Genomic DNA, 44,140 nt, shown 5'->3' on the forward strand with positions numbered 1-44,140 from the left:
GTGCTCACCTGGTACCTCACGACCTGGTTCTTCACCCTGTCCTGGCTGGCGCTGCCGCTGGTGGGCGCCGTCGGCCGGCGGCCCCTGCCGCTGGCACTCGGCGGGTTGCTGCTTCTCGGAGGCGCCCTGAGCTGCGTGCAGGCGAACCGGCTCACCCGGCCGGCGCTCGACCACTACCTGGGCCGAACCGAACTCCCGTCCCGCGCGCTGCGCCCCTCCGCCGTCCTGCTGGCCCTGGAACTGGCGCTGATCCTCGCTCTCGCCGCGCGGGGCGGCACCGACCCGGTGGCGATCAGGCTGTTCATCGGCGCCGTGCTGCTGCCCTTCGGGCTGCTGTACGGGCTCGTCGTCCCCGTCCCGGTGTTCCTGCGGCGGTCCCTCGTGCTCTCCGCCGTGCTCATGGCCGTGTTCGCCTGGACCGCACCGGACCTCGCCGGGATCCTGACGGTCGGGATGCTCACCGCGTTCGGGACGCTCTTCTCGCTGCTGGCCGGTCGCTGCGGCGCCTGGACCCTGTCCGTGCTCTGGGAGGCGGAGCGGGCCCGCGAGGTCGAGGCCCGGCTCGCCGTCGCCGAGGAGCGGCTGCGGTTCGGGCGGGATCTGCACGACGTCATGGGACGGAACCTGGCGGTGATCGCCCTGAAGAGCGAGCTGGCCGTGCAGCTGGCCCGGCGCGGGCGGGCGGACGCCGTGGAGCAGATGATCGAGGTGCAGCGCATCGCGCAGGAGTCGCAGCGCGAGGTGCGTGACGTCGTCCGGGGCTATCGGGAGGCCGACCTCGGGGCCGAACTCGCGGGAGCCCAGGGGGTGTTGCGGGCGGCCGGGATCGCGTGCGAGGTGCACGGGGACGCCGGGGCGCTGCCCGCCGAGGTGCAGTCGGCGCTCGGCTGGGTGGTGCGGGAGAGCACCACGAACGTGTTGCGGCACGGGGCCGCCGAGCGGTGTTCGGTGGCTCTGCGGAGGACGGAGGGGTCCGTGGTGCTGACGGTGGAGAACGACGGCGCGCGGCCGGACGCCCCACCGGACCCACAGCGGGACGACACCGACAGGGGCCGGGAGGACAGGGGCAGGAGCGACGCCTCCCAGGGCGAAGCCGGACGCGACGACGCCGGACGGGACGACGCCGGGTCCGGCAGCGGCGGCAGCGGGGTACCGGGCAGCCGCCCGGGCGCCGGGACTGCCGCGAACTCCGGCGGCGGCACGGGATCCGACGGCGCGGGTCGTGGCGGGTCGGGGCTCGTCGGGCTGCGGGAACGGCTGCTCAGGGTCGACGGGACGTTGCAGGCGGGGTTCGTCGGGACGGGCGGGTACCGGGTGGTCGCGCAGGTGCCGTTGAGCGGGAAGAGCGCTGTGAAGGAGGTCACTTCGTGACGGTGCGGGTGCTGCTCGCCGACGACGAGCACCTCATCCGGGGAGCCCTGGCCGCGCTGCTCTCTCTGGAGGACGACCTGATGGTCGTCGCCGAGGCGGCCACCGGGCCGGAGGCGCTGGCGATGGCCCTGGCCCACCGCCCGGACGTCGCCGTGCTGGATCTGCAGATGCCGGGCGCGGACGGTGTGAAGGTCGCCACATCCCTGCGGACCGAACTGCCCGGCTGCCGGACGCTGATCGTCACGAGTCACGGCCGGCCGGGGCATCTCAAGCGGGCGCTTGCGGCAGGTGTGCGCGGGTTCGTCCCCAAGACGCTGAGCGCCCAGCGGCTCGCGGAGATCATCCGCACGGTGCACGCCGGGAACCGTTACGTCGACCCGGAGTTGGCCGCCGACGCGATCTCCGCCGGCGACTCACCGCTGACCTCGCGCGAGGCGGAGGTGCTCGAACTCGCCGCCGACGGGGCGCCCGTCGCGGAGATCGCCGAGCGGGCCGCGCTCTCGCAGGGCACGGTACGGAACTACCTGTCGTCGGCCGTCTCCAAGCTCGGGGCGGAGAACCGGCATGCCGCGGTGCGGCTCGCGCGAGAGCGGGGTTGGGTATAGTTGGCCTCGCGCCACGGCACCTTCGCACCGGCGCATTGCGGACGTAGCTCAGTTGGTAGAGCGCAACCTTGCCAAGGTTGAGGTCGCGAGTTCGAGCCTCGTCGTCCGCTCCATCGAAAGGCCCCGGTCATCGACCGGGGCCTTTTCCGTCACTCCCAGCCGAGGCCCGTGAGGCGCTCGTAGGCCTCGACGTACTTCGCGCGGGTCGCGTCCACGATGTGCTGGGGCAGCGGCGGCGGGGGCTGCTCGCCGTGCCGGTCCCAGCCGGACTCGCCGGAGGTCAGCCAGTCGCGCACGAACTGCTTGTCGTACGAGGGCTGCGCGCGGCCGGGCTGCCACTGGTCGGCCGGCCAGAAGCGGGACGAGTCCGGGGTCAGGACCTCGTCGGCGATGACCAGGTTCTCGTCCTCGAAGCCGAACTCGAACTTGGTGTCGGCGAGGATGACGCCCCGGTCCCGGGCGATGTCGCGGGCGCGGCCGTAGACGGCGAGGGTCGCCTGGCGGAGCTGGGCGGCGGTGTCGGCGCCGACCTGACGGGCCACCTCCTCGTAGGAGACGTTCTCGTCGTGCTCGCCGACGGCCGCCTTGGTGGCCGGGGTGAAGATCGGGGCGGGCAGTTCGCTGCCGTCGACCAGGCCCTCGGGGAGGGCGAGCCCGCAGACCGTGCGGGACTCCTTGTACTCGACGAGGCCCGAGCCGGTGAGGTAGCCGCGGGCCACGCACTCCACGGGGACCATCCGCAGCGACTTGCAGACCAGGGTGCGGCCGGCCCAGTCGGCGGGGGCGCCGACGGGCAGTTCCGTGCTGAGGACATGGTTCGGGACCAGGTCGGCGAGCTGGTCGAACCACCACAGGGAGAGCTGGGTCAGGATGCGGCCCTTGTCGGGGATCTCGGTCGGCAGCACCCAGTCGAAGGCGGACGTGCGGTCACTGGCGACCATCACGAGGTCGCCCGCCTCGTTCTGGTACAGCTCGCGCACCTTGCCGGTGTGCAGATGCACCAGGCCCGGCACCTGAAGGGGCTCGGGCTTTTCTACGAATCCGGACACGGTTCCTCCCCGTGGTTCTGTCTCAGTGGGCTGATTGTCCCGTACATCGGGATCGGCCGAGGACAGCGGGGTGGGGCGAGCCCCGACAGCGGGGCGGGTGGGCGCGGACAGGGGCGGGTGAGCGAGACCGGCAGGGCGGGCGAGCGGGGCGGGCGAGCGGGCGTACGGATGTCAGTCGCGCTTGCAGATGCGGTCCAGGAGGTTGGCGGTGGCCCGCTGGATGCGGGGATCGGCATGGCCGGGACGGTCCAGGGCCGGGGACCAGGCGAAGGTTCCGGAGGCGAAGACCAGGGCGCCTGAGGAGGCACGGTAGAGGGAGGTCTCCTGGTGACGCAGGGCGCCCTGACTGTCGCGGTACGGGGAGTGGGCGAGGAGGATGCGGTCCTCGTGGGGCGGCAGCGCGGTCCGCGGGAAGTAGCGGTCGGCCTCGCCCGCGACCAGGTGCTCGATGCCGTCGCCCTCGCCTGCTCCGGTCGCCTCCCACAGCCAGTGTCCGGCGTTGCGGACGATCAGCGGGTGCGGCTCGGGCACCCGCCCCGCGTACTGGATGCCGATCAGCTGCTGCTCGGCCCGGTCGATCTCACGCCACAGCGCGGGCCGCCCGGGCCCCCTGCGTTTGCGGCAGGTGAGCAGCCGGCCCGGGACGCCGGACGGCGACGGGCCCAACTCGACCTGCCAGTAGAGGGAGTTGGCGGAGAGGAAGACCAGCGAGGTGCCGCTGTCACGGGCGAGCTCCACGGTGCGGCGCATACGCGTCGACCAGTACTCGTCGTGTCCGGGGAAGACCAGGCCGCGGTAACGGGTGGGGTCGACGGCGCCCACGTGCAGGTCGCGGGCGTCGGCATAGGCGACGTCGTAGCCGTAGCGCTCCGCCCAGCGGATGAAGTCGTAGGCGTGGCCGACGTGCAGCGGAAGGCCCGCGCCGGCGTACGGACGGTCGAAGGAGACCGTGGTCGCCGCGTCGGCCTCGCCGAGGAGCCGACCGTCGTCGTCCCACGCGTGGTAGAGGCTGGCGCCGGTGCGGCCGTCCTCGGGATACAGGTTGTAGGCCTGCCACGTGACGTCGGGAAGCACGAGAAGCAGGTCGGCCGGACGATGGTCGCGGACCGTGAAGGGCACGTGCGACCGGTAGCCGTCGACGGTGGTGAGGACGGCGACGTACGCCCCGACGTTCCAGTACGACGGGACCTGAAGCCGCCAGGAGAGCCACCAGTGATGGCAGGAGACCGTGCGGTCGGCGGTGAGCGGCGGGGGCTGGACGATCCCGGAGAGACGCGGACTGGTGGTGATCTTGGCCGCGCCCTCGCCGTCGTAGTGGCCGATGCGGTAGACGTCGACGCTGAACTCCTGGGGCGGGTCGACCGTGATGTGGAAGTCGACGGCCTCGCCCGGGGCGACCGCGCCCGTGGAGACGAACCCCTTGATCTGCCGGCGGACGTCGTCGGCGGACCGGGGAGCGCCTGAGCCCGGCGCGGTGCGCGGTGCGGGGACGCGGGAACCGCCGACGCTCTGTGCGGCGCCCGGGACCGGGTTCTGGTCCACGTACCAGGGGACGACCTGACCCGTGTCGTCGAAGTACGTCTCGCTGCCGCGCAGCCAGGGGACGGGGCCCTGGCCGAAGGGGTCCGTGACGGCGTGGGCCAGCGCCCCCGACTCCCATCGGCGGGTGTGCTTCGGTCCTGGTCCGGGTCCCATGGTGCTCCCCTCCCCTGTGCCCCGTGATGGCTCGTGGTGACTCGTGACGCTCTTGACGGCTCGTGCCGGGCTCATGCGCACGTGAGCGCTGTGCGCGCCGCCGGGTGCTCGGCGGCGGTCGGCAGCCCGCCGCTCGTCAGCCCACCGCCGCTCGTGGTCCGCCGCCCGCCCCCGCGGCTTGTCCTATGTCCCGCGCCCTTGCCATGGGCTCGTTCGATCCCAGCACATCACATAACGCGCGCAGACAGTCACGATTCGTTGCGGATTGGCCGAAAGTGGAAGACGGTGCTCCGGTGTGGTCCCGGCGGTCGGTGCGCTGCGCGCCTCGCCGCGCTCAGTCCAGCCGCACCGGCTTCTCGGGGCGTATTCCCAGCTCCACCAGCCAGGTCCGCAACGGGACCGCGTCGCCGTCCTCGACGAGGCTGAGGACCCGGGGGGCGAGGTCCGCCACGCGCTCGCCGTCGACCAGGAGGGTCGGGCCGTCCAGCCAGTCGAGGCCGGGGGTCGCGCCGACGGTGTCCATGGCGGCGCAGCACACCATCGCCGTGACGTGGTCGGCGAGGAGCTCCCGGTCGGTGCGCGGCGGCTGGAGGGGGAACAGGGGAAGCGCGTCGTCGTCCCAGAGGGCCGCGTCGGGCCCCTGCCCGGACGCCGGAGGGCCGACGGGAGCCGCGTCCGCGGTCGCCGCCTCCTCCTTGCCGACCTCGACGCCGATGCGTGCGGCGAGGGCGGCGCTGCGCGGGTTGGAGGCCGACGGCTCGTCGCCGTCGGGACCGGCCTCGGGACGCAGGGCCGCGTCCGCCTGCGGGACGGGCCCGGGAGCGGAGCCGGCAGCGAAACGGGCGGCGGCGTCACCGGGGTCTGCACCGGAGTCCTCACCGGCGGATTCGGTGCCGGAGGGCACGCCGGGGGCTCCCGTCAGCGGCAGCGGCGGCGCGGGGGGCCCGTCCGCCGACGCGGGCGCGGGCGTCGGGCGCAGGGCGTCCGCAGCGAAACGACCGTCGGCCGGGACCGCCGTGTCGGTCAGGTGGTCCAGGACGCGGGCCAGGGTGGGCCCGCCTGCGTGGGCGGCCGCCGTGGGGTCGGGCGCCCGGCGGACTCCGAGGGCGTCCAGCACCCGGTGGAGGCGGGCCGCGTCGGTGCGCCACTTACGGTCCACGACCTCGTCCGGGTAGTCGTCCCAGGCCACCGGCGACCAGTGCGGGCCGGGCTCCGCGGGACCGCCATGGAAGAGGCGGGCGGCGAGCAGCGACGCGGCCTCGTCGACCACGCCGGGCTCTTCCAGCAGATCGCAGGCGGGGCGCTCGCCGAGGCGGGAGGCGAAGCCTTCGGCCAGCCGGTCGCGGCGGGACAGCTCGGTGAGGGCGGCGACGACTCCCGCGTCCAGCCGGGAGGGCCAGCGGCCCATCCGCCACGCGGGCAGGGCCACCCGTGTGAGGAGCCGGTCCCAGCCCGCGTACGCCAGGCCCACCTGCTCCTGGGCGACGATGCGCAGCCCGTAGTCCACAGTCTGTGCGCGCTCGGCTGCCGCGGCGGCCACCCCCCGCTCCATCTCGCCGGCGTGGATCTGGCAGCCGCGCAGCATCAGCCGCGCGACCCAGCCGATGCCGGAACAGAAGGGGCGCAGGACGGCACTCCGGCCGGCGCGCTCGGCGCAGACGGCCACCGCGGCGTCCAGCCCGCGCACGTACCGCCGGGCCGCGGCTATGTCGGGGTGGGCGGAGGGGCCCGTGCCGGCGACGACCGGGGCCAGGACGGCCCGCAGTTCTCCCACCCGCATCCACCACAGGAACGGGGAGCCGATGACGAGCACCGGCGCCACCGCCGTACGGCGGTGCAGGGGGCTGTGGGGTCCGGCCGGGCCGGCTATCTCGTCGGCGCCGCGGGGCGGCGGCGAGCCGTGGGCCCGGTGGGTGCGGTCCTCCAACCAGCTGTCGCAGTCCGGTGTGAGGGCTATCGCGGAGGGCGCGGGGACGTCCAGCCGGTCGGCGAGGTCACGGACCAGCCGGTACAGGTCGGGGGCCGCCTGCTCGGCGACGGCGACCGTGGGGCTGACGGCGGGCCGGGCGCGGGCGACCACCAGCGCGATCACCCCGGCCGAGAGCAGGACGACGACCGCGACGACGGACACCGCCCAGCGCACCGCGTCCCAGCCCGCGCCCACGAGATGCCCGGTGGTCCCGCCCACGAGCAGGATCACGGCGGCGGCCGCGGGCAACAGCGCCAGGGCCAGGGCGCGGCTGCGGATGCGCAGCACGGCCAGTGCCCGGGCGCGCGCCGCCTGCGCACCCATCTCCACACCCATACCGGTCATGACCGGAGCTCACCCCCTCCCTGCAGTCCTGTGTCCCCCGGTTGTCTTCGCAGTGCTCACTCCCCCACTGTGGCACCCGCCACCGACATCGCAATGCCGGTGGGCCAAGTGCCGGAACGACGACCGGGACGCTTGCGCCGCACCCTAGTTGGCGCTCCGGCCCCCGTCAGCCGGATAGCGCAGCGCTCACTCGATGGAATGGCTTTGGGGAAAGGTGTATGACACAGGGCAACGATCAGGCCCCGGGTTCCACGGCCCCTCGGTGAGGGGTCCCGTGAAGGCCCGGGGCCTGGATTCTGTCGGGAAGTCGCCTGGTGGGACGCGTAGGACGCGTGGGGCGGGCCCGAGCGGGCCGTTACGCGCCCGCCACCCTCGCGGCGATGTCCGTACGGTGCTGGGAGCCGTCGAGCCCGATGCGCGCGACCGCCCGGTACGCGCGCTCGCGCGCCTCGCCGAGATCGGCGCCGGACGCCGTGACGGACAGGACGCGCCCGCCGGCGCTGACGACCGCGTCGCCGTCCTGCCTCGTGCCGGCGTGCAGCACGTACGCATGCGGGGCGTCCTCGGCGGCCACCTCGGCGAGGCCGGTGATGGGGTCGCCGGTGCGCGGGGCGTCCGGGTAGTTGTGCGAGGCGATGACGACGGTGACGGCCGCGTCGTCGCTCCAGCGCAGCGACGGCAGGTCGGCGAGGTCGCCGGTGGCGGCGGCCTTCAGGACACCGGCCAGCGGCGTCCTCAGACGGGCCAGGACGACCTGCGTCTCGGGGTCTCCGAAGCGGGCGTTGAACTCGATGACCCGGACGCCGCGGCCGGTGATCGCGAGACCCGCGTAGAGCAGCCCGGAGAACGGGGTGCCACGGCGGCGCATCTCGTCCACGGTCGGCTGCAGAACGGTCTCCAGGACCTCCTCGACCAGCTTCGGATCGGCCCAGGGCAGCGGCGAGTACGCGCCCATGCCGCCCGTGTTGGGGCCCTCGTCGCCGTCGAGCGCGCGCTTGAAGTCCTGGGCGGGCTGGAGCGGGACCACGCTCACACCGTCGGTGATCGCGAAGAGGGAGACCTCCGGGCCGTCCAGGAACTCCTCGATGACGACGCGGTCGCAGGCAGCCGCGTGCGCCGAGGCGACCTCCAGGTCGTCGGTGACGACGACGCCCTTGCCGGCGGCCAGCCCGTCGTCCTTGACGACGTACGGCGGGCCGAACGCGTCGAGCGCCTCGGCCGCCTCCTCCGGGGTGGTACAGACGTAGGAGCGGGCGGTCGGCACGCCGGCCGCCGCCATCACGTCCTTGGCGAACGCCTTGGAGCCCTCCAGCTGCGCGGCCTCCTTGGAGGGGCCGAAGACCGGGATGCCGGCCTCGCGCACCGCGTCGGCCACCCCGGCGACCAGAGGCGCCTCCGGGCCGACGACGACCAGTTCGGCGCCCAGCTCGACGGCCAGCGCCGACACGGCCTCGCCGTCCAGGGCGTCGACCTGGTGCAGCTCGGCGACCTCGGCGATGCCGGCGTTGCCTGGCGCGCAGTACAGCGCGGTGACGGCGGGGTCGAGGGACAGTGAGCGGCACAGGGCGTGTTCGCGGGCGCCGCTGCCGATGACGAGGACGTTCACGGGGGTCAGCCTAACGGGCCGAGCACGCGGTGCTTTGTGCGGGCTTCCGAAGGGCGGAGGAGTCCGGGCTTGTGCGTTCCTCCAGGAGCCCTGCTACTCGTTGGTGAACTCCTCCACCACCGTCGCGCCCAGTTCGCGCACGATCAGCTCGTAACCGGAGAGGGCCGACTCGTTGAGGTCGGGGTCGTCGTCCTCCGGGGTGTCGTCCTCGGGGGCCACCGGCTCGGGGACGGCCGGGCGGGACGGCGCGGGCCTGGAGGCGTCGGCCGCGGGGGCCGACGGCCCGGGAGAAGACGCCTGGCGAGCGGGCCCGGCGGACGCGGACGGCGCCGGCGACGCGGCCGCGGCCATCGCCGACGACCCTGTCGAACCGCCACCGCCGTAGCCGCCCGGACCGCCGGGCCCGCCGGCGTTGCCGTACCCGCCCGGGGCGCCTCCCGCGGCGCCGCCGCCTCCACCGAATCCTCCGCCGACCCCTCCGGCGGACGGGGGCGCCGAACCGCCGGACGGGTCGACGACCGCGTCGATCTTCCACTGCACGTTGAACTGCTCGGACAGCGCCTGCCGCAGGACGTCCTCGCTGCCGCTGCTCGCGAAGTTGTCCCGGGCGCCGGCGCTGACGAAGCCGATCTGCAGCGTCGTACCGTCGAACCCGGCGACGTGCGCGTTCTGGCTGAGCAGGATCCAGGTGAACCGGCGGCGGTTCTTGACCGCGTCCAGGATGTTCGGCCAGAGCATCCGGGGGTCAGGACCGCCGGCGGGCGGCACGTACCCGGCGGGCGCGGCGGCCGGCGCGGACGGCCCGCCCTGCGCGGCTGCCGAGGCGGCCGGGGCGGGCGCCGCCGGCGCAGCCGGAGGACGACCGCCGCCCCCTGCGGGCGTGGCCGTGGGCCAGCCGCCGGGCCGACGCCCGCTGCCCGCCGCGGTGGCGGTCGGCCAGGCGCCGGGGGCGGGCTGGACGGGAGCCTCCTCCACGGGCGGCGCGGCCGCCTCAGGAGCCGGCGGCGGAGCAGCAGGCTGGACGGCAGGGGCAGGTGCGGCGGATGCGGCGGATGCGGCGGATGCGGCGGATGCGGCGGGCGGAGTGGACTGAACGGGCGCGGGCCCGTGAGCGCCGGCCCCCTGCCCGGACCCCTGCGGCTGTCCCGGCGCCTGTCCCTGGCCTCGGACGGCGGCACGGGCAGCCGCGGCTCCGCCGCCGTGCACCTCCGGCCCCGGCACGTACCCCATGGTCGGCGCCGTGGGCGCCGTCGCGGTCATCGGGGCCGTGGTCTGCATGGCGGGTGCGCCCTGCACGGCGGGTGCGCCCTGCATGAAGGGTGCGCTCTGCGCCGCCGCCTGTACCCCGCGCTCGATGCGGTCGAGGCGGGCCATGACCGATCGTTCGTCCCCATAGGCGGCGGGCAGCATCACGCGCGCGCAGATCAGCTCCAGCTGAAGACGGGGCGAGGTGGCGCCGCGCATCTCCGTGAGGCCTTCGTTGACGAGGTCGGCGGCCCGGCTCAGCTCGGCGGCGCCGAAGACGCCGGCCTGTGCCTGCATGCGCTCGATGACGTCGACCGGGGCGTCGATCAGCCCCTTCTCCGCCGCGTCCGGGACCGCGGCGAGGATGACGAGGTCCCGCAACCGCTCCAGCAGGTCGGCGACGAACCGCCGCGGATCGTTGCCCCCCTCGATGATCCGGTCCACGACCTCGAAGGCGGCGGCCCCGTCGCCGGTGGCGAACGCCTCGACGACGGAGTCGAGCAGCGAGCTCTCCGTGTACCCGAGGAGGGAGGTGGCCATGGCGTATGTCACACCGGCCTCGTCGGCGCCGGCGAGCAGCTGGTCCATGACGGACATGGAGTCACGCACCGACCCGGCGCCGGAGCGCACCACGAGCGGCAGCACTCCGTCCTCGACGGGGATGCCCTCCTGCCCGCACACCTCGCCGAGGTACTCCCGCAGGGTGCCCGGCGGGACGAGCCGGAACGGATAGTGATGCGTACGGGATCGGATGGTCCCGATGACCTTCTCGGGCTCGGTGGTGGCGAAGATGAACTTCAGGTGCTCGGGCGGCTCCTCGACGACCTTGAGAAGCGCGTTGAAGCCGGCCGACGTGACCATGTGGGCCTCGTCGATGATGTAGATCTTGTAGCGGCTGCGGGCCGGCCCGAAGAAGGCCTTTTCCCGCAGGTCACGCGCGTCGTCCACACCTCCGTGCGAAGCCGCGTCGATCTCGATGACGTCGATGGATCCCGGCCCGTTCCTCGCCAGGTCCTTGCACGACTCGCACTCCCCGCACGGGGTCGGCGTGGGCCCCTGCTCGCAGTTCAGACACCTGGCCAGGATCCGCGCGCTGGTGGTCTTCCCGCAGCCACGCGGCCCGCTGAACAGGTACGCGTGATTGACCCGGTTGTTCCGCAGCGCCTGCTGCAGCGGGTCGGTGACATGCTCCTGCCCGATGACCTCGGCGAACGACTCCGGGCGATAGCGGCGGTACAGCGCGAGAGACGACACGCATACGAGGTTATAGGCGACCGCTGACATCAGACCCACGCCCAGTGCCGCCGCGGGCCCGCCCGGCCTCCGCAAACGCGAGCGCCCCCCACGCACCCGCCAGAGCCGACCTACCCTTGCTGCCTTCCGGCCCTGGGGGAGTTCAGTCAGATAGCGCCGCGTGAGGGGCTGCGCACAGGCTACAGGATCCGAGCGGGGGGAACGAGTTCGCGAGCACTCCTCAACGTCTTGTATTGTTTGCCGCGGAGGATTCGCCTAGTGGCCTAGGGCGCACGCTTGGAAAGCGTGTTGGGGGCAACCCCTCACGAGTTCGAATCTCGTATCCTCCGCCAGTGCCTCACCGGGCACGATGTCGAAGGGCCCCACCGTTCGCGGTGGGGCCCTTCGTCGTTGTCCGTCTCAGTTCGTCTCTGAGCCGGTTTCCGGGAGCTCCCAGAGAGCCTCGCCGACTTGCTGCGCGACTTTGCGGAGCATGGTCCCCGTCACATGCATGTACCGGGCGCGCATCCGGGCCGCTCCCCCAGGCTCCCAACCCATGATCGAGTCGATCACGACGTCCGGGACGCCCAGGATCAGCAGGACGGTAGCGGCGGTGTGGCGAGCGTCATGGAGACGGCCGTCCCGCACGCCCGCGTCCCGCAGAAGCCGCTTCCAGACGTGGAAGTCGGTGTTCGGGCTCAGCGGCCCACCGATCGGCGACGCGAAGACGTATCCCTTGCCCTCCCAGTCCGCCCCGGCCGCGATCCGCTCCCGCTCCTGGGCTTCCTGGTGCTGGCGGAGAATCTTGATCAGAGGACCGGGCAGGCCGATGGTGCGCCGGCCCGCACGGGACTTGGTGGACTTGTGCTCGCGGCGCGTCTGCTCCTTCTGAGGGCAGTAGCCCGCCTTCCGGCCGCACGGACTGGCACCGCAGCCGTGGGCGTACCTGGGGCGCAACCGGTTCTTACGGATGCGGACGTACCCCGCGTCGAGGTCGACGTCCTCCCAGTGCAGCCCGAGCGCCTCCCCTTGCCGCAGGCCGAGCGCCAGGGCGACGACCCAGCGCGCACTGTTGCGAAGCTTGGCCGCCTCGACGAGAAGGCTCTGCACCTCTTCGATCGTGTACGGCTCGATGTCCTCCTCTTCCAGGCGAGGAGCTTTGGCGATCTCGGCCGCGTTCGTTGCGACGTGCCCGCGCCGGACGGCTTCACCGAGGGCGACCCGGATCGTCCGGTGAGCGTGGTGGGCGGTGCCGGCCGAGCTCCCGGAGGCCTGCATCTTCCGGTAGAAGCGTTCGAGGTGCTCGGGCTCCAGGCGGTCGAGCTTGTGCGCGCCCAGGCCGGGGACGAGGTGAACGCGGACGTCGACCTCGTAGCCGTCGTACGTGTTCTCGGAGACGTACGGCTTGGCGATGTTCTCGACCCAGTGCTCAAGCCAGGCTTGGAGCGTCCAGCTCTGCCCCGGCTTCCTGAGCTTCTTGTCGTCCCGCGCCCTCTCCATCTCTCGGACGGCCTTGGTCACCTCAGCCTTGGTCTTGCGCTCGATGTGGCGGCGGTCGGGCTTGCCGTCATCACGGACGCCGACGGTCACACGGCCATGCCACTTGCCGTCCTTACCGAGGTAGATCGACGAGGCACCGTTGGGCTGACGAGTGCGGTTCTTCTCTGCCATGTCGTCCCCTCAGGCCGCTTGGGCGGGTCGGTGGCGCAGCTTGGCCACGTAGGCGGGCAGGGCGTCGGCGGGAACTCGACGGAGCCGCCCGACGGTGACCGACTCGATCTCTCCCGCGAGCACGAGCCGGAAGCACGTCGTACGGCCGATCCGGAGCCGCCGGGCGGCTTCCTCGACGGTCAGGAGGACCAAGGACGGGTCGAAGGGTTCCAGCAGGGTGACGGTGGCTTGCGGCTCAGCCATGAGTGGGTTCTCCTTCCGTTCCGGGGGCGGGTTCGAGGGATGCGGCGAGCCAGGCTTCGGCGTCGGAGAGGCCGGTACCGGCGAAGACCCAGTGCGCGAGGACGTAAGTCGTCTCCGGGGTGGGCTCGTTCGCCGCAGCTTGGGTGCGTCGCCACTCGGCGCGGGCATCGCGGAGTGCGCCGAGCGTTGTGGAGTAGCGGCGGGACTTGGTGGAGAAGTGGCCGCGGAAGCCGAGCATGTGGGCCCAGGCCCGCAGGCGAAGGTGTTCGAGGTCCTTGCGGGCGCCGAGAGCCCAGGCGGTCCGGATGAGGCGGCGGGCGTGCTCGCTGATGTCGAGCTGGGCGAGTTCGGCGACGAACTTCAGCGGCCGGTCGAGAGCTCCAGTTGCCGTCTCCGCGCCCTTGGTGGCGTACTTGGCGACGTAGGCGGCGACCGCGCGTTCGGTGAGCTCCTGGCCGTCGTTGAAGTCGGCCGAGCGGATGGTGCGGACGTCGAGTTGGCGGCCGAAGGCGAAGCTGTGGGCACGGCCGTCGATGGTCGGACCCTCGACCTGGACCTTGGACGCGGCAGCGCCGATGGCATCGGTCAGCAGCTCGGCGGTGGCCCACGTCGGAGGCGGAGTCTCGCCGCCGCCGGGGCCGTCGATGCGTATGACCGCGTGGAAGTGGACCGCACCCCGCTTCTGGTACTCGGCGACCTTGGCGAAGGACACGCGGGCGTGGTGGCGGAGCTCCCGCTGTGACAGACCGGCGCGCTTGCCGACCTCCCGGCGCAGGTAGATCGAGAAGCGTCGCCAGAGGGGCCCGGCATGCGCGTTCCAGAGCACGGCGGCTTCGTAGTCGTAGGTGTCCGGGTTGAGCGGGGTGCCGAGTTGCTCGTCCTCCTGGTCGTGCTGGGTGCCGCAGCGGCAGGGGCGTCCGTCGGTGCGGCGGTTGTGGACCGGGCCGAAGCCGGGGGCGGTGAAGGTGGCGAAGACGCGGGGGTGGGTGGCGACGTGTTCGGGGGTGCCCTTGCCGCCGCGCAGTCCGGCGGTGATCAGTTGGAAGGTGTCGCGGCGGTAGACCTCGGAGCAGGCCGGGCAGCGGGTCGTGCGGCGGTTGTTGCAGCGGACGAGGAGTTGGCCGGCCGGGAGGTCACCCGAGTCGAGGTGATGGAGGATGCGGCCGATCTCGCCAGTGGCGGTGTCGACGTCGTACTCGGTGCGGTGGCCGTCCAGGCGGATCGGGTGGGTGCAGCCGCCGAGCCCGGAGAGCTGGCGGAGGATACCGGGCAGGGTGCCGCCTGCGGCGAGGTTGCTGATTTCCGGGAGAGGGGGCGAGGTGGCGGGGGTGAAGATGACGGTGCTCCTTCTGACGGGCACTTCAGGAGGGGTGGGCCGCCGGGGTGGCGCGTACGTGGCGGTGTCGCGCCGCCCCGGAGGTCTGGCCGCAGGTCAGCGGCGGTGGTGGTCGCGGAGCAGGGAGCGCAGGACCACCGCGGCGACGGCGACCGAGATGGCCGTGACGGCGACGGCGGCCAAGAGCGCGGTGAGGACGACTCCGCCGACGAGCACGGCTGCGACGGTCTTCTGGTCGATGGAGACCGACGGGAGCGAGCGTCGGACCGGGATGGGGGCCGGCTCGGTCGGTGCGTGGCTGTGCGCGGGCGGCGGGGTGGGGTTGTCCGGGTACTTGGGCAGGAACACGGCGAAGTCCTTATCTACTCGTCTAGTCATGCGGGCCGTTTACGACGTCCACGCCGGTACGCGTGCCGGACTCGATGGCCGGGGCGAGGAAGGTGCGCGAGAGCCAGAAGCCGAAGAGGGTGATCAGGACGACGATCCAGATGCGGACGCCGAGGTACTTGATGGCCGCCCAGGCGAAGAAGCCGAGGACGACGACGAGCGGAAGGCTGACGGTCACGGGGTACGGGGTCCTTTCAGCGGACGGGGCAGCGGTGGGTGCGGGCGGCGAGTTCGGCGGCGGCTCGGCTGTCGTAGTCGGCGGAGAAGTTGCAGCGCGGGGCGGTGCAGGCGGCGGTGTGCTTCTCGCGGCCGCGGTGGTCGTAGGCGGTGCCGACCTGGACGGGGCCGATGCGGGTGACGTTGCGGAAGCGGCGGTTGGCGGTCATCAGAGCTCCCTTTAGAGGTGGGCGGCGATGGCTTCGGCCATGGGCGCCGGGACACCGAGGCGGGCGCGCAGGGTGGTGACGTCCATGGGGGTGCCGGTTCGGGTGCGGTGTTCGGCGGCGACCTTGCGCGCGTGGTCGATGAGGGCTGCTGGGACCGGGACGGCGGGGCGCTCCGGCGGTGCCTCAATGCCGGGTGATGCCGGGGTGGGCGGCTCGGGGGCCGTTTCGGGCTCGTCCTCCTGGTCCTCGATGACCTCGACGTCGTCGGCCGTCTTGGGTGTGGTGTGGGCGAGGAGGGTTCCGCCGAGGAAGGCGACGGCGGGCCAGCCCGCGACGAGGATGCGCAGCCAGGCCGGGACGTCGTCGAGGTCGAGCAGGCCGGCCGTGGCGATGTTCGCGCCGAGGGACGCGGCGAGCGCGATGACGAACCAGCACCAGGCCGCACCCTTGGCCGAGCCGGAGCGCAGTCGACGCCAGGCGGCGACGAGCAGCAGGTCGACGGAGACGGGATAGGCCCAGGCCTTCCAGCCGTCCTGTCCGGCCGCCACGGCGACGTCGTGGATGTGCGCGAAGGACAGCGCGGCGGCGATGAGCGCCTGGACGAGCACCGCGTCGACCCGGGCCAGTTGGGCGCGCATGAGGGCGGCTCCTTTCGGAATCAGGCATGGGAGGGGTAGGGACGTGGCGCGAGACGGTCACGCCGACCGGGTGGAGTGAGGCTCAGTCGGTGAGCGGGTGCGGCTGGACTGCTGGACCTGGCCGCTCGGCGGAGGGCAGCGGGTCGGGTACGTAGGGCCGGAATGGCTTCAACGCGGGAAGGCTCGGCACCAGATGTGCCGTCTCCCGGCAGGCGTCGGCGGCGTCGCCGAGGGAGAGATACGGGGTGCGGATACGCGACCAGCCGCCGGAGGTGTCGCCCGCGACCGCGAGGCCGGGACGTTCGGCGGGGATGGCGCAGGCGGCCAGCACCGCTTCCGGCGCGATGTCGCCGAGGGCCATCTTCGCGGAGGCCTCATCGTTCACGCGGTGGCAGACCCGGCCGGTGAGCTGGGCCCGGAGCATGGTCGCGCCCTTGCCGAGTTCGGCACCGAAGCGCTGCCCGCAGACCTCAAGGTAGATGCCGGCCGCGCGGCCGAGCTGGGCGAGGCGGATGAGCTGGGTGACCATTTCGTCGCGCCGTTCCTCGTCCTTGCGGGTGGCGGTCAGGAAGAGTTCTGCCACCTCGTCGACGAACAGCACGATGGGCACGGGCCGTTCGCTCTCGGGCAGGCCCCAGATATCCGAGGTGATCTCCTCGTCCGGAGTGCCAGGGGCTATGCCCTGCCGGGCCTTGATCAGGTCGTATCGGTCCTCCATTTCCTTGACCAGGACAGGCAGCAGCTCTGCGGCTTCGTCCGGGTCGGTGGCGAGCGCCGAGAGGCGCGAGGCGAACGGGGCCAGCTCGACCCCGCGCTTGCAGTCGACGCCGACGAGAGCGACGTCGTGACGGGCGAGTCCGGTGACCAGGTGCCGGAGGTACATGGACTTGCCCGACAGTGTCGCGCCGAGCGTGAGTTGGTGGGGAACGGCCCGGTAGTCGCGGATGAAGGGCATGGCGTCCTCCCGCAGCGCGACCGGCACCTTGAGGAACCCGCCCTCGACCTTGCGCGGCATCCGCACCTTGCGCAGGACGTCGAAGCCGACGAGCCGCAGTTCGACGACGCCAGGCTTGACGGTGGTGACGTACACGGCGTGAACGCCCCAGGCATGCCGGAGCCGTTCGGCCGAGGCCGCGACGTCGGCGGGTTCCTGTCCGGGGGCGAGCCGCAGCCGCAGCCGTAAACCCGTCGATGTAGGGCGGATGATGCCCCGACGAGGCGGGACGGGCCGCACCTCCCGCCGAGTGGTGGCCTTGACTGCGAGGACGCGCAGCCGGGACGGCGCTACGGTCAGGCCGCAGGCCTCCATGACCGAGGCGTACGAGCTGAGCAGTCGGACGGTGGATATCGGCCCGCCGACGGCCGACCAGTAGACGCCGGGGTGGTTGGCCCGGGCGTAGGCGGCCCCACCGCCGAGCCCGGCGACAGGACCACCCACCTCCAGAAGCGTCGCGAGATCGGACATCAGGCCGAGGCCCCCATGACGGCCGGGAAGGCGGCCGGGGTGACGGCGGCGGCCCGGAAGGCGATGCCGTGACGCTGCTGGCCGTTGAACACGGACTCCCACGGCCGGGCGACCAGCCCCGGCAGCGAGACCGGCGCGCCGAGGTTCAGTCCCTCGGAGACGCCGCCTTCCGGGACGGTGACCTTGATGAGCGAGGACTCTCCGTCCTCGATGTAGACGACGCCGATGGTCATCAGCGCCTCACCGCTGACGGCGTCTTTCGCGATCTCGCCGGTCTGACGGTCGCGGACCTTCGGCTCGGGGGCCTCCGTCAGGAGGATCGTCGCGGCGGAGGTCTCCACACGGATGGTGCGCACAGTAGCGCTCCTATCTACTCGTCTATACAAGAAGCGATCTGCGAGCCCGATCTCCCGGGCTCACGACGATCACCTTGACACACAACTTGCCCACTCGTCTATACGAGTATGCGTGTTGGAGTGTACGAGTTCGAGAAGCGTGCCGGCCACTGTCAGACCCGTCCGTCAGAATCCGGCCATGCTGATAGCGACAAACGCCAACGGCCTCGTGGTGAAGCGCCCCTCGAAGCCGGCCATCGGGACAATGCTCGCCAACTTGCAACGCGGCATGGAGCACATGGTGCTTGAGCGGCAGGAGGAGGACCTTGAAGGGGACTGGTACATCCAGGTCCTGTTCCGCGCCAACAACACCTACCAGCTGGAGTACCGGGACGGCGTCCCTGCCGAGCACTACCAGACACAGACCGCCTCGCAGGAGAAGGTGCGGGAGGCGCTCATCGGCTGGGCCACCGGCAGGCCGGACTGGCGCGAGGGCTTCATGTGGAACAACATCGGCGACATGTTCACACCGGAGGCCTAGCACCCCACCGACACCGGTCATGCGATCACGTCGCCGGGAGCTGGTACGCCAGGACGTAAGCATCCGCCGCCATGACCGTGTCACAGACCTCGACGGGCCGCTTCTCGGTGTCGAAGGCGGTCCGGATCAAGTGAATGACCGGCACGCCGGCCGCCAGCCTCAGCGTGCGCACCTCGTCCGGCGAGGGCATCCGAGCGCGGATCTCTTCCTCGAAGTGGTCGAGGCGGTGGCCCAGCTCTTCGAGTCGGGCGTAGATGCCGCCGGGGCCGGGGTTGGGTTCGGCGATCTGCGTGCCGCGGGCGATGTCGAGCGGCAGGTAGGAGGTGGCGAACTCGACCGGCCGCCCGTCGAGGAGGTAGCGGCGCCGACGCGCGAGAACCCGCCGCACGGACCCGAGCCGCGTGGAGATGTCCTGACTCGCCTTCTCTTCCTTCACCTCAAGACTGTCAACCTGGGGGTGGCTGCCGACGGTGTCCGCCTCGACGATGAACGCGGCTTTCCCCTGCTCGCGGTGACGACGGGCGAACCGGTCCGAGGCGAGACGCCGCACAGGCGGACGCGGCCGTACGAAGACGCCCTTGCCGTGCTCGGCGTGGACGAGGCCTTCCCCCTGGAGGATGGAGAAGGAGTTGCGGACCGTCATCCGGGAGACCCCGTAGTGGTCGACGAGCTCGGCCTCCGAGGGCAGCTTCTCGCCCTCCCGAAATCGCCCACGATCGATGGCCTCACGCAGCTGGTCGGCGATCTGCCGGAAGACCGCACGATCACTCGTGGGGTCGAGATCACCGAGCAGGCCCGAAGAAAGAGGGCTCACGTGTGTACTCCTTTAGGTATCTAGACGAGTGGGCGAGTGCTTGTTGCTACGGTGGAGAGCCTAGCCATCCGAGAGGGCCGAGGAACGTGAGCACAGAACGCCCGCACTCCGTGAGCGTGGCCGGGGTCGTCGTCGACGCCCAGGGCCGGGCCCTCCTGATCCAGCGCCGCGACAATGGCCACTGGGAACCGCCGGGCGGCATCCTCGAACGCGAGGAGACCGTTCCCGAAGCCCTTCAGCGCGAAGTCCTCGAAGAGACCGGCATCAAGATCGCACTTCCCGCGACCCTCACCGGCGTCTACAAGAACATGACAGGCCTGATCGTCTCGCTGGTCTTCCGCTGCGAGGCGGCCGACGGCACGCCGACCACCGGTGACGAGACCCGCGCACTGCGCTGGGTGACCCGTGAAGAGGTTTCCGAACTCGCCGACGAGGCGTACGCGATCCGCGTCATAGACGCACTCGACGCGGCGTCCCCGCCGGCCATCCGCGCCCACGACGGCGTGAAACTCGTCTAGCCCGAACCCGCTGCACATGGCGGCCTACCAGCATGAAGGAACTTGTATGCACGAGTATACGAGTACTGCCCGGGTCTGGGGACTGTCTTGCCCAGGTTTCCCGGAAGAGGTCAGCCGGGCCCGCCGCTGGACACGCGACGTCCTGCGCGGCTCCCCTTTTGCCGAGGACGCCGAGCTGATCGTGAGCGAGCTAAGCGCGAACGCGATCCTCCACACGGCGAGCGGCCTTGAGTCCGGCAGTTTCCACCTGGCCGTAGCCGTCTCGGCGCAGGTGGTCGCGGTATCCGTGACGGACGCCGGAGGCACGGGCACGGCCCCGAAGATCGAGCACCAGGACCAGGACGCCGAACACGGCCGCGGACTCGGCATGGTCAGCGCGATCGCCCACCGGGTCGTCGTCCATGACAGCGAGGCCGGCCACACCATCACGGCGGAGCTATTCACCGACGCACTCCGAGGGGGCCACCCGTGCTGAAGACGACGACCAGGCCAGGCTTCTGGTGCGAGTGCTGGACTCAACGGCTCGACGGACGACGCCCACCGACGCTCTTCGGATCCTTCGACGCCTACTCGGCGGTCGAGGCGAACAACTGGGTGGCGACGATCCTGCGCACCATCTCACCCGCACTCGACACGGCCGCTTCCCAGGAAGCATGGACGCGACTCCACGACGACCGCATCGACACAAGGCGAGCCCTCTTGCGCCGCGAGCCCTGGACCGTGTCCATCACGCACGTCAGCACGCGCATCACATGGACCGTACGACCAGCGCTCTTCCTGCCCCTTGCACACCGCCACAGCGTCGAACTCCCAGCCTGCGCAAACGACTTCAAGCCCCGCACAACCGACTGAGTTACAACCTTCTTTACGGGTTCAAGGCGGCTCGCTCCGCTCCCCGCGCGCGGCCCGGCCCCCGGCCGGGCCTGCGCTCCTGTCTCCGCCCCGCTCCAGCCCGGCCGGCACCCGTGCCGCGCTCAAGGCGATCAGCCACTCAATGTCAGAGAAGGGGTACGTCGTGGCTGGGGCGGTCGGCTCCACGGCTTTAGGCAGCCACTTTGGCGCGAGCCTCGAAGATCATGGCCCCAACGTCGTGCTCTACCGGGCAGGTCCACAGACTGCCCGACGCGCCGGAAGCTTACGGGGCCATGATCACTCGCGCCAAAGCAGCTCCAGCCCAAAGCCGCTCCGCCGACCTCGGAGTAGAGGTCCGGAGATCAGTCATCCAGTTTTAGTTCCGACGTGATTGAGGATGGCTGGATCTCACGGTACACGGCGAGAGGAATAACTGAAATTGCTGGCCAACTCGGCGCTTCACTCAACCCCATTCTCTCCATCTCCCTGCTAGCCTCCTGAATCATCTTCTCAAGAATTCGGCGATTCATCTGACCTTCAGTGAACGAATTTTGCAGCGTCTCAGCGATTCGCTCAAATTGACTTTCCGATGAAGCGGTGTCTTTTCGCGGAATTCTGCTAATTGTGGCGACCGTAGTCCACTCTTGCGGATCAGCACCTAGGCGAGAAAACAGGACTTCCTTTTCCCCTGCCAGGTAGCCGCCAGGATCCGCAATGACGCCCGAATACTGACACTCCCATTCCTCCTCGCCGCAAGGGTAGACACGAAGAGTCAAATGATCTCCATACATTGACCGCACAATCTTGGTCAAATCTACGGAAAATGACTTATCCTCACTGAACTCGTCGAATGCGGAAGCAGAAGCGGCGAACGAAGCAGGGTAAACAATCACCGCCGGGCCAGTCACTCGAATTAGCGAACCTGGTCGCAACGCTTTATGGATTCGTCCGCGATGCCAATTCTTTGATCTCGCCGATACTTCGCTCACGTCGAGAATCATTTGGGAGTATTCGGCAACCTCCTCTAGCATCGCAACGTGAAGATCTGCGAGGGATCGAACCTCCTGCTCGCTCGCTCCTTCTTCATGCTTAGGACCGTCCATCCCGACCAATGACGCATTCCAACGCTGCGTGCGCTCCGACCGCCTCTCCTCAGGCAGCCCCGAGGACAGTTGAGCGAGCAGAGTGCGGACTCTGGGCGTGTCGACATAGAGGTACTCCCGGACACTGGATTTCACGCAAGTTACCCTTTCACGACTAAATCGCAGACTCGAAGAAAATGGCGAGCTTGAATCTGGTTAGCCGGAATCCGCGACGGAGTCAAGCTTTGGCCAGAGCAAAGCAGCGGGTAGTCGAGGGTCCGTCTGGGGCGATGGAAGGGGGTAGAGTGCCACCATGTCCTTGAGTGTCGAAGAACTTGCTCTTCTTGAGTATGTGTACGACCAGGCAGGTCGTGATATTTCGCAGCGAGTGGATCTTGAGTCGGCTCCTTTCGACCCTGACTTCGTAAATATTGCTTCACGTCGTTTGATGAGTGTCGGCTTGCTCGAGTTGGCCTCCGTGATCGGCGACTTTAAAATCACCCACCAGGGCCTGAGTCTTGTTTCCAAAATTCGCGCCAAACGAAAGAACGGCCCCGCCCGTACTGCCGATCTTCGCCTGTCGCTTGTGCTTTGGCTCTATGATCAATATCTGAATGGTGACCAGCCTGAGAGCACTGAGGAATTCATCTCTTCGGAAAGATCTTGGTTCCTTGGGCAACGTTTCTCTGAGCGAGAAATTTTGCAGTCGGTAGAATATCTCAAATCTGCCGGCCTGATCAAGGGCATTGAGGTTGATCAGGTCTATCATTTGCTTCGGCCTACCTTGACTCCCGTCGGCGTGAACTGTGCAGAAAGCGAGAAGCCCGTGTCGGAATTCCTGAACCCACCTGCATCCAGCGGCGGCACCACTTTCAACGTCAGGATCGACGGATCTCAAAACGTCGTAGTTGGCACTCAATCGGATTTCACCCAAAACAACACGTCCGGTATTGATCCGGCAGTACTTGCTCAGTTGACTCACTTCGCGACTACTGCCCGTCAAGGGATTCCCTCGTATGGTCTCGACGAGACGCAACAGGTAGAAGTGGAGCAGATTGCAGGAGAGTTGGAAGCTGAGGCGACTGGCGACGCTCCGGATCGTGGACGTCTGCGGCGCTTGACAGACAGTCTCATCGCTGCCCTGAGCCCTGCGGCTGGGTCTGCTCTCGGCGGGATTGTAACTTCGCTGGGCGAGCAGGCTGCGGCAGCCATCGGCGGCTGATCCCCAGGCACCTTGCATGCGGCGGCGCGCTTCCGTCTCATTTTCCGTCTCATTCAGCGCCGTTCGCGGACGTTCAGACGGGACCGGAGGCGGTAGCCGCTCAGACGACCGGCCGCCCATGAACGCAGGTGAACGGTCCCATCCGAGACCCCCGAGCCCACCACCACAGTTGGAAAGCGTGTTGGGGGCAACCCCTCACGAGTTCGAATCTCGTATCCTCCGCCAGTGCCTCACCGGGCACGATGTCGAAGGGCCCCACCGTTCGCGGTGGGGCCCTTCGTCGTTGTCCGCCTTCTTGTGCGAGGGCGGCGGGATGTTCGTGGGTCGGGCCGCCCCCGCCCCGCCCGAGCCACGAGCCCGTGATCGTGTCGTCCGCGACGTCCGCGACGCCGAGGACCACGGGGGCGGTCCCGGCGGTGTGCCCAGCGTCCCGAGCCGCGATCGCCGCACGTTCGGCGCGGACGGCACTCGTACAGTTGTCGCATGGTGGCTGCGACTGTCCGTGAGTGGCACGACGAAGAAGGGTGGGGCGTGCTCGACTGTCCCGAGACACCCGGCGGTTGCTGGGGCCACTACGCCGACATCCAGGCGAAGGGCGTTCATACGCTGTCGCCGGGCCAACGGGTGGATCTCCGGTGGGAAGCCCCCGGCTTCAAGCAGGACGGCTACGCCTACCGCGCGGTGAACATAGTGCCTCGGCCTGCCTGACATCCACGTCTGACGTCCACGACGCCGGACGGCGGCGACCACGCATGCCCGGCGCGGTGGGCGTTCACGGGGTGCGGTCGGCGAGGAGGGTGAGCTCGTCGAGGAAGGCCTCCGCCAGCAGTTCGGCGTCCTGGCTGCCCGAGTTGGTGGCGACGCTCAGGGTGTGCCCCTGGGTGCAGCCGCCCAGCGCGAAGGTGGCCGTGTCGGCCGGCGGCACCATGGGGACGATGGTCAGGCGGCGCAACGGCCGTCCGGCCAGGGTCTGGCCCTGTTCGCGCAGGTGGACGTAGGAGCAGGCGGCCGGCGCGTACGCGGGCGCGAAGATCTTCCCGCCGGCCAGGGCCATGGTCGCCCCGGGTACCGCCGCGAGCGTGCTCTCGAACAGCTTCTCGGAGGCGCGCCGGGGCCGGGTGACGGGGGTCAGCAGACCGGTGCACGCGGTCAGCCGGGCCGCGGGGTCGGACAGGGTCACCGGCGCGGGCACGCGCACGTTGGCGAACGCGTTGCCCAGGAACTCACCGCAGTCGTCGGGGCGTTCGTCGACCGGGACCGACAGCCAGACCTGCCCCGGCTCCCGGCCTCTCTCCCGCGCCTTCGCCCGAGCCCGGTCGCCGTCGCCGGTCCTGTCGCCGTCGCCGGTCCGGCCGCCGTCGGAGACCGCCGCGGACGCCGCGGAGACCGGAGGGGCGGCCTCCGCGGCGGACAGGCACGAGCGCAGGACGCCCGCCACCGTCGCCAGGAACACCTCGTTGGTGGTCGCCGTGCGGGCGGACGCGGCCTCGCGCGCGGCCCGCAGCACGTCCGAGCGCAGCCGCACGACCGTGTACGCCGGCTCCCGCGCCCCCCTGTGCGGCAGCGGGACCGCGCGTCCCGCGGTGAGCAGCCCGGGCGGGCCCCCCGCGGCCGGAGCCGGCCGGACCGTCCGTCGCCGGGGACCCGGCACCGCCAGGGAGGCGGCGCCGTCCAGCGGGCCGCCGTCGTCGAACAGAGCTCGCAGCAGGGTCGTCAGCGAACGGCCGTCGAGAAGGCTGTGGTGCATCCGGAAGAGGAGGGAGAACTCCCCCTCGGCGGCGCCCCGCAGCAGGTGCAGGCTCCACGGGGGCCGGTCGGCGGGGAACGGCGTGTGGAACCACAGCCGCACGGCGTCCCGCAGGGTGCCGTCCGCCTCGTCGACCTGCCGGCCCAGGTCGTGGCCGTCCCGCCGCGCCCAGCGATGCCGGCCGGTCCACCAGGCGAGGCCCGTCCGGGGTCCGCCGGGGGCGACCAGGGTCTGGGTGAGCCGGGGCAGCGCCTTCCAGCGGTCGCCGACCAGCGCACGCAGCTCGTCCAGCGCGGGCGGGACGCCCGTGAAATCCAGGGCGATGCCGGCGTTGGGCGGGCCGAACGGCCAGCGGGCCATGCCCTCTTCCATCAAGGGCAGATGCGATCCGGGCATGAGACTGCTCCTGTCGTGGGCGTCCCTGGCGGGGGGCCGGTCCCACGCGGGGCCGGCCATCGGAGGACGAGGTCCTGTCCCTCCAACGGCCGATCCGGGCGGCGGTCACGTCCTGCGCGGCCCGCGGGTGTCAACGCACGGCCCTGACGGCTCCCTGATGGGGTGACACTGCAGCAGGTTTGCGGACGCGGACCGTGTCGGAGCGCCTTTAATCGGGACTCCGCGTCCGCCTTCGGGCGCCCCGTTCCAGTCCACCGCCCCGGCCCCGCGCCGGACAGGAGTTGTCTGTCGTGCCTGGTCCTCAACCGCATCCCGCGCACATCGCCGTGTTCAACGTTCCGATGCACGGGCACGTCAATCCGACGCTGGGGGTCGTCGAGGAGCTCGTACGGCGGGGTCATCGGGTCACCTACGCCGTCACCGAGGAGTTCGTGCACCAGGTGAAGGCGGCCGGCGCCGAGCCCGTGCTCTACCCGGACGCGGGGGACGGCTCGGAGGCGCCGGAGGAGATGGGCGAGGGGTTCGACCGGGTCGTCGACACGGCGCTGGCCTCCCTTCCCGCCCTGACCCGGGCGTTCGACCGGGACCGTCCGGACCTGGTGCTGTGCGACGTCTACGCCTTCGCCGGGCTGCTGCTGGGGGCGAGCAGGAAGACGCCCGTCGTGGTGGCGTCCCCCACCCACCTGGCCTACGACGGCATCGTCCCCGAGTTCTTCGGCGTGCCCGGGCTGCCCCAGATCCCCGGCTTCGGAAGACTGACGGCCGCCTTCGCGGAGCACGGGGTGGACAGCGCGCGGATCCTCGAGCTCGTGCACCCGGAGCACGCCGTCGCGTTCTTCCCCCGCGCCTTCCAGCGCAGGGCGGAAACCGTGGCGGCACGCAATGTCGCGTATGTCGGACCCGCGCTCGGAGACCGGTCCTACCAGGGTTCCTGGCAGCCGCCGCGGCCGGACCTGCCGGTCCTGCTGGTGTCGCTGGGCTCCCAGTTCACCCGGCGGCCCGACTTCTACCGGTCCTGCGTCCAGGCCTTCGCCGAGCTGCCCTGGCATGTGGTGATGTCCGTCGGCCACGCCGTCACGCCGGACGAGCTGGGGCCGCTCCCCGACACCGTCGAAGTCCATGCGCACGTGCCCCAGCTGGCTGTGCTCGCCCACGCGGACGCCTTCGTCACCCATGCCGGGATGGGCGGCACGATGGAGGCGCTGCACTACGGCGTGCCGCTGGTGGCGGTGCCGCAGATGGCCGAGCAGCGGGTCAACGCGGCCCGGATCGAACAGCTCCGGCTCGGCGTCCATCTGCCGCGCGAGACCGTCACGCCCGAGGCGCTGCGCGAGGCCGTCCTGCGGGTGTCGTCCGACCGGGACGTCCGCGCGGGCGTGGCCGCCATGCGCCGGGAGATCACGGAGGCCGGAGGCGCGGGCGCCGCGGCCGACCTGATCGAGCGGGCCCTGTAGACCGCAAGTCACCGCAGGCCCGCGGTCGTCACCGGGGCCCGCCGTCCCGGCAGCCGCGGCGCCGGGACCACACGCCGGCCCGGGAGGCCGGGACCCTGTTCCGAGGAGCGACCCCTTGATCCACACCCTGGCGTCCGACGTCCGCCGCCCGAGCACCGCGCGCCCGCCCCACGACGCGCCGGACCGTCGCCCGCACCTCTATCTCCGTCAGGTTCGCATGAGCGATCTGGACTCCATGCAGCATGTGAACAACGCACGGCTGCTCGAGATGATCCAGGACGCCCACATCGACCTGTTCTACCTGCGCCCCGGGCTGCCCGGGCAGGAGATCCGCCCGCGGTTCGTGTACGCGCGCCACGAGCTCGACTACACCGAGCCGCTCGTGCTGGAGCCCGAGCCGGTCACCATCGTCACGACCATCGGCGACCTGCGCCGCTCGTCCTTCCGGGTCACCAGCCGCGTCACCCGTGACGCGCGGGTGTTCTGCACCTGCGTCAGCACGGCCGTCGCGTACGACCCCGACGCGCGCTGCTCGCGACGTCTCGAGGAGGAGGAACTCGCCCTGGCGGCCCGCCACGCCACTCCGGAGCCGGGGCGCTGACGCCGCACCCGAGGTGCGCCCCGGGGCGGCGTCGGCGGCCTCAGCGCTCGATGCGGACCGGCTTCGTCACGCTCACCTGGTCGACCTCCGACACCCGCACCGTCACCTTCATCTCCCAGTCCCCCGGGATGGGCAGGTTGACGGCGTCGGCGCCCCAGTAGCCGCCCTTGTCGGTGACCTTGGCGTCGAGAGGACCGACGTCCTGGTCGGGGAGGGTGAAGGAGATGCGCAGTTCGGGCACGGTGACGAAGCCGCCGTCGGCGCCGTAGACCACGGCCTGCAGGTTGTTGTCGCCCACCTGCCCCGGGTCGAGGGTGACCTGCGCCTTGCCCCGGACGCTGCTGACGCCCGGCGAGCCGAAGGAGAAGGGGACGTCGATCACGGAGGCCACGGGCAGTCCGGCGTCCTGCCCGGCCGCCGCCGCCTCGGTCGCCGCCCTGCCCGGCAGGGTGCCGGTGAGCACGGTCGTCAGGACGAGCACGACGACCGCGACGACGACCTCGACCAGTACGGACCGGCGCAGCGACCGGCGCGGGTCGACCGGCGTGCGGACGGCCACGGAGGCACGGCCCGACCCGGCGGAGGAGCCCCGGGCGGAGCCTGTGGAAGAGCCCGCGGAGGAGCCCTCGGAGGGCGGCTCTTCAGCCGGGAGCGCGGCCTGCGTCGGCCCGTCGCCCGTCGGCCCGTCGGCCGGCGATCCTTCGCCCGTCGGACGGCTTCCCGTGTCGTCGTCGGCCTGAAGCCGGTCCGCGTCCCCGTCGGCGTCGCCCTCGGCGTCGGTCCGACGGGTGGCGCGGTCCGCGTCGGCGCCGTCCGCCGCGGCCGCCCGTCCCCCCACCGGTTGCGGCACCCGGGCCTCCCGCTGCGCGATCGCCTCCGTCGCCTCGGGAGCCGCGGTCGTGACGTTCCCCGGTGTCGTCGCCGTGCTGACCGCGTCGGCCGTCTTCGACCTCGCCGCCGCCTTCGCCGTACTCGCCGTCTTCGCCGTCGTCGCGTTGCGGACCGTGCGTCGCGACCACGCTCCCGCCGTCAGCAGGACCGTCACCGCGGCGAGTTTCGCGAGCAGGACCCGGCCGTACGTCGTGTCCGTCAGCGCGGACGCGGAGCCGAGCCCACGCCAGGACTGGTAGACGCCGGTGACCACCAGGACGACGACCGAGAGGCCCGCCGTCCGGGAGAAGCGGGTGACCACGTACGAGGGAACGGAGGCGCGGTGCAGCAGGGTGAGCAGGGCTGTCAGACCGCCCAGCCAGGCCGCCATCGCCAGCAGGTGGAGCACCGAGGACGTCATCGCCGCCGGGACCTGGATGCCGGCCGACGCGTGTTCCGCGGCGGCCCAGGTCAGGGTCAGGGCCACGGCCAGCGCGCCGCCGGTCACGAGCGACGCACGCGAGGGCCGCTCCCCCTGCGGGAGCGCGCGCTGCCGCAGGAGGAGCGCCGCGACCGCCGCCAGCAGCACGAGCCGCGCCACCAGGGCCAGGCCGGGACGGGTGCTCAGGGTGCGGGTGAGGCCGGAGAGGTCCAGGGCCTGCGCCGGCCCCGCGCCGGTCTCGTAGGGGGCGCGGAGCAGGAGCAGGAACACCGTCGAGCCGGCGAGCGCCCACCAGCCGGCCAGCAGCAGCCTGCGCAGGGGGCGGACGTCCGGCGGACCGCAGACGGCGACGAAGACGCAGGTGCCGATGAGGAGGGCGGCGGCGATGTAGGCGACGTAGCGGCCGATGTTGAACAGACCGCTGGTGGCCGGGTCCTCCACCGAGGTGCTGGGCAGGGCCGGCGGGACGGCGGACGGCTTGCCCACGGAGAAGGTGAAGGCGCCGGCGATCGGGTGGCTGTCCGCGGACACGACGCGCCAGGACACCGTGAACGTGCCGGTGCCGAGCTTGCGCGGCAGGGTGACGCGTGCGGTGTCCGTGCGGCCGTCGGCGTGCCCCGCCCGGCCCGTGTCCACCCGCCTGTTGTCGGGGTCGAAGACGCGGAAGGAGTCGTCGAGCAGGCCCACGGACTCGGTGAAGGTGAGGGTGATCGAGCCGGGGGACGTCTTGACCACGCTTCCGTCCACCGGATCGGCGCCACGGAGGGCCGCGTGGGCCGAGGCCGGTCCGCCGCCGAGGCCGAGCAGGAGGAGGACGGCGCCCAGCAGCACCAGTCCCTGCAGCCGCCGTCGACGGCCGGGGTGCGGCCCGTCGCCGAACCGTCCGCCGCCGATCCACCCGCGGCGGGAGCGGCCGAGGAGCCCGCCGGCCGGTCCGCCCTGGCCTCCGCCGGCCGGTCCACCGCGGCGTCCGCCGGCCGACCCACCGGGGCGTCCGCCGTCGGGTGCGGGCCCGTCGCCGTGCCGGCCCTGGGGTCGCCCGCCATCGCGCCCTTCGCTCACGTCACCGCTCCGTCTTGCTCGAGACTCGAGACCCGCGTACTCGCGGATACGTACGCGTGCACGGGCCATCCGGTTCACCGTGAGGCCTTACGGGGTGGGCGGGGCCGTCACGCGGGGAAGGCTACCTCCCGGCGCAGAAACGCCAGCTGGGCCTTCTTCTCGGGCAGATACACGTCCGGCAGGTCGATCTCGGGCAGGGTGACGACCGGGCCCGCCTCGAAGCCCTGCCGCAGGAAGCGGGCGATCGCCTTCTCGTTGCGCACGTCGGGGTCCACCACGACCCGCGGCCGGTCGAGGCCCAGCAGGACGTACGCGGCGAGCACGCCCATCAGCGCCGACGACCAGCCGCTGCGCGCGCCCCGGGCGCCCGCCGGCGCGAGGAGCAGATGGATGCCGAGGTCGCCGGAGGCCACCTCGTAGCAGTCGCCGACCCGGTCCGCGGCCGGCTCGTAGGTCTGGAGGAGGGCGACCGGGACGCCGTCCAGCTCGACCAGGAACGCGTGGTGGGTGTCGAGGCCGGCCATGTGCGCGTAGATCTCCGCCACCTGGTCCCGTGTCAGGCCGTTCATGCCCCAGAAGGCGGCCCGCTCCTCGCGGACCCACCCGTGGACGACGTCCGCGTCGGCCTCGGCGTCGACGGGACGGATGCCGACGACGCCGAGCCCGCCGACCGTCTGCCGGTGGACGTAGGCGAGTGCGGGGCCGGGTGCGGATCCGGGGGCGGGTGCGGGGGCGGCACCGGGGGTGTCTTCGGGCGCGTCCTCCACCACGGAACGGTTGCCCTCCGTTCCTGAACGGTTGCCCTCCGTTCCTGAACGGTCGTGGCCCGGCTCGGAACGGTCAGCCATGGTCGCTCTCCTTCTTCAGCTGCGCCCAGTCGGTGACGACCGGAGCCAGCTCGCCCTCGAGCCACAAGGGGAGCTGATCGTGGTGGTGGGGGTGCCCGGGGAGGCCTGACGCGCCGTGCGGGACGACCCACAGGCTGTCCTCGCGGCGGGCCAGGTCCCACACATAGCGGGCGGCGGGACCGCGGGCGGCGAGGTCGGTCGCGCCGGGCACGGACGAGGTGCACAGCACGCAGTCGTGGTCGCCCGCGAGGGCCGGTCCCCGGTACGCGGGGTCGGGCAGTGCCCGCCAGGGGGCGAGGCGATGGGTGTCGCCCCAGCGGGCGGCCGGCTGCCCGGCCGTCTCCTCGAGGGCCTCCCGCACCAGCTGCGGCCGGTCGACGCCGTACAACTCCTCGGCGCGCAGCAGGTGCTCGAGGGCGTATCCGATCCGCGGGAGGAGCGCCAGCCAGGGCAGGAGGACGTCGGGGTAGGCGGGCGGGGCCGTCAGGGCGGCGAAGGCCGGGTGCCCGGCGAGCCTGCGGACGACGGCGCCGCGCAGGGCCGCGTACCGGCCGGCGTCCTCGCTGCCGGCGTCCATCCGGCGGTCCCAGCGCAGCAGCCGCTCGCGGAGGGCGGCGGCCGGGCCGGTCAGGCCGTCGAGTGCGGACGCATATGCCAGCAGGGGCTCGGCGGAGGCGAGCCAGGTGTCCGTGTGGACGGCCGGCATGTCGGACGCGGACCACCGCCGCCGGCTTGCCAGCAGCGTCCGGATGCGGTCGGCGCGGTGCGGCGCGGCGAACTCGACGCCCAGCCGCGCCGCCGGACCCCGCTGGTTCGCCATCACCGCGACGCCGTCCGTCAGTCCGGCGCGGGGCGTCTCGTGCCAGCCGGTCCACTCGTGGCCGGGCTCCCAGGCGGGCACGACGCGGGTGCCGTTGGCCGCGGCACGGCGCGGCACCCGGCCGGCGACGCGGTGCAGCACGCCGCCCTCGGTGTCGGCGGCCTGCACGACGTTGACGGGCTCGACCCACTGGTCGAAGGCCCGGTCCACGTCGACGACCCGGCGGGCCCGCAGCAGCGGGAGCAGGGCCTGGAAGCCGAGGTCGGAGGTGACGCGGGGCGGATAGCGCAAACTCACCGCGAGCGGAGGGGCGCCGGCAACGTCAGGGCCGCCGTCGAGGCCTTCCGGTCCTCCGGCGATCACCGGGCCGCGTTCGGTCTCGAGCACCTCCACCTCGACCGGCTCCTCCCCCGCCACCCGCACGAGTTCGGTGTGCCGGGCCACCCGCCGCCAGCCGCCGTCCGAGCCGAGTGCCTCGACTCCCGCGCCGGTGCGACGCAGGCGTTCGCGGTAGAGGTCCTGGTAGTCGGCCATGGCGTTGGTGATGGCCCAGGCGACCGTGCCGGTGTGCCCGAAGTGCGCGATGCCGGGGACGCCCGGCACCGCGAGTCCGACGACGTCGAACTCGTCGCAGGCCAGGCGGATCTGCTGGTACACGCCGGGCTCTTCGACGAACCGGTGCGGGTCGCCGGCGATGACCGGCTGCCCGGTGACCGTGCGGTCGCCGCTGACCAGCCAGCCGTTGCTGCCGGAGGTGCCGGGCCCGTCCGTGGCGAACAGCCCGACCGCCTCGGGTCCGAGATGCCGGGCGGCCTCCTCGCGCCACAGCTTGGCGGGGAACCCGGCGAACAGGAGGTGCGTGGCCAGCCAGACGGCCAGCGGCGTCCACGGTTCCCAGCGGCCGGGCGTGAGGCCGACGCGCGCGAACTCGGGGGCGAGGCCGGCGCGGGACGTCTCCCGCAGGCCTTCGTTGACGCCGTCGACGTACGCGCGCGTCCAGTCGGCCGTCTCGGGGTCGCGCCCGTCCAGGTCGTCGAAGCAGCGTCGCGCCGTGTCGTCGAGGCGGGCGCGGCGGACGAGAAGGTCCCAGGAGAGGGCGTCGGGTCCGAGGAACGACGCCGAGGAGCCCCGCGCGCGGTGCCGTTCGACCTCGAGCTGCCAGGCGCGGTCCCGCGCCGTCACCAGTCCCTGGAGGCGGGCGAGCGAAGGGGCGTCGTCGGCGCGCAGATGCGGGACGCCCCACGCGTCGCGGTAGATCTCGGTGGTCACCCTGCGCCCCAGCTTCCCATAAGGTTAGGCTTTCCTAAGTACTCGCGGCGGAATCGTACGTGAAGGGTGAAGAAGGAATGGCACAGGGGCGGGGCTGGGAGGGCGCGGTCCTCAAGTTGATGCGGGCGAAGGACTTCACCCTCACCGTGACGGGCGCGCAGGACGTCACCGGCGACTACCGCCGGCTGCACATGTCGGACGGCGGACTGCTCGCCGCCACCGGCGTCCACCCGACCATGTGGGTGCGGCTCTGGTTCGACAACGCGGGCCGGCCGCATCAGCGCGCCTACACGCTGGTCGACCCCGACCCGGCGGCCGGTGCCTTCAGCCTGGAGTTCGCCCTGCACGAGGGCGCCGCCAGCGACTGGGCCCGGGCCGCGAAGCCCGGCGACACCGTCGAGGCGACCGTCCAGGGCACCGGTTTCGCGCCGCCCGCACCGACTCCCTCGCACGTCTTCGTCATCGGCGACCCGGCCTCGCTGCCCGCCGTCAACTCGCTGCTCGGGAAGGGCGAGGGCGCGCTCGGCTCCGCCTCGGCCACCGTCTGGTTCGAGGGCCGGGCCGACGGCCTGCCCTTGCGGACCGACCCCGCCCGCCACGAGATACGGAACGTGCCCCGGCGCGACTCCGGCGCGGAGCTGGTCGAGCGGGTCAGGGCCGAGCTGCCCGGACTGCTGCGGGCCACCCCCGATCCGTACGTCTGGATCGCCTGCGACACCCACACCACCAGAACGCTGTCGGCGTGGCTGCGCAAGGAGCTGGGGGTCCCGAAGGAGCGGGTGCACGCCCTGGGGTACTGGCGCGCGGACTGACCGCCCAGGCGGGATCATCGACCCATGGACGTCATCCTTCACCTCTCCCAGGATGCCGAGGCCGACGAGCTCCTCGGGCGGTCCCCGCTCGCCGCGCTGGTCGGGATGCTGCTGGACCAGCAGGTCCCGATGGAGTGGGCGTTCAAGGGCCCCCGGACGATCGCCGACCGGCTCGGCGCCGACGACCTGGACGCGCAGGACATCGCCGTCCAGGACCCGGAGGCCTTCGCCGCTCTGCTCTCCGACAAGCCGGCGGTGCACCGCTACCCCGGCTCCATGGCCAAGCGCATCCAGCAGCTCTGCCAGTACCTCGTGGAGCACTACGACGGGGACGCGGCCGCCGTCTGGAAGGACGTCGGCACCGGCAAGGAGCTGCTCGAGCGCCTCGAGGAGCTGCCCGGGTTCGGCAGACAGAAGGCGCAGATCTTCCTCGCGCTGCTGGGCAAACAGCTCGGCGTGCGGCCCACGGGCTGGCGGGAGGCCGCCGGCTCCTACGGGGAGCCGAAGTCCTTCCGGTCCGTCGCCGACATCACCGGCCCGGAGTCGCTGGGCAAGGTCCGGGCCCACAAACAGGAGATGAAGGCGGCGGCGAAGGCGGCGAAGGCCGGGAAAGCCGCGAAACCGGCGGGGAAGCAGGCTCCGACCGGCTGACCGGGCGGCTGCCACCTGCCTCGCAGCCCGTGAACCGTGACCCGCGGCCCTTGTGCCTCGCGGCCTGTGAGCCGTGACCCGCGGCACTGCCCCGCGGCCCGTGAACCGTGCCCGCGGCGCGCCGTCCCCCGCGGCCCCTGCCTCGCGGCCCGTGACTCGTGGCTCGCGTGGCCCGTGGCCCGTCGGTGGCGCCTTCGCATCCCCCTCCCCCGCAGCTCCGCCCGCCCGCATCTCCGCCCGCTCCGCATCCCCGCCCGCATCTCCGCCCGCTCCGCGTCCCTGCTCCGAACGGGTGACTCTTCCGCCCGGCATGCTGAGCGGCGGGCGTGTCGCGGGGAGATGACCTCGCATGAGCACCGCACGAAGGCACCCGCGCAGCCGCACCTGGCTGCGGGTGCTCGTCGTGCTCATCGCCCTGCTCGCGCCGGCCGCTCCCGCCGGGTTCGCCGTGCCGTCGGCCACCGCCGCCTCGGAGACCGTCGAGTACGACGTCCTCGACGCGCCCCTGCGCCCGGCCTCCTGCCCGCACCGTTCCGCCGCCCCGCTACGGCCGTCCCCCATCACGCCGGGCGACCCGGCGACCCGGCCGCTCTCCTCGCCGGCACGGGCTTCCCACCCCCCGCACCCCTTGTCCGCCCTGCGCACGGTGATTCTGCGCTGCTGACCGGCCCCGTCCCCCGAAACCGTCAGCAAACATCCCTGCACCCTGGGAGGAATCACCATGCCCACAGACCCGTACGCCGTCCTGCGCGCCCTGCTCCGTGCGGAGGCCGCCCGCACCGCTCCCAAGCCCCCCGCCCGGCAACCGACCCACCCGCAACGGCCTTCGGGCAAGCAGGAGCGGTAGCGGCAGGTCGGCCCCGGTCCCGGACCGTGCTGCCCTGTCAGGGGTCAACGCCTTCCGCGGGTCGTCCCGAAGAGGGAGCGGGTGATCGCCCGGCCGAGCCGGGCGCCGAGCGAGCGGGCCGGCGACTTGAAGATCCCGCTGTCGGCCACCTGTTCCACGACGGAGGGGTCGTGGTCGGCCGCGGCGGGGCGGGGCCCGCTTCGGCGCGGGCGGGGTGTTCCCGCCCGGCTGCCGGGCGGGAGCGGACAGCTTCCCGGACGCCGGCTCTCTGTCCACAGCCTGTGCATACCGCCCGTACAGCGAGGACTCCCGTCGCAGGAGGAGTTCGGGAACGTCTCCGCGGTGGTCTCGAGGGCCTTCTGGTCGTCCGGGGTGAAGGCCCTCGGGGCGGGCTGCACACGGTTGCCGAGCTGGGCGAGGACGTCGCCGGGCACGTCCTTCGGGTTGTCGCCGGGCATGTCCTTCGGGGTTCTGCGTGACGAAGAACACGCCCACGCCTTTGGCGCGGATCAGCCGGACCGTCTGCGTGAGGACTCGGCGGAGAAACCGTTGCCGTCCATTTCTGGCCGACTTCCGCCGCCCGTCCCCGCACCCGGCCGTCGGGCTCGCCCGGCGTCGAGACGCCTGGCAGATCGCCCTTGACGTCGGCCAGGAACACCGGCGCCCCCTGCGCCGAGAGCTGCTCGGCGATCAGCTGGAGCGTCTCGGTCTTCCCCGTGCCGGCGGCGCCTGCGACCAGACCGTTCCTGTTCAGCCGGGGAGGGGGATGCGGACCGGGGCGTCGGGCAGATATCTCCCCTCCCACGACAGAGCGCCCAGGTCCGGGGCGGGTCCGCTGAAGGCGTACCCGGCGGCGATGTCATCGGTGCTCGCCGGCTCGATCATCGACAGCCACTCGTTCCGTTTTACCCCCGTTCATCATGTCTTTTCCAGCGCCGCACTCCGTCTCCATGGCTGCGCCCGGAACGTCGGGACCGGTAGGCTTTCCGTGTGATCTTCAAGCGCATCGGAAACGGCCGGCCGTACCCCGACCACGGCCGGGAAAGCACCCGGCAGTGGGCGGACGTCGCGCCGCGCCCGGTCCGCCTCGATCAGCTGGTGACCACCAAGCAGCAGCTCGACCTGGAAACCCTGCTCGCGGAGGACTCCACCTTCTACGGCGACCTGTTCGCGCACGTCGTGAAGTGGCAGGGCGACCTCTACCTGGAGGACGGACTGCACCGCGCGGTGCGGGCGGCGCTCCAGCAGCGACAGGTGCTGCACGCCCGCGTCCTCGAGCTGGACTGAGCCCGCCGGGCCGTCGCCCGGACCGCCGCCAGGTCCGCGCAGGCCTCGGCCGGACCTTCGTGAGGCTCTTTCGGACCGCCGCCGGGCTTCGTCGGACCTCCGTCGGGGCCTCGGAACGGGCTGCGGCGGCCTCCGGATTGACCCTTTCGGGTTCTTTCTCGCGTCCCGCGCGGCGTCGGATGATCGTTTATTAGTCACGGCCGCCCGGGCGCACTACGCTGCGCCCATGAGCATGCTGACTCCCCCCGGCATGGGCGGCAAGTACCGGATCACGGGGGACAAATACCCCCGCATGCGTCCCCATCGTCGACGCGGCCGGCTTGCCGTCGTGGTCGGCGCCTGTGGCGCCGTGCTCGGCGTGGCCGGCTGGGGCACCCTGCAGCTCATCGACGTCTTCACGGGCGGCGGGGGCACCGCCACGGCGGCGGACGGCTGTCCGAAGAACACCACGAAGGCGGGCCCTGCGGCCTCCGCGTCGGCGTCCGCCGCCACCAGCGGAGGCGCCGGCACCGGTGCGGGCACGTCAGCCGGTGCGGGCGCGGGTGCGAATACGGTGCCCAAGCCCGCGCAGATCACGGTGAACGTCTTCAACGCCACCACCCGCAGCGGCCTCGCGAAGACGACCGCGGACGAGCTGAAGAGACGCGGCTTCAAGATCGGCCAGGTGGGCAACGCCGCCAAGCAGTACGACAAGAAGGTCGCCGGGACCGGGATGCTGCTGGGTCCCGCGTCCTCCCTCAACACCTCGCTGCCGGTCCTCGCGACGCAGCTCGGCACCGCCGAGCGCCGCACCGACGCGGCCCGCACGGGCACGGCGGTCGACCTGATCATCGGCAACGGCTTCAAGGCCCTGACCGGCCAGGCGGAGGCGACCAAGGCCCTGACGGCGCTGACCGCCCCGCACCCCACGGCAGGCGCCACCACGAAGAAGGGCTGCTGACCGCCGGCTCTCCGGCCGTCAGCGGGTCCGGACCCCCGAGGTGACCTCGACGTCCTCCCCCTGCCGATCGACCGTCAGGGGCCCGGCGTCCGGTGCCGGAGGCCGGGCCTCCGGTGCCGGAGGCCCGGGCGGGAGCCGCAGCGCGACGGCTACTCCGCCGCCCCGTACAGCCGGTCTCCCGCGTCCCCCAGACCCGGGACGATGTATCCGTGCTCGTTGAGGTGGTCGTCGACGGCCGCGGTGACGACGGTGACCGGAGAGCCCGCGAGCTCGCGCTCCATGATCGCCACGCCCTCGGGGGCGGCGAGCAGCACGACGGCCGTGACGTCGTCGGCGCCGCGCCGGATCAGCTCGCGGATCGCGGCGACCAGCGTGCCGCCGGTCGCCAGCATCGGGTCCAGGACGTACACCTGGCGGCCGGAGAGGTCCTCCGGCATGCGCGTGGCGTACGTGGACGCCTCCAGCGTCTCCTCGTTGCGGATCATGCCGAGGAAGCCCACCTCGGCCGTCGGCAGCAGTCGGACCATGCCGTCCAGCATGCCGAGACCGGCGCGCAGGATCGGCACGACCAGGGGGCGCGGGTAGGAGAGCTTGACGCCGGTGGTCGCGGCGACCGGCGTCTTGATGTCGACCTGTTCGGTGCGGACGTCCCGCGTGGCCTCGTAGGCGAGCAGGGTGACCAACTCGTCGGCCAGTCGGCGGAAGGTCGCGGAGTCCGTGCGCTGGTCGCGCAGCGTGGTGAGTTTGTGGGCGACCAGAGGGTGGTCGACGACGTGGAGACGCATGTCGACAACAGTAACCGGGCCCGTCCTGCCCGGCGTCCCCACACTCGGTGAACCTTTCCCCCGAACTTTCCCCGGCTTCCGCCGTTCGCTGGCGTCGCAACGCCCGTCGGAGGGAAAGTGGGAGGCAGGTATGGAGACGGACCGGGGTACCCGGGGTGGTGTGCTGATGCCTGACCTGCCCGACCCGACCGACGGCGACTCGCCGACGAGGCCGCCCGAGACCGACGCGGAGCGCCGCCGGCGCCGTGCCCGGTTTCTGCGCGAGCTGGCCGAGGCCCGTGAACTGCGCGACCGGGTCCAGCCGCGACGCGCCAAGACCGCCCGCCTGCGCCACGCGATGCGTATGCGCACGTTCCGCTGGTAGACCCGTCCGTGCGGCGGCCGTACCGGACTTGGGGCATACGGGGAAGATCACCACCGTCACGGGTGTCGCGCGGGGTGTCGCGCGGGGCAGGCGTGCTCGGCCTCGCGGGAAAGCCGCGTACGATCCGCTCGTGGCGGCAACGAGTGCGCTGGTGAGTCGCTCACGGACGTGACCGCGGACGTGCGATCAAAACCACCGGACACAGGGAGCCGAAGACGTCCCCTGGACGCCTTGTTTCTGCCACGATTCCGAGTGGGTGGGGCTCGGAGCCTGAGCTCTCCGCCCGTAACCTCCGCCGGGGGGACCCCCAACCGGCACGCCTAGGACCAGTGGGAGAGTCACGGTGTACTTCGCCGCACTGCTCGCGCGCACCGAAGACGGGTGGGAAGCGAGCGACACAGAGCTCGACGATGTGGAGACCCTGTCGGATCTGGCCGACCTGGCCCGGGAGGCCTCGCCGGACGAGGACACGGTGCTCGTGCTGATCGAGCAGGAGGACTCCTGGTTCGGGGTCGTCCGCATCGACGGCGAGGAGGATCCTCGCATCTTCGTCTCCGACGCCGCTGCCGCCGCCCGCAGCTCGTACGGCGAGATCCTGCTCACCGACGAACTGCTCGGAAGGGATCCGGATGACGACGACCTGGACGCCCTGGATCTCGACGGCACCGAGGACGGTGAGAACGAGGACGAAGACGAGGACGAGGGCTCCGGCGTCGCCACGAGCGGCGGCTCCGCGGAGGCCGTGCCGCACGGCCCGGTCGGTGACGCCGGGATCCTCGACGACCTCGGCGTCACCGAGAAGGAACTGAGGGCTCTGTCCGACGACGCGCTCACCGAGATCGCGGACGCCCTGGGCGCGTCGGCGGTCCTGGAGACGGTCCGCTGACCGCACCGGGGGCGCCGGCCGACCCCGTGCGCGACCCCTGGCGGGCCGCGATGCGGCTCGCCCTGGACGAGGCCCGGAAGGCCGCCCGGGACGGAGACGTCCCGGTCGGCGCCGTGGTGCTGGCGCCGGACGGCACCACGGTCCTCGCCAGAGGTCACAACGAACGCGAGGCCGGCGGCGATCCGACGGCCCACGCGGAGGTGCTCGCCGTCCGGCGGGCCGCCGAGGCGACCGGCGCGTGGCGGCTGTCCGGCTGCACGCTCGTCGTGACCCTCGAACCGTGCACGATGTGCGCGGGCGCCCTCGTGCAGTCGCGGGTGGACCGGGTCGTCTACGGAGCCCGCGACGACAAGGCCGGCGCGGCCGGCTCCCTCTGGGACGTCGTCCGCGACCGACGGCTCAATCACCGGGCCGAGGTGATCGAGGGCGTGCTCGCGAAGGAGTGCGCGGAACTGCTCACGGACTTCTTCCGCGAGCGCTGATCCACCCCCCGCAGAACCGATTTCAAACCGGGCCGCACCTTGCTGTAAGGTCTCCCTCGGTAGCGTGTCCGAGCGGCCGAAGGAGCTCGCCTCGAAAGCGAGTGTGGCGCAAGTCACCGAGGGTTCAAATCCCTCCGCTACCGCTCTCACACCCTCCTGATCTGCGGAAACGCGATCGGGAGGGTGTTTTGCGTGCGCCGAGGCCTGCATTCGGCCGTTCATCGGCGGCATCCCCGGAACCGTTCATGAACGCGCCGCAGACGATCAAAAGCGGTGTGTAAATCGCACTTACGGATACACTCGCCGCCGTCAGCGGGGCCCGAGCGGCCACATACAGGGGAGGCCAGGTGGCGGTGAACGCCAAGAAGATCGCCGTCTACGTGCTCGTGGTGTTCGTGCTGTACGTGATCATCACGGACCCGGCGAAGGCGGCGGACTACGTCCAGATAGGCTTCGAGGGCATATCGGACGCGGCCCAGGCCATCGGCGACTTCTTCACCTGGCTCGCCGACGGGGCGCGGTAGCCGAGACCCTCGCACGTACTGGGAGTGCCCATGATCCGCCACCTGGTCCTTTTCAAGCTCGACGAGGGCGTCGGGCGCGACGATCCCCGGGTGGTGCAGGGCGAGGCGGCCTTCCGGGCCCTGGGCGGACAGATCGACGAGCTGCGCTTCTGGGAGCTGGGCTGGAACATCAGCGAGCGGCCCATCGCCTACGACTTCGCGATCAACTCGGCGGTCGACGACGCGGACGCCCTCAAGCGGTACCTCGAGCACCCGGCCCACCAGGCGGGCGTCGCGCTGTGGCGGGAGTTCGCCACGTGGGTGGTCGCCGACTACGAGGTCTGAGCCGCTCCCCCTCCGAAACGGAGCCCTCCGCCGGACCGGCGGGGGGTTTTTGCGTGCCCTCGTTCGAGGCCGACGCCCTCTCCGACCCTCAACACGGCGTTATGGGGTGCTTGCACACAGTGCACATGTCTTGTGATGCTATGACCGCTTTTGACGGATGAGTTGACCGATGTTGACCTGACGAAGAGGTGGCGTTGACCTTGTCGGCCAGTACTGCGCCGCCTCAGACAGAGGCGCCCCCGGCACCCGTCACGGCGTCGGCCCCCGCATCCGTTCCGGGCCCGGTCGCGGCCTCCACCCCGGCGCCCGCTCAGGCGCCCGCCATGGAGGCCGTGGAGCCCGTGCAGGCCGCGCCGGTCGTGGAGGCCGCGGAGGCCGCTCCGGCCCCGGAGCGGCGCCGCGGCGCCGACACCCGGGCGCTGACCCAGGTGCTCTTCGGAGAGCTCAAGGAACTCCAGCCGGGCACGCCGGAGCACAACCGCGTGCGCGGGGCGCTCATCGAGGCGAACCTCCCGCTCGTGCGCTACGCGGCCGCCCGTTTCCGCTCCCGCAACGAGCCGATGGAGGACGTGGTCCAGGTCGGCACCATCGGGCTGATCAACGCCATCGACCGCTTCGACCCGGAACGGGGCGTGCAGTTCCCGACGTTCGCGATGCCCACGGTCATCGGCGAGATCAAGCGGTACTTCCGCGACAACGTCCGCACCGTGCACGTACCGCGCCGGCTCCACGAGCTGTGGGTGCAGGTCAACAGCGCGACCGAGGACCTGACGACCGCCTTCGGCCGCACCCCGACGACGGCGGAGATCGCCGAGCGGCTGCGCATCGGCGAGGACGAGGTGCTCTCCTGCATCGAGGCCGGCCGCTCGTACCACGCCACGTCCCTCGAGGCCGCCCAGGAGGGCGACGGACTGCCCGGCCTGCTGGACCGCCTCGGATACGAGGACCCGGCGCTGGACGGCGTGGAGCACCGCGATCTCGTCCGCCACCTCCTGGTCCAGCTCCCGGAGCGCGAGCAGCGGATCCTTCTGCTGCGCTACTACAGCAATCTGACGCAGTCCCAGATCAGCGCGGAACTCGGCGTCTCCCAGATGCACGTCTCCCGCCTGCTGGCGCGCAGCTTCCAGCGACTGCGCTCCGCCAACCGCATCGAGGCCTGACCCGGATCCCGGACCTCTGCCACCAGACACCTCCTACCGGGCCTCGGACTCGGGGCTTGGGCCTCGGGCCTCGGACTCGGGGCTTGGGCCTCGGACTCGGACTCGGCTACCGGCTCCGGCTCCGGACTCCCCCTTCGGCGCCGCTCGACACGTAGCTCGATGGGGTATCGCAAGCACGACCGACCTGTCACCGCTGGGAGCGAATCACCCACCTTCGCCCTTCCCGGCGGATCTCCGCTGAAAAACCGTCACACCCCCTTTTTCCAGGGCTGATTCGTCACTCACATGTCGACATGTCACTACAGCGTGTTGCCGACATGTGACATTCTGCCGGAAGAGCGTTTGCCGGGGCTTCGGCTCCGGTATTCAGGTGAAGGCTGACGTTCCTCAAGCGGGGGCGTCACGCCGCGACCGTCCCGCGACCCAAAGGGGGTGGCATGTCCGCAGAACAGGGCAGCTCGAAGGTGCTCACGCTCACGCTCACGCCGAGCGAGTCCGCGCCCGTCGCGCCTGTCGAGCCCGACGTGCTCGACGACGTCACAGCCCCCGAGGCCCCCGCGGCCCCGGCTCTCACGGCCACGGGGGCCATCGACACCCGCACCCTGTCCCGCTCCCTGTTCCTGCGACTGGCCACTCTCGCCGAGGACAGCCCCGAGCGCGTGTACGTCCGGGACACTCTCATCGAGCTCAACCTCCCGCTCGTGCGCTATGCGGCGGCCCGCTTCCGCTCGCGCAACGAGCCGATGGAGGACATCGTCCAGGTCGGCACCATCGGCCTGATCAAGGCGATCGACCGCTTCGACTGCGAACGGGGCGTGGAGTTCCCGACGTTCGCGATGCCGACGGTCGTGGGCGAGATCAAGCGCTTCTTCCGTGACACGTCGTGGTCGGTGCGCGTCCCGCGCCGCCTGCAGGAGCTGCGGCTGGCGCTCACCAAGGCCAGCGACGAGCTCTCGCAGAAGCTGGACCGCTCCCCGACGGTCGCCGAACTCGCCGCGGTGCTGGGCGTCTCCGAGGAGGACGTCGTCGACGGACTCGCCGTCGGCAACGCCTACACGGCCTCCTCGCTGGACTCCCCGGCCCCGGAGGACGACGGCGGCGAGGGCTCCCTCGCCGACCGCCTCGGCTACGAGGACACCGCGCTCGAAGGCGTGGAGTACCGAGAGTCGCTGAAGCCGCTGCTGGCCAAGCTCCCGCCGCGTGAGCGCCGGATCATCATGCTGCGCTTCTTCGCCAACATGACCCAGTCCCAGATCGGCGAGGAGGTCGGCATCTCCCAGATGCACGTCTCCCGTCTCCTCACCCGGACGCTCGCCCAGCTGCGCGAAGGCCTGATCTCCGACTAGGACGCGACCGGTCGGCGCACGCACAGGGGTTCCTCCCTGACGGTGGGTCAGACACACTGGCGCGATGCGCAGTCCGACACGGGCACATGGCCGCCGGGGCGCCCTCTGGGGCGCGTCGGCGGCCGCCGTCCTCGCGGTGGGAGCGGCGGGCCTGTTCGCCGGATGCGGCGGAGACGGCGGTGGGGGCGACTACGTCGCTCTCGGCTCGGCGGGCGATCCGGCCCGTCCGGGCGCGGGCGGTCCAGGGGCGCCGACGGGCGGGATACGGCTCGTTCCGCTGGACGGCGGGAGCGGATCCCCCAGCGCGAATCCGGGCCCGGGTCCAAGTCATCGTCCAGGCACGACGGACCAGGTTCCCGGCGCCCGCAGCGGCGCCGGTGCCGGTACGGATGCCGGGGGAGACCGGGCGGCGGGCGCCTCGGACGCCTCGGCGGACGCCCCGGAGGGCTCTGCGCCGCTGCCGCCCCAGTCCTCGGGCACCGCGGGCGATCACGCCGGCGGCACGCACCCGGACCCACCCTCGGCTCCGTCCTCGCCCGGCCCTACGGCCCCCTCCGGGCCCTCGTCCCCCGAACCGGCCGTCCTCACCGTCAGTCAGCCGGTCCGCGCGGGCACGGAAGAGCGGTGGTGCGAGGACGTGACCCTCGTCTTCCACAACTCCGGTGGCAGGGCGGTCGGTTCGGGCACGGTCGCGTTCGGCACCCATGTCGTCGACGGACTCGGCATCGACTGGGCCACGCGGGAGTCGACGGTCCCGCTCCCGACGCCGATCGGCGCGGGTGCACGGAAGGAGAAGACCTGGACGGTGTGCGTCGACGCGTGGCGCGTACCGCTGGGCATGCACATCGAGACCCGGGACGTCTCGGTGCGCTGGGACTGACCAAGATCCGGTACGGGATGTCCTTGCGAGGACGCTGACCAAGCTCCCGTGCGGGATGGCGTGCCGGGGGCCCTGACCAAGCTCCCGTGCGGGATGCCGTGCCGGGGGCGCTGAAACGGCAGCGGAGGGCGAGCCACCGGGGTCACCCGGCGGCTGGGCCGTTCGTCGGCCCCGCCGGGCGGCCCCGCGTCCGGCCGGGGGTCGTGCACCCGTCCGTCAGGGCCGCCGGGGCGGCGGGGGCCGTGCACCCGGCGCGCAGGTGCACGGGGGATGCTCGGGTTACTTGAGCGCCAGCCAGGCGACCGCCGCGACGATCACCAGCGCGGCGACGACGCCCACGATCAGGCCGATACGGGAGCCGGTCGGCGCGGGAGCCGGCGCGGCGGCCCGGGGAGCGCCCTCGTCGACGAACGCGCGGAACATCTGGGTGCTGCCGGCGGGGTCGTGGTTGCCCTGGGGGCCCTGGGTGTTAGCCATGGGCCGAGACACTAGCGAAAACGGGCGGTCGGACCCAAGTGGGGGTCATGCCGAGCGCCTTGCCGCAGCAGGTCCGGCCCGGCGGGACCGATGCGGGCGCAGCAGGTCCGGCCCGGCGGGACCGATGCGGGCGCAGCAGGTCCGGCCCGGCGGGACCGATGCGGGCGCAGCAGGTCCGGCCCGGCGGGACCGATGCGGGCGCAGCAGGTCCGGCCCGGCGGGACCGATGCGGGCGCAGCAGGTCCGGCCCGGCGGGAC

46 protein-coding genes, 3 tRNA genes, 1 other RNA gene and 1 pseudogene (1 of these 51 running past the window's edge) are annotated in these 44,140 nt (G+C 71.9%); 27 read left to right on the forward strand and 24 right to left on the reverse strand.

All coding sequences use genetic code 11. The features are described 5' to 3' along the window. The 3 genes from ACN6LD_RS13665 to ACN6LD_RS13675 all read left to right on the forward strand — a co-directional run. Positions 1–1,371 carry the 3' portion of a sensor histidine kinase gene (locus ACN6LD_RS13665; RefSeq protein ID WP_445043284.1) on the forward strand. It extends 78 nt beyond the left edge of the window, so only the last 1,371 of its 1,449 coding nucleotides appear in the window; its start codon lies beyond the left edge, outside the window; the stop codon is at positions 1,369–1,371. Further along, positions 1,368–1,976 (forward strand): response regulator transcription factor, encoded by a 609-nt coding sequence (locus ACN6LD_RS13670; protein WP_319197963.1) that lies wholly within the window; start codon positions 1,368–1,370, stop codon positions 1,974–1,976. The genes ACN6LD_RS13665 and ACN6LD_RS13670 overlap by 4 nt, the downstream gene beginning before the upstream one ends. Before the next feature lie 37 nt (positions 1,977–2,013). Then, a tRNA-Gly gene (locus ACN6LD_RS13675) sits at positions 2,014–2,089 on the forward strand. A 36-nt stretch (positions 2,090–2,125) separates the two neighbouring features. On the opposite strand, the gene ACN6LD_RS13680 is transcribed toward ACN6LD_RS13675, so the two are convergent. From ACN6LD_RS13680 to ffs, 6 genes are all read right to left on the reverse strand, one after another. Then, a complete protein-coding gene (locus ACN6LD_RS13680; protein WP_319197961.1) occupies positions 2,126–3,025 on the reverse strand; it encodes a phosphoribosylaminoimidazolesuccinocarboxamide synthase in 900 nt (299 codons plus the stop codon). A gap of 171 nt (positions 3,026–3,196) precedes the next feature. Then, positions 3,197–4,720 carry a N,N-dimethylformamidase beta subunit family domain-containing protein gene (locus ACN6LD_RS13685; RefSeq protein WP_319195027.1) on the reverse strand — a complete coding sequence of 508 codons (1,524 nt, stop codon included), beginning with the start codon at positions 4,718–4,720 and terminating at the stop codon, positions 3,197–3,199. A gap of 334 nt (positions 4,721–5,054) precedes the next feature. After that, positions 5,055–7,034, reverse strand: a complete 1,980-nt coding sequence (locus ACN6LD_RS13690; protein WP_445043285.1) for a hypothetical protein — start codon at positions 7,032–7,034, stop codon at positions 5,055–5,057. 355 nt (positions 7,035–7,389) lie between these two features. After that, positions 7,390–8,640, reverse strand: coding sequence for a phosphoribosylamine--glycine ligase (gene purD / locus ACN6LD_RS13695; protein ID WP_319195023.1), 1,251 nt, complete (start codon positions 8,638–8,640; stop codon positions 7,390–7,392). A gap of 93 nt (positions 8,641–8,733) precedes the next feature. Further along, complete coding sequence (locus ACN6LD_RS13700; RefSeq protein ID WP_445043286.1) at positions 8,734–11,139, reverse strand: DNA polymerase III subunit gamma and tau; 2,406 nt, start codon at positions 11,137–11,139, stop codon at positions 8,734–8,736. Between the two features lie 74 nt (positions 11,140–11,213). Continuing rightward, an RNA gene (gene ffs / locus ACN6LD_RS13705) (signal recognition particle sRNA small type) lies at positions 11,214–11,312 on the reverse strand. Between the two features lie 71 nt (positions 11,313–11,383). Between ffs and ACN6LD_RS13710 the strand changes: the two genes are divergently transcribed. After that, a tRNA-Ser gene (locus ACN6LD_RS13710) sits at positions 11,384–11,471 on the forward strand. 67 nt (positions 11,472–11,538) lie between these two features. On the opposite strand, the gene ACN6LD_RS13715 is transcribed toward ACN6LD_RS13710, so the two are convergent. The 9 genes from ACN6LD_RS13715 to ACN6LD_RS13755 all read right to left on the reverse strand — a co-directional run bounded on the left by ACN6LD_RS13715 (position 11,539) and on the right by ACN6LD_RS13755 (position 17,600). After that, the gene (locus tag ACN6LD_RS13715; protein ID WP_445043287.1) at positions 11,539–12,789 is read right to left on the reverse strand and encodes a tyrosine-type recombinase/integrase; all 1,251 of its coding nucleotides are present in this window, start codon (positions 12,787–12,789) and stop codon (positions 11,539–11,541) included. Positions 12,790–12,798: 9 nt separating this feature from the next. After that, positions 12,799–13,032 (reverse strand): excisionase family DNA-binding protein, encoded by a 234-nt coding sequence (locus ACN6LD_RS13720; protein ID WP_445043288.1) that lies wholly within the window; start codon positions 13,030–13,032, stop codon positions 12,799–12,801. Beyond that, entirely contained in the window at positions 13,025–14,305 is a 1,281-nt protein-coding gene (locus tag ACN6LD_RS13725; RefSeq protein WP_445043310.1) for a replication initiator, read from the reverse strand. The genes ACN6LD_RS13720 and ACN6LD_RS13725 overlap by 8 nt, the downstream gene beginning before the upstream one ends. Positions 14,306–14,464: 159 nt before the next feature. Next, the gene (locus ACN6LD_RS13730; protein WP_445043311.1) at positions 14,465–14,716 is read right to left on the reverse strand and encodes a SpdD protein; all 252 of its coding nucleotides are present in this window, start codon (positions 14,714–14,716) and stop codon (positions 14,465–14,467) included. A 22-nt stretch (positions 14,717–14,738) separates the two neighbouring features. Next, on the reverse strand, positions 14,739–14,933 hold the full coding sequence (locus ACN6LD_RS13735; protein ID WP_445043289.1) for a hypothetical protein: 195 nt from the start codon (positions 14,931–14,933) through the stop codon (positions 14,739–14,741). 16 nt (positions 14,934–14,949) lie between these two features. Beyond that, positions 14,950–15,141 (reverse strand): mobile element transfer protein, encoded by a 192-nt coding sequence (locus tag ACN6LD_RS13740; protein ID WP_010985414.1) that lies wholly within the window; start codon positions 15,139–15,141, stop codon positions 14,950–14,952. An 11-nt stretch (positions 15,142–15,152) separates the two neighbouring features. Beyond that, positions 15,153–15,779: a DUF2637 domain-containing protein gene (locus tag ACN6LD_RS13745; protein WP_445043290.1), complete on the reverse strand. Its 627-nt coding sequence runs from the start codon at positions 15,777–15,779 to the stop codon at positions 15,153–15,155. 82 nt (positions 15,780–15,861) lie between these two features. Further along, positions 15,862–17,244: an FtsK/SpoIIIE domain-containing protein gene (locus ACN6LD_RS13750; RefSeq protein WP_445043291.1), complete on the reverse strand. Its 1,383-nt coding sequence runs from the start codon at positions 17,242–17,244 to the stop codon at positions 15,862–15,864. Beyond that, the gene (locus ACN6LD_RS13755) at positions 17,244–17,600 is read right to left on the reverse strand and encodes an SCO3933 family regulatory protein (protein ID WP_108999490.1); all 357 of its coding nucleotides are present in this window, start codon (positions 17,598–17,600) and stop codon (positions 17,244–17,246) included. The genes ACN6LD_RS13750 and ACN6LD_RS13755 overlap by 1 nt, the downstream gene beginning before the upstream one ends. A 178-nt stretch (positions 17,601–17,778) precedes the next feature. Here ACN6LD_RS13755 and ACN6LD_RS13760 point away from each other — a divergent pair, with 178 nt between their 5' ends. Further along, positions 17,779–18,120, forward strand: coding sequence for a hypothetical protein (locus ACN6LD_RS13760; RefSeq protein ID WP_445043292.1), 342 nt, complete (start codon positions 17,779–17,781; stop codon positions 18,118–18,120). Between the two features lie 25 nt (positions 18,121–18,145). On the opposite strand, the gene ACN6LD_RS13765 is transcribed toward ACN6LD_RS13760, so the two are convergent. Beyond that, the gene (locus tag ACN6LD_RS13765; protein ID WP_445043293.1) at positions 18,146–18,934 is read right to left on the reverse strand and encodes a GntR family transcriptional regulator; all 789 of its coding nucleotides are present in this window, start codon (positions 18,932–18,934) and stop codon (positions 18,146–18,148) included. A gap of 110 nt (positions 18,935–19,044) precedes the next feature. Here ACN6LD_RS13765 and ACN6LD_RS13770 point away from each other — a divergent pair, with 110 nt between their 5' ends. The 3 genes from ACN6LD_RS13770 to ACN6LD_RS13780 are packed head-to-tail and all read left to right on the forward strand — an operon-like array spanning position 19,045 to position 20,304. After that, positions 19,045–19,452 carry an NUDIX hydrolase gene (locus ACN6LD_RS13770; RefSeq protein WP_059130624.1) on the forward strand — a complete coding sequence of 136 codons (408 nt, stop codon included), beginning with the start codon at positions 19,045–19,047 and terminating at the stop codon, positions 19,450–19,452. A 46-nt stretch (positions 19,453–19,498) separates the two neighbouring features. Then, positions 19,499–19,927 carry an ATP-binding protein gene (locus ACN6LD_RS13775; protein ID WP_445043294.1) on the forward strand — a complete coding sequence of 143 codons (429 nt, stop codon included), beginning with the start codon at positions 19,499–19,501 and terminating at the stop codon, positions 19,925–19,927. Then, the gene (locus ACN6LD_RS13780; protein ID WP_445043295.1) at positions 19,921–20,304 is read left to right on the forward strand and encodes a hypothetical protein; all 384 of its coding nucleotides are present in this window, start codon (positions 19,921–19,923) and stop codon (positions 20,302–20,304) included. The genes ACN6LD_RS13775 and ACN6LD_RS13780 overlap by 7 nt, the downstream gene beginning before the upstream one ends. 362 nt (positions 20,305–20,666) lie before the next feature. Here ACN6LD_RS13780 and ACN6LD_RS13785 read toward each other — a convergent pair whose 3' ends face one another. After that, positions 20,667–21,542 (reverse strand): DUF6414 family protein, encoded by an 876-nt coding sequence (locus ACN6LD_RS13785; RefSeq protein ID WP_445043296.1) that lies wholly within the window; start codon positions 21,540–21,542, stop codon positions 20,667–20,669. Between the two features lie 157 nt (positions 21,543–21,699). Here ACN6LD_RS13785 and ACN6LD_RS13790 point away from each other — a divergent pair, with 157 nt between their 5' ends. Beyond that, on the forward strand, positions 21,700–22,608 hold the full coding sequence (locus ACN6LD_RS13790; RefSeq protein ID WP_445043297.1) for a hypothetical protein: 909 nt from the start codon (positions 21,700–21,702) through the stop codon (positions 22,606–22,608). Positions 22,609–23,091: 483 nt separating this feature from the next. Further along, positions 23,092–23,316, forward strand: coding sequence for a cold shock domain-containing protein (locus tag ACN6LD_RS13795; RefSeq protein ID WP_319195020.1), 225 nt, complete (start codon positions 23,092–23,094; stop codon positions 23,314–23,316). A gap of 64 nt (positions 23,317–23,380) precedes the next feature. Here the strand turns inward: ACN6LD_RS13795 and ACN6LD_RS13800 are convergent, their stop codons facing one another. Continuing rightward, a complete protein-coding gene (locus ACN6LD_RS13800; protein ID WP_445043298.1) occupies positions 23,381–24,751 on the reverse strand; it encodes a wax ester/triacylglycerol synthase domain-containing protein in 1,371 nt (456 codons plus the stop codon). A 290-nt stretch (positions 24,752–25,041) separates the two neighbouring features. Here ACN6LD_RS13800 and ACN6LD_RS13805 point away from each other — a divergent pair, with 290 nt between their 5' ends. Beyond that, entirely contained in the window at positions 25,042–26,205 is a 1,164-nt protein-coding gene (locus ACN6LD_RS13805; RefSeq protein ID WP_319195016.1) for a macrolide family glycosyltransferase, read from the forward strand. Between the two features lie 115 nt (positions 26,206–26,320). Next, positions 26,321–26,806, forward strand: coding sequence for an acyl-CoA thioesterase (locus tag ACN6LD_RS13810; protein WP_057576370.1), 486 nt, complete (start codon positions 26,321–26,323; stop codon positions 26,804–26,806). 40 nt (positions 26,807–26,846) lie between these two features. On the opposite strand, the gene ACN6LD_RS13815 is transcribed toward ACN6LD_RS13810, so the two are convergent. The 3 genes from ACN6LD_RS13815 to ACN6LD_RS13825 form a co-directional block, all read right to left on the reverse strand. Then, positions 26,847–28,949, reverse strand: coding sequence for a copper resistance CopC/CopD family protein (locus tag ACN6LD_RS13815; RefSeq protein ID WP_445043312.1), 2,103 nt, complete (start codon positions 28,947–28,949; stop codon positions 26,847–26,849). 338 nt (positions 28,950–29,287) lie between these two features. Next, on the reverse strand, positions 29,288–29,947 hold the full coding sequence (locus ACN6LD_RS13820; protein WP_445043313.1) for a GNAT family N-acetyltransferase: 660 nt from the start codon (positions 29,945–29,947) through the stop codon (positions 29,288–29,290). A 73-nt stretch (positions 29,948–30,020) separates the two neighbouring features. Further along, complete coding sequence (locus ACN6LD_RS13825) at positions 30,021–32,117, reverse strand: penicillin acylase family protein (RefSeq protein ID WP_445043299.1); 2,097 nt, start codon at positions 32,115–32,117, stop codon at positions 30,021–30,023. A 77-nt stretch (positions 32,118–32,194) separates the two neighbouring features. On the opposite strand from ACN6LD_RS13825, the gene ACN6LD_RS13830 reads away from it, so the two are divergent. From ACN6LD_RS13830 to ACN6LD_RS13845, 4 genes are all read left to right on the forward strand, one after another. Then, the gene (locus ACN6LD_RS13830; protein WP_445043300.1) at positions 32,195–32,929 is read left to right on the forward strand and encodes a siderophore-interacting protein; all 735 of its coding nucleotides are present in this window, start codon (positions 32,195–32,197) and stop codon (positions 32,927–32,929) included. Positions 32,930–32,953: 24 nt separating this feature from the next. Further along, positions 32,954–33,580: an HhH-GPD-type base excision DNA repair protein gene (locus ACN6LD_RS13835; protein ID WP_445043301.1), complete on the forward strand. Its 627-nt coding sequence runs from the start codon at positions 32,954–32,956 to the stop codon at positions 33,578–33,580. Between the two features lie 349 nt (positions 33,581–33,929). Beyond that, on the forward strand, positions 33,930–34,244 hold the full coding sequence (locus ACN6LD_RS13840; protein ID WP_445043302.1) for a hypothetical protein: 315 nt from the start codon (positions 33,930–33,932) through the stop codon (positions 34,242–34,244). A 57-nt stretch (positions 34,245–34,301) separates the two neighbouring features. Beyond that, positions 34,302–34,427, forward strand: a complete 126-nt coding sequence (locus ACN6LD_RS13845; RefSeq protein WP_445043303.1) for a hypothetical protein — start codon at positions 34,302–34,304, stop codon at positions 34,425–34,427. Between the two features lie 44 nt (positions 34,428–34,471). Here the strand turns inward: ACN6LD_RS13845 and ACN6LD_RS13850 are convergent. Beyond that, positions 34,472–35,312, reverse strand: a pseudogene (locus ACN6LD_RS13850) (helicase HerA-like domain-containing protein). Between the two features lie 105 nt (positions 35,313–35,417). On the opposite strand from ACN6LD_RS13850, the gene ACN6LD_RS13855 reads away from it, so the two are divergent. Both ACN6LD_RS13855 and ACN6LD_RS13860 read left to right on the forward strand, forming a co-directional pair. After that, the gene (locus ACN6LD_RS13855) at positions 35,418–35,714 is read left to right on the forward strand and encodes a type II toxin-antitoxin system VapB family antitoxin (protein WP_004943146.1); all 297 of its coding nucleotides are present in this window, start codon (positions 35,418–35,420) and stop codon (positions 35,712–35,714) included. A gap of 250 nt (positions 35,715–35,964) precedes the next feature. After that, positions 35,965–36,654: a LytR C-terminal domain-containing protein gene (locus tag ACN6LD_RS13860; RefSeq protein WP_415924921.1), complete on the forward strand. Its 690-nt coding sequence runs from the start codon at positions 35,965–35,967 to the stop codon at positions 36,652–36,654. A gap of 149 nt (positions 36,655–36,803) precedes the next feature. On the opposite strand, the gene upp is transcribed toward ACN6LD_RS13860, so the two are convergent. Further along, entirely contained in the window at positions 36,804–37,439 is a 636-nt protein-coding gene (gene upp / locus ACN6LD_RS13865; protein ID WP_057576381.1) for a uracil phosphoribosyltransferase, read from the reverse strand. 166 nt (positions 37,440–37,605) lie between these two features. Between upp and ACN6LD_RS13870 the strand changes: the two genes are divergently transcribed. The 9 genes from ACN6LD_RS13870 to ACN6LD_RS13910 all read left to right on the forward strand — a co-directional run bounded on the left by ACN6LD_RS13870 (position 37,606) and on the right by ACN6LD_RS13910 (position 43,405). After that, on the forward strand, positions 37,606–37,803 hold the full coding sequence (locus ACN6LD_RS13870; RefSeq protein ID WP_107105143.1) for a hypothetical protein: 198 nt from the start codon (positions 37,606–37,608) through the stop codon (positions 37,801–37,803). Between the two features lie 343 nt (positions 37,804–38,146). Continuing rightward, the gene (locus ACN6LD_RS13875) at positions 38,147–38,689 is read left to right on the forward strand and encodes a tRNA adenosine deaminase-associated protein (protein ID WP_319192868.1); all 543 of its coding nucleotides are present in this window, start codon (positions 38,147–38,149) and stop codon (positions 38,687–38,689) included. 50 nt (positions 38,690–38,739) lie between these two features. After that, positions 38,740–39,171 (forward strand): tRNA adenosine(34) deaminase TadA, encoded by a 432-nt coding sequence (tadA, locus tag ACN6LD_RS13880; RefSeq protein ID WP_319192896.1) that lies wholly within the window; start codon positions 38,740–38,742, stop codon positions 39,169–39,171. Positions 39,172–39,229: 58 nt separating this feature from the next. Next, positions 39,230–39,314 (forward strand) — tRNA-Ser (locus ACN6LD_RS13885). A gap of 204 nt (positions 39,315–39,518) precedes the next feature. Then, positions 39,519–39,695, forward strand: a complete 177-nt coding sequence (locus tag ACN6LD_RS13890; RefSeq protein WP_173985603.1) for a hypothetical protein — start codon at positions 39,519–39,521, stop codon at positions 39,693–39,695. Between the two features lie 30 nt (positions 39,696–39,725). Further along, positions 39,726–40,019, forward strand: a complete 294-nt coding sequence (locus ACN6LD_RS13895) for a Dabb family protein (protein ID WP_445043304.1) — start codon at positions 39,726–39,728, stop codon at positions 40,017–40,019. A gap of 194 nt (positions 40,020–40,213) precedes the next feature. Further along, positions 40,214–41,179: a SigB/SigF/SigG family RNA polymerase sigma factor gene (locus ACN6LD_RS13900; RefSeq protein WP_445043305.1), complete on the forward strand. Its 966-nt coding sequence runs from the start codon at positions 40,214–40,216 to the stop codon at positions 41,177–41,179. A gap of 437 nt (positions 41,180–41,616) precedes the next feature. Continuing rightward, positions 41,617–42,525, forward strand: a complete 909-nt coding sequence (locus ACN6LD_RS13905; protein WP_057576391.1) for an RNA polymerase sigma factor SigF — start codon at positions 41,617–41,619, stop codon at positions 42,523–42,525. A gap of 64 nt (positions 42,526–42,589) precedes the next feature. Continuing rightward, positions 42,590–43,405, forward strand: coding sequence for a hypothetical protein (locus ACN6LD_RS13910; RefSeq protein ID WP_445043306.1), 816 nt, complete (start codon positions 42,590–42,592; stop codon positions 43,403–43,405). Between the two features lie 279 nt (positions 43,406–43,684). On the opposite strand, the gene ACN6LD_RS13915 is transcribed toward ACN6LD_RS13910, so the two are convergent. Next, positions 43,685–43,882 (reverse strand): hypothetical protein, encoded by a 198-nt coding sequence (locus tag ACN6LD_RS13915; protein WP_319192876.1) that lies wholly within the window; start codon positions 43,880–43,882, stop codon positions 43,685–43,687. Positions 43,883–44,140 lie beyond the last annotated feature (258 nt).

Source organism: Streptomyces sp. SAS_272, from assembly GCF_052543235.1.

Excerpts from the sequence above, each read along its gene's own strand:
- ACN6LD_RS13685 (WP_319195027.1), bottom strand. The coding sequence starts at position 4,720 with ATGGGACCCGGACCAGGACCGAAGCACACCCGCCGATGGGAGTCGGGG.
- ACN6LD_RS13690 (WP_445043285.1), bottom strand. The coding sequence starts at position 7,034 with ATGACCGGTATGGGTGTGGAGATGGGTGCGCAGGCGGCGCGCGCCCGG.
- ACN6LD_RS13715 (WP_445043287.1), bottom strand. The coding sequence starts at position 12,789 with ATGGCAGAGAAGAACCGCACTCGTCAGCCCAACGGTGCCTCGTCGATC.
- ACN6LD_RS13720 (WP_445043288.1), bottom strand. The coding sequence starts at position 13,032 with ATGGCTGAGCCGCAAGCCACCGTCACCCTGCTGGAACCCTTCGACCCG.
- ACN6LD_RS13740 (WP_010985414.1), bottom strand. The coding sequence starts at position 15,141 with ATGACCGCCAACCGCCGCTTCCGCAACGTCACCCGCATCGGCCCCGTC.
- ACN6LD_RS13745 (WP_445043290.1), bottom strand. The coding sequence starts at position 15,779 with ATGCGCGCCCAACTGGCCCGGGTCGACGCGGTGCTCGTCCAGGCGCTC.
- ACN6LD_RS13750 (WP_445043291.1), bottom strand. The coding sequence starts at position 17,244 with ATGTCCGATCTCGCGACGCTTCTGGAGGTGGGTGGTCCTGTCGCCGGG.
- ACN6LD_RS13760 (WP_445043292.1), top strand. The coding sequence starts at position 17,779 with ATGCTGATAGCGACAAACGCCAACGGCCTCGTGGTGAAGCGCCCCTCG.
- ACN6LD_RS13775 (WP_445043294.1), top strand. The coding sequence starts at position 19,499 with ATGCACGAGTATACGAGTACTGCCCGGGTCTGGGGACTGTCTTGCCCA.
- ACN6LD_RS13790 (WP_445043297.1), top strand. The coding sequence starts at position 21,700 with ATGTCCTTGAGTGTCGAAGAACTTGCTCTTCTTGAGTATGTGTACGAC.
- ACN6LD_RS13795 (WP_319195020.1), top strand. The coding sequence starts at position 23,092 with ATGGTGGCTGCGACTGTCCGTGAGTGGCACGACGAAGAAGGGTGGGGC.
- ACN6LD_RS13800 (WP_445043298.1), bottom strand. The coding sequence starts at position 24,751 with ATGCCCGGATCGCATCTGCCCTTGATGGAAGAGGGCATGGCCCGCTGG.
- ACN6LD_RS13830 (WP_445043300.1), top strand. The coding sequence starts at position 32,195 with ATGGCACAGGGGCGGGGCTGGGAGGGCGCGGTCCTCAAGTTGATGCGG.
- ACN6LD_RS13835 (WP_445043301.1), top strand. The coding sequence starts at position 32,954 with ATGGACGTCATCCTTCACCTCTCCCAGGATGCCGAGGCCGACGAGCTC.
- ACN6LD_RS13840 (WP_445043302.1), top strand. The coding sequence starts at position 33,930 with ATGAGCACCGCACGAAGGCACCCGCGCAGCCGCACCTGGCTGCGGGTG.
- ACN6LD_RS13845 (WP_445043303.1), top strand. The coding sequence starts at position 34,302 with ATGCCCACAGACCCGTACGCCGTCCTGCGCGCCCTGCTCCGTGCGGAG.
- ACN6LD_RS13860 (WP_415924921.1), top strand. The coding sequence starts at position 35,965 with ATGGGCGGCAAGTACCGGATCACGGGGGACAAATACCCCCGCATGCGT.
- upp (WP_057576381.1), bottom strand. The coding sequence starts at position 37,439 with ATGCGTCTCCACGTCGTCGACCACCCTCTGGTCGCCCACAAACTCACC.
- ACN6LD_RS13870 (WP_107105143.1), top strand. The coding sequence starts at position 37,606 with ATGCCTGACCTGCCCGACCCGACCGACGGCGACTCGCCGACGAGGCCG.
- tadA (WP_319192896.1), top strand. The coding sequence starts at position 38,740 with ATGCGGCTCGCCCTGGACGAGGCCCGGAAGGCCGCCCGGGACGGAGAC.
- ACN6LD_RS13895 (WP_445043304.1), top strand. The coding sequence starts at position 39,726 with ATGATCCGCCACCTGGTCCTTTTCAAGCTCGACGAGGGCGTCGGGCGC.
- ACN6LD_RS13905 (WP_057576391.1), top strand. The coding sequence starts at position 41,617 with ATGTCCGCAGAACAGGGCAGCTCGAAGGTGCTCACGCTCACGCTCACG.
- ACN6LD_RS13910 (WP_445043306.1), top strand. The coding sequence starts at position 42,590 with ATGCGCAGTCCGACACGGGCACATGGCCGCCGGGGCGCCCTCTGGGGC.
- ACN6LD_RS13915 (WP_319192876.1), bottom strand. The coding sequence starts at position 43,882 with ATGGCTAACACCCAGGGCCCCCAGGGCAACCACGACCCCGCCGGCAGC.